Raw genomic sequence first — 52,183 nt, forward strand, 5'->3', positions numbered from 1 at the left:
GAACAATCAGACAGAAACGCCGCCTAATGCTGTACACCACTTTTGACAATAACTCGTTGCTCTTCGTTTGCATGTTTGCTGGCAAGTACTAATTCAGCCTGAAATTTAAATTTTTCAAGAGAGGCAAAATCGTAGTATTCCGTTAGTGCCCTCCATCCATGGCCTTGTAATGCATAATGTTCAAAATTAGTCATTTCATACAAAGCATCTATTTCATCACCTTGACTTAAAACTGATTTAATAGCATTGTAAAAATTTTCATTTCCTGTCTCTATTGCTTCTTTAATTTTAACATTAGAAAAATCAATAAAAATTCCTATAGAATGGGTTTGATAGCCCATTCGTCCAAATTGAAAAGGGAATTCATTAACTTCGATATTCATAGAGTATGACATATAAGTATTCCTGATAATTATTATTAGTTCTTGGTGGCACTTGAGATGGTTGTATTAATCTGGTGGGTTCCAGGGATCTATTCCTTGTTGCATCAAAATATAGGGATCATGTTCATCTACTTTAGACTGAATTTTATCTACCTGGTTAGCTAATTCATATACATAAGATTCTAGCTCATGTAATCGGTCTGCAACATCATGCACATAGGATTTCGGGTTATTATCATAGGACATATCATTAATCTCTTCTTGGTGATCAAGCATTGATTGCATAGTATTCCAATCTTTGTAGCCATTTATCTTTGCTATAGCTTGTAAGCAAGATGAGTGTGAAATATTGCTATGCTTTTCATTTAGGAATGTTTTAAGTAGGTTGGCTTGTTTTTTAACGGATTCTATAGACAACATCATAAGTTCCTCATCAATTGGGAAAAAATACCAGTGTCTGCGTTATGGATTCCCTTTATGATTCAGAATAAAGATAACTACCAATAAACTTGTTGATTAAACTATTTACCATTTCCTTTATAGGATGCAGACGGATGGGTCAGTTTCAAACCTAGCAAGATTGTTTCATTTTTTGAAAATAGTGTCAAATATATTCTCTATTCGAGTTGAAAAATAGCTTTTAAAGATACTTATGCACATGCACATGATTTTTGGAGTTCCTGGCTAGAAAGTATTAGAGGTTAACGGTTCTGTGACATAAAACTGATGGCTGGTTAATATATTCTATCAAGTAAAGAGATGGTATTTTACGTGCAGCTATTAAACGTTGTAAAATCAGATTTAGTTATCAAATATTATGATGAAGGGTTCATGGTTGTTGGTTGAAAACAACATACAGTACTCATCAAATCACCTTTAGGCTGAACATGGATTTTTTGGATAAAATTAGTGCTCTGGAGGAAGAAGCCTCCCAATTTGGTTTCAAGTGGCAAAGTGCCGACCAAATCATGACTCAAATCCACAGTGAGTGTGATGAAATCAAAGAGCATCTTGAACATGATCCTTCTAAAGCGAATCAAACTGCTTTGCAAGAAGAAATTGGCGATTTACTCCATGCAGTGTTTTCCCTGTGTATTTTTTGCAAGTTAAGTCCCCGAGTAACCCTTGGGCAATCATTAACGAAATTTGAAAGGCGATTACGTGCGGTTAAACTGATTGCTGAAGAGCGTGAGTTGATTAACCTAGAAGGCTTGCCCTTTGATGAATTGATGCATATTTGGGATAAGGCTAAAGAGTTAGTTGGTTAACGGTGGTTTTTGTTTTGTGCCTGTGCGCAGCTGTAAATGCCATTGATTTGAGTTCATCCTTGAACTCGCTAGTGTCTCAACATCCTGTCAACATCTCAGCTGCGCCAAACAAATTCAGTATAGCTTTTCTACACTATTAAGGCATTAACCAAGATGCTGTTTATTATGTAAGACATTTCTTGGGGGTAATTTGCTATTAAGTAGTGATTAATGCTCTATTTTTAGTCAAGTTTAATTTGGTCATATAATCATCATTGCCTGAATCGCTGTAAGCATCATTTGATCATCCTCTTTAATTTCTTGAAACAAAGCATAACCGATTAAACTTTGAATTAGCATCAATGCAGAAAAAAACAAAGTCACTTTTACTTTAAAATTGAGCATGACAGTCAAATTCCTTAAAAGCGGCATGAACAAATTTTCAAATTACTCGATTGAATTGTGTGATTCTATCAATAAGTGACTTATTTTTCTCTAGCTTTTGAGCTTTACTAAGAAGTACTTCTTTTGAAAACTCTTCTTTCAGTAAAGGCTTTGCCCAAAGCATAAATAGATCGTCACTAGACAGCATAGAATTAAGAGGATCGCTTCGTTCATCGATTAGAATATCTATAGCGCAGCACACCAACCACTTTGATGGGACGGTTTCCCCTTCGGCCATTCCTTTAATTGCCAAGGGCGAGTAACTTTTATCTTTGTTATATAAATCCTTGGCTTTAAGGTGTAGTTTTTCAGAGCGGTTGTGAATGGCTTGCAGTTCTGCAAATACGGCTTTAATTTGAGGGCTAAAATCAATTTTTTTATACTCAGCAAGATTGGCGCGATCTAACAAGGCAAGGGCTTGTTCTTTGGCATGACCTGATAGTTTACTGGTGGCTATTTTAATTTGCTGAATCATGCTTGTAATCATCGAATCAAACACATTGAGTTCCACTTTTTCTTTATGGCACAGGATTTCAATTTGTTCTAAAGTATTTAGGAATTCATAAGGAAGGCGAAAACGAAAGTCTGTCAGTGTGTTTGCAGGGGAAGGGTTTAAATGCTCATAAACGGCAGTAACGTTTTGCATGAATTGTTTAAGCTCAATGGTTTGTTCAGAAGATAGTAAGTCCCATCCATCAAAAGCATCTGGGGCATCAATATGAAAAGAGCCATAAATGGTTTTTAAGTCGATTGATTTGACGTAAACCCGTGGAGGTCTACGTAAATTTTGTTTAATTTCAAGTCGTAATAGTTTTTTCATTTTATTGTCTCAAGCAAGGTAAGTTGCGGATTTATGTAATCATTCGAGGCGGTATTCATTGAATCGTTGAGGCTGCTATAAACGGCATTAACTGTTAAATGTTTAAAGTATTCTCTACCAGGCATATCGTTTTTTTTAGATATAGGTGGTCGAACATTGTAGGCTGCGTTTCTCATTGTAAAACAGGGTTTAAAATCTCTTGGGATAGGTGTTGATGTATTTCGGCCATGCAAGTAAATAAGGCTATTGAGTCGAGTATTAAACTCAGGTGGCACTTTCGTTTGGTTTGTGGCAATCATGGTATGACTCTTTCCCTCATTGTCCTTATTGACCCATTCTATTGTAGCAGTAGGCGCAACAATGTCAATATATTATATGTAATAAAAACATCTATAAATAAGATGTTATATATTTACTTTTAGCGGCTAATTTGCCATAATGTAGTTGTTCACTTAGGAACATAAATGATAACAATAAGGAAATTTATGAATCACAACTCCCTTCAAATTGGTTCTATCCTGTATGCAAGCTGGGGATACGATCAAACAAATATAGATTTTTACGAAGTGACCAAGCTTATTGGTCGCACCACTTTGGAATTACGAGAGCTAGAACAAGAATTAATTTCTGATGGCTTCGGTCTTAGTGGAAAAACGAAACCAATCCCCGGTAATTATATAAGCCCGCCTTTTAGAAAAAGAATTAACATGCATGGTTCAGTGAAGATTGATGAAGTCAGTAGGGCTAGTCTTTGGTCTGGCGAGGCACTTTACTACTCATCATATGCATAACGCACGTAATCGCATATCAACGGAAAGAGGTTATGTCCTCTTTCTGTTAATAAATGAATTGATAAGGATATTGTTATGATTAAAAAAATTAGGGTTAAATTTTATTTTCTTTTTCTGGATGTTGGCCATGCTTTTAAGAGGAAGAAGCATAAAAAGAAAATGATGCATTATTATTTGGGTATCAAGTGCTCTAGCTAAAATAAATATAAAAACATCATAAAAATAGATGTTTTTTATTGAAATTTTCAGGTTGTTTTGAGATACTGTATTTGTTCACTCAGGAACATAATAGAAAAATAAGGAGCTTCACATGAATACTGAAAGACAACAATTCCTCATTCAATCCCAATTAATTTCAGACAATCAACGATTAGCCTTTCTTCCTAAGCATTTAAATAAAGAATACTTAAGCTTTGAATCCATGGTATACCGAACCATGGGTACTATTTGCAACTCATACAATGGTGGGTATTGGGATTTCTATGAGCTGAGTAATCATGGTTTTTATATGGCACCCCAATCAGATGAGTCATTCCATGTTTTTATTCACGGTAATGGCTATGAGGGAAGCGTATCTTGTGATGCAGCGGGTATTATCGCTACAACCTACGCTCTAAATAATCTTGCATGGCGTACCGAATCAGATGAAATAATTGATAAATATTACGCCTTGTTAGACTTTGCCCGACAACATCACGAATTTAAAGAAATCTTTGCAGCAATTGATTAAATCCGTCCCCACGACAAAGCGATTATTTGTTGTGGGGTTTTAACCGAGATGAATAAAGAGGGATGTAACATGCAATTATATTTATTCCATGGAAGAAAAACACCTGATGAGCATTTGCAAGATTGGGGTTTTGATGGTCCAACCATTAACGAAATTACTAGTTTAACTGGCACATACGGTGAAATGTATGTTCACTTTGAAAATGAGCAACACCTTTATAAAGCACAAAAGCAAACGGGGTGGGATTTATTTGGAGATTTTGCATTGGCTGTGAGGTTTCAAGAGGATCTAGTCCAAACGATAGATGGGTATTACGGGGATTGGGATTTAACTCAAGGTAATTAAAAATTAGCTAGGTGGCAGAACCTTCCGAATAGAAGTTCTGCCAATTAAGATTAATTATAGGGATATGTCATGAATTTAATTGAATATGTTGCTCAAGTGATGGGTGAGGATGAAGAACATAGTGACAAACAATCAGAATATCTGATGGAACTTTATAGAAAGAGTCAGGATCAACATGAAATAGATTCTGTCTTTATTTGCTTGTGTGGCTACTCACTTAAATCATTAATTGAGATGGTGAGCGATTGCTCAGCTTGCAAAAATATATAAAATTTTATATAATTAACTATGAAAAGAATAATATGGTTAGGCTCTAGTTACGATGAACTGCTGGAGTTCTCTAAACAGGCAAAACAAGTAGCCGGATATAATCTGGATAGAGTGCAACGTGGTTTAGAACCGGCAGATTGGAAGCCAATGGCTTCCATCGGAAAAGGTGTTAAAGAAATACGAATTCATGTTGAAAATGAGTATCGTGTGATTTATGCCGCCCAATTTGCAGACGGCATTTATATTTTGCATGCGTTTATTAAAAAGACTCAAAAAACGAGCCAAAAAGATATTGAACTGGCAAAAAAGCGATTTAAAGAGATAGCTCAATATAAGAGCGAGGTATAAAATGACTACTCATGAAACAAAAGGAAGTATCTTTGATGATTTAGGTTTTGATAGCACTGAAGCTGAGAATTTAAAAATTCGAGCTTCTCTGATGCGTGCTATAGAACAATATATTAAAGATCATCACTTAACCCAAGCCATGGCTGCAAAAGTTCTGGGTGTATCTCAGCCGAGAATTAGTGATTTAAAACGAGGTATGATTCAAAAATTCACAATTGATATGTTAGTGAATATGTTGGCAAAAGCCCACGTTTCCGTTTCTTTGGTTATTAATGATCGAGTTGCTGCTTAGTCACAATACTAAGTTAACGATTTTGTTATACATTTACAACCAATGATATTAAAAGCATCTAAATAAAAGACGTATTTAATTGACTTTTATTCCTAGTTTTGTCATAATGTACTTGTTCGTTTAGGAACATTAAAGAAAACATAGGAGAAGAAATCGTGTTACCCATCTTGTCTAAAGAAAAATTATTTAAATTAGCTCCTTCCATATTCACCCAAGCCAGCTCTCATAAAACAAGCAATAAGTACGCACCCATCTCAACAGAGCAAATCATTGATAAATTAATGTCAGAAGGATTCTTCCCAACATGGGCAACTCAGACCATGAGCCAACGTCAAGAATCTAAAGCATTTGCAAAACATATGCTTCGTTTTCAACGTCATGACGCCTTACAAAATAATCAAGGGCTTTACCCAGAGCTTGTTCTTATCAACTCACATGATGGACTGTCTTCCTATCGTTTAATGGCGGGTCTTTTTCGTCTTGTGTGTGGCAATGGAATGATTGCGGGGCAAGCGTATAACGAGATCAGAATTAAACATCAGGGTGATGTTATTGGAAATGTTATTGAAGGCACTTACAAAGTGATTGAAACAGCGAATCAGATGCTGGATGTTTCTGATGATATGGCCTCAATTCATTTGAATGCTGATGAAAAAGGGGTTCTACACGGGAAGGTACGAAATTTCCCGGCACAACCTTACAACCCTTTACCAGTCTAGGCTACAGCCAATAAATTGATTTTCCATTGACTACCAAAATCTTCATAACTTTATGTAAATTAATATATTTATTGGTTTTATAAATTTCATATATTGTTATCAATTTTTGAAAACTGGAAAAACATCAATAAGTGATGTTTCTGGCCATGCTTTTTTTAAATAATTAAATAATCGTGTAGAAGCTTCTCTTAATTCTGGCAGGTGACCTGTCATCCAGGAACAGGAAATAAATGCTTCAAGTCTGGATAATCTTCTTGGCCGAAAAGTATTTTTATCTGGATCCCATTGAGATTCCATATCTACAGGGCCATTTGGACAAATCCATTCGTTTTCCAATAAATTCATCGCATCAAGCTGTTTAAGTGTTCTAATCAACCAATATGCGCAGGCATAAGTTAACTGTTTAAAATAAACAGGATCATCAACAGCTAATACAATGCCTAAAATTATTCGACTATCTCCTGTGGCATGGCAACATATTAACTTGATTGGAATATATGAATTTTACAACAACAAAGAATGCCTTAATTTACAAGAGGTTATACAAAATTTGATATCAAACGAAAAAATCAATTTATTGGCTGTAGCCTAGACTGGTAAAGGGTTGTTGGCATGCTCTGGGAAATTTCGTACCTTCCTGAGAATAACCCCTATTAAATTAGGATGTTATTTCAAACATAGCACTTAATAATTCTTGCTAGCACTGAGCACATCCTCTTTTGTAAATTAAAGGTTGTGTTTTGGTGTCTTGATGTGTGTAGCGATGTGTAGCAATATTGTTGCTTTTTAATTGCTACGCTAAATCGTCTTGATTTGAACCATAAGGAATACTCAATCTTCTTGTATTTACTGGATTTTTATCGCATGAAAAGACAACAGCAGTGCCTTTTCAACGTCAATTGCGTCTATGTAGCAATTGTAGCAATAATGGGAATTCGATTTTGATTAATGGCAATGGGGATTGAGTTCAATTTGGGTTTTATTTCCTGATTTAATGAGGCGAATGTACTGGTATTCAATTAATGTTTCCAATACATTATCCCTTAGCTCTTTAGTACGTAAAGGGCTAAATTGCAGTATTTCTCTTGGGGTTGGCATTGCTGGTTTTTGTGTCAGGAGCCAATCAAGCAGTTTACGTGCCTCTTCAAGATAGGGTTGGGAGGATTGAGGCTCTAATAGTCGTCTGGCTTCACACAAATACCACTGGATTAGCGTAATGGCCTGCTCCATCTCTTCGGCGCTGATATCTCCTGTTTGTCCTGAAAAAAGATGAAACAGTGCTGCCATTCGCGCTGCATTTTCAGCGGCTTTACTGGCAAAGTCTTTGATTTCCATCCACTGCCCCTGGGCTGTCAGGCCGGATTCAATAGTGTTAAAAAACCGAATCCATAACTGCTTGGCTTGTGGCGACATTTTCAGGGTGGGTAGGTTAATACACCCCACCTGAGTCAAGCGTTGCGAGTGATCAAGGCATTCTGTAATACGCTGTTCGTATTCATATAAACCAATCATTTGTTCTGGTGGCTCTTGATAAAAACGACTTCCCATCGAACTATCGGGATAGGCGAGAAGACAACGTGCTAAAAATCCACTTTGACGATTAATACCTGTGGCCTGATGAATCATTTGGTTGAGTAGCAAGGGCTGCATCATTAAATTTAGCGTTAAGCGCCGATGTTCAATGATAAAACTTTGCGAGGTTTTACGATGTGCGGCAAAGGACTTACCTTCCCATAAGCGATTGAGCAAAGCAACAAAACGCAAGGGGTTTGATTGCATGCCGTGGCTACCGAGTATAATTCCTGCCTCATCAGACCAAAGTGAGGCACTTGGCCAGCCATGCGCTAAATGAATAGCCAGGGCTTCCTGGGTTGCATCCTCAAAATATAAAGTAGGCTGTATGGGAATGTCAGGTTCCTGATGCACCAACTCTTCAAGGAGTTCTTTGTAGTGCTCACTGTCCTCGCCTGTATAGGTCGCGCGTTTGATTTGGGTGAGTAGCCCATCTCGCTCCATTTGCCAGGCTTTGTGCTGGGTTAGTGCGCTTAATCGTTCAGGTTCTCTCTTTTTTCTTATGTTGGCTTCCCACTGACGAATGGCTTTAGAAAAAATGGAGTCAGCAGCACTTTTGCGCTCTCCTGAGCTGGCAATGACTAGAAAATATAAGGAAACAGGGCTGGTTAAATAGGTGTCACGAGCCACATTAGCATGAGACTGGCAGGCCAGAGAGAGGTTTGCTAAAGCACCATTAGCGACTAAGGATAGTGGTTGTTGCCCGTAGCGTTGGTAGGAATGAACCACACGTTGAAGTATATTGGGTAATGCATCTAACGGGTATGGGGCTTCATTGCTTAGCCTAGTAACAAGGGGGATGGGCTGTTTCCAATAGCTCTCTTGAGCCTCTTGGTTGATTAATGGGGTTGGCTTCTCTAAATATAGATTGGACATTAAATCGCGCTATAAAATTTGGAAATGAAGGCGTTATTTTACGCTTAGAGCTTCCCTGTTGTAAAATAAGTGCTGTATGTAGGAACGAGGGTGGATAATGAGCAGAGAAGATGAAGAAAAAGTATGGGTAATTCAATGGCGTATTGATGCAAAAACGAATAGTTATGAAGATTGGCCAGGTTATAGCGCAACGCCTATGACCCGTAATGAAATGCTATCCGCTTTGGAAGACTGTTTTTCTAGGTGGCCTCATTATGAGTTTCGTGGGCATAATGTTCATTCGGCTGTAGAGCGTCTTAATAAATTGGATCATTCAATAAGCATTTCTAAATAGGGGGCTGATGATTCCCTTGAGTTTAAGCTATTGCTTCTCTCTATACGTCTTAGATCGGCTGTTTATTTCATCATTTCTCAAACCCTATTTGCAATTCTACTTCACTTTCATTCTCTTGCTTTTTCAGCGACTTTAATAAGAAAAGACTGAAATCAAATAGCTGAATTTGTTTCAAGAGTTTGGAAATACGCATTGAGCGTTTATTATTGCGAGGAAGGAACATAATTGTTTGGTCGTAGAATGGTCGTGGAGCGGGGTAAAATCCAAATGGTGCGTCAAAATCGATACATTCATCACTAATGAAAGACCAGTCTTCACTATTTATAGAAAAAAGATCAAATTGATTTAATAAAGAGAATACGGACTGTGCATTTAAATTGAATGTATACAGGTTACCACATATAGGAACTTTTTTATTTAATTGAGAGGCCAGATATCGGGCTGCTGAGAAATGATGAGAACCCCCGCTATTGCATAAATGAATGCGTTTGTTATCCCATCCATAACAATAAAATGAAGGCTTATTGAGTATCCGTCCACGTTCCCACTGCAAATTTTTGTCTAAATTTTGTTCTGATACATCGGCAATTAAATTAGAGTTAACGGTTGTTGCGAACTCATCAAGGGTAGTAAACAAGTTCAGATTTGATTTTGATGAGCTAAGGCAATCAATGTCGCGAATATCGCACCACCAATTTTTTGTTTCGTTCACTGTGACCAGATGTTCCAGCTCTGGAATATATTGTTGTTGTATGGATTCGTATCTTTTCATGAGATTCAAGACGTATTTTTTATCAAAATGACAACCATCCCATTTATCCCAATGAATTATTTGATTCGCATTGGCCGTTTGTGGTGGTATTTTCAATATCCCGTCCAGCGGTGGGTGATTTTTTATTCTTCTTATAAACCTTGCTGGGTGAAAAAAACTTTCTTGTATCGAATCAATAATAAAATTAAGTACGGCTCCCATTCTCACCCTTTTTTTAGACGTGTTCCACCAACTCAAGGTTGGTAAAATAATGCCAACGAGGTATTCGTTATTAACATATATCGAAACGCTGTTGTTTAGTTGTTTGCCCAGCCTATAAAGTGTTCAACTTTTCTTTTCTTTAAAAGCATTTGTATAACTGGCGATAATATCATTAGCCTCTAACTTGTATTGTGCCAGATGTTGCTTGACCGTTGTACTGTCTTCAAACTTGTTCTCAGTGGCTATAGATTTTATAAATTGACGGGCGTTATTAACTAATTTTTCTAATAAGCTCTTATTTATTATTTTTATATTTTGACTTGGAGAGCACGCATACTCAAAGCAAGTAGATAAATGAATCATAATAGGTACGCATTGGGCACCATTGCCGTAATTATTATTAAACCAAATTTCAGAACCATTCAGCTGATTACAATCGCGTTTGCAAATAAGCTCCGTGGTTGCACCATTTTTACATTCAATAACTAAAAATTTTAAATCATCCAGCAGCCAGAGATTATCTGGCCCTTTTCCATAATCATTTTCTGGACGTTGACCTATAAATCCAAGAAGGTACGCTAACTCGTTCAAAGCATCCTCAAATATATTCGCAGTGTCTTCACTAAATATAAGTTTTGAAAATATTCCCTCCGCATAGATAATAAGTTTGTTTCCATCCTTAAATTTGTCTTTTAAATAGGTAGAACATCGTATTGCTTGGGATCCCGTATAGGGTTTTAATGGTTTATAACCGATGCCTTCGATTGGTTTAAGAACCCTTAAATTATCAGAAATAGCGGATAGTTGGGTTTTTTGCGATTCCACCTTATCGTACTTGTTTATATACTCGGACATGTATTGTTTTAATACGCCTTTTAATAAAAGATCATCGGTTGAGTTATTGATCTCATGCAAAATTCTGTTTGCTGCTTCTTGTGGTTTTCCTGAGCGATCTAAATCGTAAGCTTCTCTTAAAGCGATTTTTATTGAGTCAGATGTATTTTTATTGGAATAATTTAGGTCAGCCATAATACCTCTGCTTAACTCAACCCATTGAGGGTCTCTTTTTAGACAGTAGTTTATTACGGTTTTAATTTCCTCAACTCCTTTATCTTTTATTTGATCTGCTACCCTTTCTGATAATTCTAGTTGAGCCTTTGTCGCCGGTGAAAATAGTTCTAAAGTTTCGCCTGTATAAAGCTGAGAAGTTAGATCTTTTCCCATAAGAAAAATGACGCAATAATCATCATTAGATCGAACACCTCGCCCCATCCCCTGTTCCACTTTATGAGCGATTTGATTTACTCTATTCGAACTACCTGAAAGCTCGCTCTGGCGAATTTTATCAATATTATTTCGGGCGGTTGGTAATCCATCTATAACTAACAATCGGCAAGCATCTTCGGGCAAATCAATCCCATCATATTTGTTCACTAAAATCGTTAAGCCAATATGAGTCGTTTTAAGTTGTTCAATTCCTTGAAGGATAGTGTCTTTATTTAAAATGAGATCAGCTTCATCCTCCCAAAACTCCACTCGTTTGTTAGATGGGACAATAACTACCACGTTATATTCTTTGGATAATTCTAAACATAATGCTTTAACATCACTATCGAACATATTCGTGTTGAGAGCTTGTGGTAATAAGATTAATCGATCACCTACATCTCCCGCTGAATCTGGAGTGATAGGGTTATTAAGATATTGGGAGCAAACACCAAAATGGGTGGTTAAGACGCTATCGTCTGATAATGTCGCGGTCATAAATATTTTTCTTGATGCATTACTAATGGAAGGAATCGCATCAATTGGAATACAATTACTCGTAATTTCAATGGAATGTTTACTAATAACGCAACTGCATCGTTCTAAATTTTCTTTTATTAATGGCCATTTAAATTTTATGTCGTCATGATTTTTGTTTTCAATTAAAGCATGCATTACGTTACTTAGATTTTCTTGCCAGTTCCAATATGGGATCAGAATGTAAGCAAAGGGGTCTCCTGCTTTAATCTCCAAGTATTTTGCTTCCGACTGCCTTTTCATTGCTTCTTCAAAAAGGCTAAATAATTTTTTATATGCTGGGTTAGATGATGATACGTTCAAAGTGAATTGTTCTTCAACTGTATTGACGCACGCATGAGCATCATCAATAAGGAGCGTCTTAATGGGTATTTTTGCTCCTTCATCGCCCACACCAAAGACTGATTTCCCGTTAATTAATTTATATATATTAGTTACTAGAATTGCTTTTCCTTTTAAAAAACTCTCACTCTCAGGGTTATCAACGGCATTTAATCCAAGATCTTTGGCTTCGGATAATACTTGTTCTACTAAAAACTTATCTGGAACTATATAAACTACAGGCCCTTTTTTCTCATTCAAGCAACTTTTTAAAATTAAAAGGCCAACCACTGTTTTACCGCCACCAGTATTCATTTTTATAACCAGGTTGCGTTCTTCTTTGCGGTCAAACCATTTGCTCCATACTTGAGATTGCACATCGCGGGGGTAATGGAATTTGTTTGGTTTTTTATTGGGTAAGGCGCTAAAAATTTCTCTTGGCTTTAAGACTGTATCAACAGTTTGTCCTGTACTCAGTTTAGAAAAATCTAATGCCATTTTATGTCCTTTAAAATGTACTGTTATTCGATGTTGGCTGTTGGCCAAATGTTTATTAGGCTTGTAATTGCAATTTTAAGTGCATGTTGAGGGCATCAGCAACCTTTACCAACGTTTCTAATGATGGAATAAACGAGCTATTGCCGCTTTCAAGGCGAGAAATAACGGATTGCTTGGTTCCAATTTTATTGGCCAACTCGGATTGGGTCATATGCCGCTTTTTACGAGCATTTACAATCATGACGGCAATGTTATTAATGATTTGCTCACGCTCATAGTGCCTGGCAAATTCTTCGTCTTTATTGATTTTGTCGTCAATAAACTCATTTAAGGTAAGTGCTTTCATGGTCGTATACCTCCATCATTCGTTTTTCAGCCAGTTCAATATCTTGCTTTGGTGCTTTTTGTGATTGTTTTTTGTAGGCGTGTAAAAGAACAATCACTTCTTTTTGGATGCACACATAAAAAAACCGATAACCACTGCGCGATGTTTTAATTTTAATTTCCCAAAGCGAGCCTTTAATTTGCCTGAATTGCACCCTTGGGCTATCAAAACCCAACTCTTCAACGCTCTTTAAACAACCGGCAAGTCGCGCTATCTCATCGGACGGCAAATCATTTAGAAATTCCGCCACAGGGTTTTTGCCCGATTGTTTTTGGTAAAATTTTATTCTCATAGTATTTTATAGCATAAATGTGATATTTTGGAAAGCTTTTAACTAAAATTAGTCATGGAGTTTAGTTTGTTGCGTAACGTTTCCGAGTTATTCAATGCGATCAAGTTATCGAGCAGCTCCTTGATTGGTCTATGATTTTTAAGTAAAGGATTAGCCCACAAAAACAAGATGTCGTTATCAGACAATATTTTTTGCACCATATCTGGTTTTTCTTCCAGTAAAATATCTATAGCACAAGCAACCAACCATTTAGACGTTGATAATTCACCTTTTGCGATTTCTTCAATGGTTTTCGGAGCAATACTTTTATCTTTATTAAAAAGCATCTTGGCCTTCTGGTGCAATTTTTCTGATTTATTGTGGATGGATAATAATTCAGAGAATACGGCCTGTATCTTTAAGGACACGTCTGTTTTTACATTTTCAGATAATCCCAGTTGATTAAGCAGGGTTAGCGCGTGTTGTTTTTTGTCATCAGGAAGGCCTGCCGTTGCTATTTTAAGTTGACCAATAGCGGCACTAATCATGGCATCATAAACATTCAAATCGAGGAGTTCTTCAAAGCATAGCGTGCTTAATTCATCAAGAGTATCCATGAAACTACTGGGCAATCGGATTCTAAAATCCTTTTGTTCGGACAGCGCTTTTGTTGAGAAGTAATGCTCAATTGCTTTGAGATTGTTCATGTAGTGGTTTAATTCAATCGTTTCTTCCTGGCTTAATTTATCCCAGCCATTAAATTCATCGCAGTGATTTGCTTGAAATGAGCCATAAGTTGTTTTTTTATCGGCTGATTGCACATGAACTCTTGGGGGTTTATTCATGTTTGCCTTAACGGCAAACGATAATTTTTTCATGGGTCTACTCCTGTTGATAGCCTACTCCCTATAATGGGAGTAGGGTGCTAATCAATATTTATAATCGGGTATTTTTTCTATTCTATTATCAATGAATTCGACCAGTTGATCACAATACACGCCTTTCATTGGTTTATAGGGTATTACTGGCCACACCAGCATGTCTGAAAAGTCTTTATTCAGGTAAAAAGAAATGTCATATAAATCGTGTGCCTCATCCAGCTCGATGCAGACAAATCCATCTAGGTATCGCGCATGATACTCTTAGTGCAAGCGCATTAGCAGATAGTTCATACCATTTAGACACGCCCCACGACCAAACGATGGCTTTATTGGTGTGCAGCAATTGTTGCTGGATAATTTCTGGAATGGTCATTGTGTTCTCCTATGTTTTTACTATGTGTCATTAAGACAAGAACAGTATAACAAGGGTGACAGGGAATATCAATATTTATGATAAACTAAATTTATAAGATAAGTTTATCAATTTAGTTGACAGAGACGCGCTTTTTTGCGATACTGTATATGTTCCTTGAGAACAATAGTAAAAACATAGGAGAAACACATCATGTTACCGATTTTATCAAAAGAAAAACTATTTAAATTAGCCCCCTCTATATTTACACAAGACAGTTCCCATAAAACAAGTACTAAGTACTCACCCATCGCTACAGAGCAAATCATTGAAAAATTAATGTCGGAAGGCTTTTTTCCAACCTGGGCAACTCAGACCAAAAGTTTGAAGCAAGAATCAAAAGCATTTGCAAAACACATGCTCCGTTTTCAACGCTATGATGCCAGGCAGAATAATCAGGGGCTTTATCCTGAGCTTGTCCTTATCAATTCTCATGATGGCTTGTCTTCTTATCGATTAATGGCGGGTCTTTTTCGGGTCGTATGCAGTAATGGAATGATTGCGGGGCAATCGTATGACGAAATTAGAATTAAACATCAAGGCGATGTGATTGGCAATGTTATTGAAGGCACTTATAAAGTGATTGAAACCGCGAACACAATGCTTGATGTCTCAGACGAGATGGCTTCAATTCATTTAAATGAGGATGAAAAAATGCTTTTTGCCGAAGCTGCCCATTCACTAAAATTCTCTGATGAAGAAGGGGGGATGATTGTTGCACCTAAAAATTTATTGCAGCCAAGACGCTATGTGGATCAAAAAGATAATGATCTGTTTACGGTGTTTAATGTTCTGCAAGAAAATTTAATTAAGGGCGGGATTCGCGGTCAGCGTTTAAATAAATACGGTTATACCACGCGAACAAAAACGAGAGAAGTAAAGGCCATTGATCAAAATGTGAAACTAAATCGTGCCTTGTGGACGTTGACTGAAAAAATGATGGAAATGAAGAGGTAATTGGGGAATTGATAAGCAAAGGGACATCCCTTTGCTTCACTCCTAGAGCAAGTAATGGGCTAACAACAGAACATAGAGGGCACATGATGAAATTAAGATTATATCACGGACGCAATACCCCAGAACAAGAAATGAATGACGATTGGGGTTTCGAGGGGGCAACACTGAATGGTGTTGATGGGATGATATGGACTTATGGCGTGCCACGAGTGTATTTTGTTAATGATAGTGCTTTAAAGGAAGCTAAGGATTTAACGGGATGGGATGAGCTAGGAGATGGCTTGGAAATGTGCGTTTATGAGGATTTAATTAAAACCAAAGACGGGTACTTTGGGGATTGGGAATTAATTTGAATGTAAGAGGTATTTATTTGCTATTTTTATCGTTTACTTTGCCGGTTGCCTGCTTGATGCAGGCATTAGCAATTACCAGTACATTGATCGTTAGGATTAAAGAATAATAAAAAATGGTGTGATCTAAAATTAGAGCATCCAATCCATTGAAGAGTAACGATAAAAAATTTTTCATGTAAGAAAAAATAGAGTGACTAAATATCAAAAAAATAAACAGTAAAAGAAATGCCATTTTTCGTTTTATTAAGGAAAAAATTAATACTATTGCATGTGCTTTTATTTGTAAGGTTCTAATATTCATTTTAGGATAGCACCCTACCTGACACCAATCCCACTGCTTCTAAGGGTATCGATTTTGAGTTTTCGTTGGTGCAGTTTATGCCGCTAATTTTTGCAACTATCGTCCCTGATTTATAATCTGTTTTTAAAATGGAATCTGCAATTGCTGTGCACGACATGGAGTTGATGTTTATTTTAAATCGTAATTGATTTGGTTTATCAGAATCATGAAAAGGAGCCATGACGAATGCGCTAAACACGGTACCCATGGGTATGGATTTTGATTCCTTAATATCAGATGAGTTGAAATTAAAATTCTTTGTAACCACAATTTCCCCAGCCTTGCTTGCTGACACATAAATTCTTTTTGATTCTGATGTGAGTTCTTTTGTATGTTCGGCCAGTAGTTTTAAAGACTCATTTTTATTGATAAACGGGGCAGGGATAAACCAATCCACAATGTTTATCATGACCTTATCCAGAAAAGGAGGTTCAACACCATGAGTTTTCGCAGCAATTTCAGATAACTCTTTTAGAGTTATATAGGTTTGTTTTTCTTTTTTTTACAGTTTTGATTGAACGGAATAAGAGTGAAAACCAAATAGACCAATAATAGTTAGTGGTACGATGTATTTACATGCGGCCTTAATGCAGCTTTTCACTCGGATATCCTTTTTTTATAAAATTATATGTTAACTAAATTAAGTCTTAATGCGGAACAATATTAAACGGATTTAATAGGTGATTTTTTCTCTTTTTGATGTTGTTTCCATTCTTTATCTTTAGAGAAAATCATCATAGATGATTCTTCAAAAAAATGGCTAATATCATCGATACCAACCCATGAGCAATATTCTTTTATTTCTGCGTAAATGTCTTTGCTGATTTCGATTTTAATTTTTTCTTTTTCAGGTGTTTTTCTTGCGTTGATTAAAGCCATAATAAATCCTTATTTATACATAAAAAATAGTATTCGCTAATAGCGATTACTAAATGAATCATAACTGCTGCTATTATACGTTGAATAATGATAATCACTATTCCACGAGTTATGATCAAAAGCACTTGAACCTATGGAATTTCCCATACTGTCTAATGCCCCAATCATGGGTAATCCTGTAGCAGGATTATACTCCGTTTTATTTTGTGATAAATCAAAATTAGTTTCATTATTTTGCTCATCAGCATATTCAGTAAAAAAGGTGACGTATGCAAGAACTACAAAAACTAGAATAAGTACAATCATTTAAAATTCCTTTTTCAAATTGAAAAAATCAGATGTTAGAGAACATCAGCAACCGAATCAATCACATACGCGCAATTGGTATGCGCTCCACAAAAATGCACAAAACGAATATAAAAAATTAACTCATCAAATAAAACAACAAAATAAAGACTTCTAGAAACAAGCACACCTTTCGCATTAGAATGCTTCGTGTTAACTAATTGATTATTATTATTTTTTTTATTAGAAAGGCGATGATTTTCAAAATTATTATATATAAGACAATATTTGAACAAACAGAGTCCGATATAAGTCTATTTTTGAATAAAAAACACTCATATTAATGCATCATAAATACATCACTTATGACAAATTGTACGTCAGGAACATAAATGGTATAGTGTTTTCAAGGTCTATAAATGCATCTTTGATGCATCAGGCAGTTCATAACAAATGCATCACTTCAAATGAAGAAAAAACATAAAAAAGGAGATTTTAATGCCACGTGTCACCGTATCACTTCCTAAAGATCTTTATGAACGACTTATCAGTTATGCAGGAGATAATGAAGATTCTTTATCCTATACAGTAGCTAAAATGGCTGAAATTGGTTTAATGGTTACTGAAAATAAAGACGAAATTAAAAGCCCAGAAGATCGGTTTAGCAAGATAGAACAACATTGTTTTAAATTGGCAATTCAAATGAACGCCCTACTTAAAAATATAGCCACATCACAGCTTCAATATGGCCAAGATGAGTTTAAAAAATTACAGGACTTAACCAATGAAAAATATCAAGAATTAATGGGTATAAAACCCGAAGAGCTTTAAATAATTAAAGCTCTAAGTCCTTTGCTTTTTGATTCCTTTTTACCTGGGGTGATGGAGGGGATATTTCAGAAGATTTTATTTTAATATTATTTTCTATAGTGGAATAAGTAGAATAAGACTTTTGTTGTTCCATTCGATTTAAAATCGTATTTACTTTATTTGATTGAGTCATGGAACGATCATAAATAGCCGCATAATTTTCTTTAATAGTTGATTTTTCTTGGTGGAAATTTTTGGATAATTCATGGATTTTTAAATCTTTATTAACAATTCCAAGCTGTTCTTTAATAGCTGATAATCCATAAGATTTATGCACATCATTCCAGTCTGTTTTATCCATTCCAGGCAATGATTTTGGTATGATAATACGTGTATTGATACCATTCTCTTTATAATTATTTTGAGCTTCATGGGTTATATTTAATGCTTTATTTTTGGATAATGTATCATTATCCCCTGCAATAATTACTTCTTTAGGATGAAATCTTTTTATAAGAGAACTTAGGTTTTTTAAGTTAGAAAGTCCTAACGAGACAAGCACTGTTGAATTTGGATTTGCCATAGCAATCGATGCACCAGTTTCCGGCCCTTCAGCTATATAAAGTGTTCCAAGTTTTTCTGACTTTTGAAGTATTCCAGCACTATTTTCTATTTTTCCTTGAGACAGTTTTGCAGTTTCCATAAATGTATTTTTCTTTCCTGTTTTAGGATCTAAATATATTCTTTGAACACCAGTTATTTCATTTTTTTCATTGTATGCAGGAATTAATAATGCAGGTATTTTATTGATTCTCTCATAGAGATTTCCATTATCATCTATGCCTTTCCATACAGCGCCTTTAGGCCAAAATAAAACGTTTAGACGCTCAGGATTTTCAATGCCCCTATGTTCGTTTAAGTAGCGTTCGGCTAATGTATTTTTTATAGGTACACCGCCTTTTACGATGCTTTGTGCAGAGCGTATTTTGTTTTTTTCCTCATTCTTATTGAGTTGAGTTTTCTCTGATTTTAATTGACGTATTACATTTGAGTTATTAAAACTGTAATCTCCAGAAATGCTAGCACCCTCCTTTAATGCTTCTTGAAAATCCATTCCACGTTCGCGCATAATTGCTTGCAATGGATTGCCACCAGTCCCTTCTGAAAAATCATACCAAAATCCTGATTTGCTCCCTTTTAAAGAAATAACCAGACCTCCAGAGTAGCGCATTTCTCTTGAGGTTATCTTCTTAGGCTCTCCAAATATGGCGCGATAGGTTTCTTCTGGTTTAGCGAGTAATGAATCATTGATTGTTTTAGCATCCAGGAATTCATTTAAGGTATTGACACGGTTATTTGTTTTATTAGGAATTGGATTTACACGATTATTTTGTGTTACAACATGGCTTAACTCATATTTGTTTAACAGCGCTTTTTGCTCTTCAGTAACAGTTAGTGGGTTATTTTTTTTCGAGGTAATAACCTGCTCATATAGAGAAAATTGGTTTGTTATTCTCTTTACTTGACGCGAGAACTCATTCCAAGATTTGTGCCAGGATCGCGCCTCAAATTGATTCATTTGAGGTACACGATGTTTTAATTGATTCAAGAGGTTTTCTTTAGACACATTCATTTGCCTTACATGTTCTAAACGAGATTTGTGTTGTTTAGAATGTGCTTTTATTTTTGTTACATCAATTTTTTCTCTTTCAAAAAAAGCGTGTAATTCGTTTTTATCGTGAAGCATATAGGCAAGGCTATTACGTTTTGCTGTTAATTTTTGCACATGCTCTAAGCGTTGTTGTGAAATGGATTTACCTTGTTCTTTATCTTGAAATAGACTATTCCAAGCAGAACCAGCCTTTCGGCTAGCACTTTTATACTCAAGAAGTTTTAGGTAGTTTACTTTTTGAGCGTCAGATAATTCATTAATGAATGATTTTCTTTCTTCTACTCTAATAAATGCATTTAATCTTTTGGTATTAACGCCAAACTCTTTAATTAAGGGATAGAACCCCTTAATGTCGCCTGCAATTTTTAATGCTGCTTCTTTACGCTCATTAAAGTTAGAAAGGCTGTCTTTAAACGATAACACTGTTTCACGTTTATTATGTGTATTTGCTTGCTTTAAAAGCTTTTCTTCATCAAGTTTAAAAAAGTCCAATACTTTAGTAGTATGCGAGCCAGTTTGAATTTTTTCTGCAATTTGATTTCTCAATTGAACTGTTTTTATTTGCTGTTCTTCTAAATTTTTGGGGATTTCTATCCCCTTTTCAAGGCAATAGAGTTTGCTAGAAAAGTGAGTGGCTAATTCATGATTTAGCGATTTATACTCCTTAATCAAGTTAAAAAATACTTTTTCCTGAATACTGAGATGAGTACAAAATTGTTTTTCCTCATAATTTTTTGCATAACGATTGATTTCACTCCATAACGTAGCTAAAGGTTTATTTAGTTCATTACTCAATCGAATTAAGTGCGGATGAATCTTTTTGGATTGTTCTTTTAGCATAACCGCTAAGGATTCTTTATTTTCAAGGTGTTGTTCTTTAAAAAAATGCCTTAATGCAGCAACAACATGATGTTTTTCCGCATGCTTACCCAATTTTTCGAGTTGCTTTATTGCGTACTCATCCTCTTTTTCTATGCGATACTGGGATAAGCCAAGCCTATTTGTTTTACCAATAGAGAAATGCTCCAGGTAAGGCTTATACTCTTCAATCCGTTCTACGATTTGGAAAGCAAGCTCGTTTCTTTTTGTGGCGGTATCAAAATATATTTTTTTCTGGAGTGCATTATTCGTGTTGTGAGAAATAGACTTCCATTCCTTCGACGCTCTAGTAGATAGGCTAAGGTACGATTTAACTGTTCGTAATTTAGCTTGTTCTTCCTGATTAAGTTCTTTTAATAGTCTAATCGTTTGTACTTTCAGTGCTTCATTTTTAAGCGTAGATTCAGAAACTCCCAGATGTACTCGCGCCAGTTTTTTTAAACCAGGATTGGTACAAATTTCCCAGGACAATTTAGAACACAAGTGTTTTTTATCTTCCTTTTTAAAGATTGGATATTGGTTCAAAATGGTTTGTTCATTATTGCGCAATCGTTCAAAATGAAGCTTCTGGTTCTTTATTTCTTCAATAGATATTGAGTTGGGATGATGTTCAAAGCGTTGTTCATGTTGTTCTACTTGTTTCCCAGAAACATAATCAAGAGCGGTTTTTTTAGTATCATCATTCAATTCCAATGCTTTGGTTAGACGAGTTTTGTCATCAGTAATCAAGGTCATATTGACTACTGCGCGAGAGATTTGTACGTAATAGTTTCTTAAAGTGGCTGAAAATTTATTATATGACTCAATAAGTCCTATTGCATAAGTTTTATCTTTTCCTTGCACTTTCATATTCGTTAGAACATAACCATGATCTAAATGTTTTAGTTCAGGTGCATCTAATGGAATTATTTTTTCGCGCCCATCGTTCTCAAAACCTAACGTGATGTGCTGTTCATCGATTGTTTTTACAAAGGCCAGTTCTGAATTCACTAATCCTGATTGACGATTGTTTCGAGTAATAAGTAACTTGTCATTAATACATAGGGCTAGCTCCTGTTGTTCATAACATTCAATAGTACGATTTAATCCTGCACGGCTTGAGTTGTATTTTGGCAAATCATTTAATCGGAATAAGGTTTGTTTTCCATCTGCATTGACTAACGGGATCTGATTATTATTCCGATGCTTTTCAGTAATTGCACCTACAGTTAAATAATCACCTGATTTAATTTTGCTTTTAGGTACGTTTAAATTAAAACGAAGTACATCCCCCTCTTGATAATATTGAGTATGATGGAATTCCACCTCTTCCAGAGCTTTAGATTTTAATGTGTTTAAATGGATCTCATTTCCAATTAAAATGCCTTCTTTTTTCAAGCCTTTGCGTATGATATCAGTGATTTTTTGCCGATTGGCATGGGTTGGCGCAAAAACCAGAGTTCTATCTCGAACGGATTGAGATAACGAAAGCCAACGATGCGCTACTGCTGAAATTCGTTCTTCGTGAGTTTTAAACTCTTTAACCTCGTGAATTTTTTGTATGGAGTCGTGCAGTTCCCGCTCAATAGAATGTTGGACTGAAGCCTTTGCATTGTCATTGGTTTGCCGAATGATATCGGTTAGCTTACTTGTTTGAATTCCATATTCTTGAGCTTGTCCAAAGATTCGGCCACATTTCACACTGGATAATTGCGCATCATCTCCAACAAGTATATTTCTTCCTCCTTTTTGTTCAATGAGTTTTATTAATTCATGGCCTTGAACAGTAGAAAGCATGGAGGCTTCATCCAGGATAAAAATGGTGTTTTGCAATGAATTTTTTTTTGCATGAAGCAACTCTTGATGCACAATAGGAAAGACATCTGCGTTAATGCCTGCCTTGTTCCTTAGCTCATTTACTGCGGAGCTTGTAACTGCGATTCCTCTAAGTTCAAATCCTTTTTCTTCTGCTAATTGCTTCGTTAATTGCAACATGGTTGTTTTTCCTGTTCCTGCATACCCTTGAATTGCCTGAAAACGATCAGAAGAGGTAAACGTGTGTAACAAAGCATTTTTTTGAGAGGGAGTTAATCCATACTTTGAATGCGCTTCAAAATCATTGATTAGCCGTGTCACTGCGGCGTTGCTTGCTATAGGCTTGACTACCCCTTGATTGGTGTTAATTCGTGACAAAGTTTCAGTTTCCAGAGTTAATGCCCAAGGTGTGGTCAGCATATCTCTTTGTGTTAGAGGATCAGTTGCTGCATATAACGTTTGGTTGTCAATATGATGCTCAATACATTGTTCAATGGCATGAATAGGAACGACTGTCTTTCCTGTAAGGGTATGACGCAATGCTGCTTCTTTTAAATCACGCACTGAAAACACACTTTCCTTCTGTGCTATGGATTCAATTGCTACAAACACAGCTTCTTTTGCTTCCAGAGCAATCAAATCTTTTTTTTCATAAAATAGGGAAAAAATTTTGGACTTTAACGATTCTAAAAAACCTGGAGCCTCCGGCTTTACAGTTTCTTCTTTGTGATTTTTGACAAATTGATGGGCATCAAACCCCAATTTACCGGCACGAGCGTTCCAGTCTGCTCTTAAAATGTTAATATCATGCTCTTCCTTAGAAGGGCGTGTTAGAAGTGTTGCTTTGCTTGCCAGGCGAGAACCTTCCCATCCATTCTCCTGCATAACCTCTTCAATATCTACACGTCTTGTAGAGAACTCACGTAGCACTTCTTTAGAAAAGCCCGCGATTTCAAACATTCCTTTTCCAACATCTTCTAATCGGTAGTTATTTTCTTTCAAGAGATTGGCAAGTTCAGTGCGATAGACTAGCCCTCCATAAGTGACATATTGTTGTAATTGCTCTACAACTCCTTGATTTCCATGAATATCAGAAGCCAATGAACGGGCTTTACCGTCTTCATCAGTAATCGTGATATTCATCGTAACCCCATGAGTATGTGTTGCAGGATCATTCGCACGTGATGAAGGTTGTCTAAAGGCCGCAGTAACAAGTTTTCCTGTATCCACATAATGTACTTTTCCATCAATCACAACACGAGCTTGTGCAAATTCCTTTTCAATGCGGCTTATGGAACGTTCTACGGCCAAATCATGAAATTGTTCCAATTTAGGATCTGCTTGTAACCCAATTAAAATAGATACACTTTTGGGAGCCGAATACGTCATGTCAAACCCAGGGCGGTGTTCTCCCTTTTTATTTTGTAATACTTGGCCATTCGGTAATTTGCCTTCAAGCAATTGAAGCATTTGCTCTTTTTCCACCACACCGGATAAGCCAAGATACTCAGCTCCTTTCCCAAGCCATCTCAAGGCTTGGGCATCACCTGCATAATAATTAAATGCGGCTGCATAATAATCAGCAGCTCCTTGAGCCGATTTTAATGGTTGAACACTAAGCATAATTAATTTCCTATCCTCTAGGGGGTTAGCAGCAAATTGTTAAAGAATCTTTTTGCACTACTGTTAACCATTTTCATTAGACCAAAGAACTTTGTAGTGTTTATCAATTCGGACTTCTTCGCACAGTATTGGCTCGTTATCAAACAGCCTCGGCAATTCACCATCCTTTGATTGTTCTTCTTCATCATCAGAAAAAACCTCTTTCCACCCTTTTTCCTTCGGACAAAAACAAGTTGCATCAAAAGGCTCATCGTAAATCATGCAGAATGCATGTTTTTCAAGGTATTCGTACTCATTAAAAAACTGTGTGATATAGCTTCTTCTGATAAGATCATATATTCTGCGCTCTTGTATAGTCATTTTGGTCAACTGAACATTGGGATTGTTTGTAGGTATAATCCCATGATGCGCTGAAACAATTTTATCGTTCCAAACCCTTGATTTTTGAGTACGATTTCCTTTGTTGACCAAAGAAATCAGTGATGCGTCAATTAACGTTAATGCATCTAATACTGCGTTAATTTCCAAAAATTGAACTTCAGGAACATATTCACAATCGGTAATGGGGTTAGTAATGGCTTTATGTTGTTCATAAAGTGATAGAGCAGCCCCTATAATCTCATCATCATCGTATTCAAATAAACTAGAGGCCAAATATCGTAAAGAGTCGGTTGAAAAACATAAAGGTACAGGTTGTTTTTTAAGTTGCTCCTTATAAGAGACAACATAACCTTCTTGGTTATGAAGATAATCTGCATAATATTTAGCAATATTCTCAAAGTCAGTAACATCTCCATCAGGATCTGTTATCATTTCAGCACCTTCAGAAAGATCCCAATCTAGCCAAAACGATTCATTGCGTTGATTGATGCATCGTGCTTTTAATAAATAAAACTCTTTCAATGCACTTGGATAGGGTTTTTCCATCATCATCTTCTTCTCCTAGAATTATTTGACAATACCTACATGTACTTGCTTATAGATTCCTTATTCAAAAACCTTGGTTTTTATTACATCTGAATGTAAATGGTCTTTAATTTGAGCAATAAATTGAGTAAGCCCCTGATTAAAACGATTTTCTTTTTCCATGCCATAAGCATCAAAGGAAAACACGCATCCTAATTGACTCATTTGTTGATGCACTCGCTGCTTTCGTTGAAGATATTCAGGTTCATGAGAGCCATTGACCTCAATAATGAGTTGTTGTTTGGAAGTTTTTAAAATAAAGTCAGGTAAAACGCTTGCAATTTCAGAGTCATTGGTTTCAATTTGAATATCAAACAACGGCTTTATTATTTCCAACGAATACCCCTTCTGAGTCCACTCGAACTGAAAGGCAAACAAACGCCTCAATACTTCACGCTCATAGTAACTATCTACAGGAATAAACGTTTTCTCCGAGTAACAAGGAACAACAAATGCATTGAATGGTTGATAAAAATTAGGGGTATCTATTGAGTCAGTAATTAAGATCAATGCCATAAAAGGCGCTGTACGTGTGCTGAAGCGACCAGATGAACGATAAATGCGATTACTTATTTGTATTTTTTGTGTAGAGCCATCAGGCAACAATACGTCCAGACTCTTCTCATTAATTTCTTTTACTTTAACTAATAATAAAGCATGTTTTCTAATTTCTTTTGGCCAATAAGTTTGATCGCCCCTGAGCATATATGCTGCTTTATAAAAAGATGAGGCATTAATAAAAAGATAATCAAATAATTTTTTTTGAGGCTGAAGCTCAATACCTAATGCGGCTTGTTCAATCGCTTTATAGGGACTTATTTTGTTCGTGGAGCTAATTACGTTAACACGCGCATCATCCAACAATCTGTACAGGGCTTGGCATAAATTGGATCTGCGTGATAGAGAAGAAGATGAATTATCCTGCGATTTATCTTCTTTTTTGACTGACACGATGCCTGTTGTATTTTTAGATACTAAGTTTAATGGTGTAGACTTTTTAATATTTATTATTGGTCTGACATCTTTCTTTTCTTGAGACTCCCAAATCCTCTCTTTAAATACACATTCTTGAGCATGCTCCGCTCGCGAAGTAATATGATGCATATACAGTGTGCCACTCGATGCTCTATTAAAGCGAAAAACGGGCTGAACTACTCCCTGGAGACAATCACATTGAAGCCATAAATCGCGCTCATGTATCGAGCGACATAAAAGCAGAACTTCTTTTTTTTCTTCTTGAGTTAAAAAATTATCAAGAATAAAAAAATCAACAAGTAGTCTTCGCTCCCGTCCTGTTAATTGAGAATATACTTGAGGTACAGGAGGCTTACCTGACTTATCTAATTTATATTTGTGAATCAAATAAAGTGCCATCTATGTTCCTTAATTTAAATCAAATTCAACACGAGCATTTTGCTTCAAAGGCTCAGTTTTCTTTTCTTTATTATTATTTTGAGAAGCCTCTTCCAACACAGTGTCATGAGAAGAGGCAAGAATTGGGTCGGCATAAGTCTCAACCAATTGCTCTACTTCTTGACGAAGCGGATCGCTATCTATTTTGCGTGCAATGAATTCGGGATGTTTCAGTGGATAATGTACGTACTTTAAATTGATTTTTGCCGCTGGAAAGGTTCCCTTTACCCGCAAGTAGCCATCCAAATCATCAAGAATCTGGATTTCTGTTGGCATTACTAATCGCTTTTCCTTCGTTTGTCGTGATACGGACACGCCATCACGCATGGTATTCGCTCCATAACTTACTGACTCATTTGCTTCTTCAATTTCATAAGATCCCAAATTACGCGAAGCAGGTTCTGCATCACCATCTTCAGGTAGACGTAAATACATCCGTGTAGAACATAAGCCCGAAATAGACGTTGCACCATCATTGCCATAAATCGTTCTTAATTGTGATGCTCCATGATGCCCAAGAACAAAGCACCCGCCAAATTTACGGCTTTCTGATTTCACTGAGCCTAAAAAGGGTAACGCATGCATGGTGGTAAGCTCATCCAAGATAAACCAAACACGCCGATGATCATTTGGTGGCAAACTCAGTAATTCTTTAGTTGCCGTGTTAATCCATGCAGAAATCAAGGGTCTTATGGTTGGGTGTTTTCTCCCATCAGAACTCACAAATAAACAGGAATTCCCCTGATCATTTAAAATCCAATTACGAATAGAAAAAATATCGCCATCATCTTTTAAATAAAGTAAGGACTTTAAATAGGTAGCCATCACCGTTTTAACGTTTAGTGCAGTTTTTTGTACTTTTTCTGACACCAAAGAACCAGCCTCGGTATGACGCAATAAATGATGAATTTTTTCCAGATCTGTGGTGAGTAAATACTGCAAGAGCATTAAATTGGAACGATTGGGATGATTTTTTAATTCGTTCGCCGTAGAAACAAAAATCATTCGTGCTGCATGAATCCAAAAAGGGTCCATCGTGTTATTAATAGGCATCGGCATAATGGCTTCAGCCAAGGCTTCCAAATCCGCTTTATCCTCACATTCTGCCCAGACATTCCAAGAGTGTCCTCGCTCATCTAAAGGATTTAATAAAATATCCTGATCTTCTCGGAAAAATCGTGATAAGTAAGTGCCACCTTTATCATAGATAATGGCTCGTTCACCCCGTTCACGAATCGTCATCAACAAATCACGAATTGCTACCGTTTTACCACTACCGGTAGTTCCTACAATTTGTATGTGCTGTGTTTCTGAACCAAAAGGAAGATAGACTGAGCCAATCCGATAAGGGGATGTTTTACCTGTTTTCTTAATACGCTTTTTTAATTCATGTTCTGCCACCAACTCGCTACCACGGATTATTTTAGATTGTCCCTGGCGTTCTCCTTTCTTTTGAAGCCAACGAACTATAAGCACCAAAGAAATAAGCGAAAAAATGAATGCTTCCAATATACTGATGAATAGTTCTTTTTTTAGTTGGTTCACATAACTAAGTACCATTGGTGCTTTTATAATCTGTTCCGAGTACACAGGATACGATTCGCCAGTTGGCATCTGGACAATTTGTTTTGAACGATTTTGAATGAGAAGAAGTGCATGTGCTTTTACCCATTCCTTACCTATATAACGCTGATAAACAGTCGTGTTCATATAAAACGCCACCACCACCTGAACTACAGCGATAAGCAACATAACTAATGAAACCTTTTTACCAACCTGAGTGAACATACGCACATTGTGTAAAAAGGTTTGTCCACCACGAATAAATAATTTAGTGGGATTAACTGCCATTTTTTCCTCCTAACTCATACCCAATAACCCAAAATCGCGCTAAAATGAATAAAAAAGGAGGACTTGCCAATGGAGAACACAAACAACAAAAGAACGTTAATTTATTCTGTAAACGAATTACGTCCTTCATTACGAATAAAAGTACAACGAACCGCTCATTTGGTTGGTTTTCTTGCGCTTTTAGTTGTAAGTTTTGCCTTTTTAGCTTTTGGTATCTATCCCAAAGGTAACGACTTGTTCTTTCTATGCGGTGATTGGTTGCTAATGATCGGTATCCCTCTTGCCTCATATGGAATGGGCTATCTCCTGGGCTGGAATAGTGCTCTATGGGATTTAGGCTTTGTATTATTTCAAGGCTACTCTGTAGGGGATGGTTCCAATCATCACATGCACTCTGGCAATGACACGACACATGCTTATCACGGACACAGCTATAGCTCATCCGTGAGTATAAATCCAAGTTCAGGGCGACCCATGTCTGGAAGTAGTGGTGTAGACACGTATGGAAATCCTTATGGTACACGCTCTTGGTAACCATTATTTAACATCCTTATTTGATTGAGCAACAATAACATCCTGCATGATCTGAGATCCTTGCTGCACAATAGAATCAACTTGTTGCAGCACCTCTTTATGAACACGATCACTGTCTTTTTTGACTTGTCTTGCTACAGAGTTAGATACGTGTCCTGCATTAATGTTTTGCGCTTTCTGTTCAAACGTATTGGAATACTCAGACAAAGCCTGATCCACTCGATTATGCCCAGGAACACGTTGTTTAAATTGCTCATTTTTTTGCTCTACATGGTGAGTTCCTATTGCATGGCTCTTCTGAAATTGATTCACTGTTTGACTTGTTTTTTCTGTAATGAATTCACGTGCATAAGACTGTGCTAATTCAGGTTCGTGACGAATCATCCATTCTGCTTGTTGCAATCCAATCCTTCCTTGACTGTTAGGCGCTTTGTGGTGCGATAACCAATCAATAAACCCTGTTTGTGCATCCAAGTTTATTGAAGAGATTTGTTCGTTCGACATCGAGGCTTGTCGGTGATAGGTTTCTGACTCAGAAAAATTGGCTACTGCTTCATCACGATAGTGCATTGATTTATCAAAACCTGCTGAAAAATTATTAGCAAGTCGCCCACTATGCTCATCGGAAGTTCGAAAATGATCGTCTTTGGTCGCTTGGCGTGCTTCATTGACCACATCTGTAAAATGATTTTCTTCACTAAATCGCCGTGCTTCATTCATTAAACGAGCATCTTGATGAGAAGTAGATTTATCCCATTCCCAGCGCTGATTTCCTCCTGCTTCAACATTCGCTTTAGGACCTGGCATACCTAGCCCCTTTCCTAATCCAAAACCTAAACTACCTCCTATATTCAAGCTCGTAGCAGATAGTGCCTTAATCGCCTCGTCACGAGAAATATTATGATCTCGTGCAAAATTATCAATCAGATTTGAAATTTTAGATGCCGCTGAATTAAATCCTGAAGAATTAGAAATTTGATACCCTTGGCCACTTTGGGCGCTATGCGCCTGGGTTTCGCCCAGTTCAGCCAAACTTCGAAGAGAAGATGCGTACTGTTCAGAAGAGGCAACAGACTTTTGGAACCCTGCGGTTTGTGCACTATCTGCTAATTGAGAAAAGGCTAAACGATTACTTTCACCTAACTGAATATTTAATGGGGTATGAGACGTTGCTGTTGCCATAGTGAGAGATTCACTTCCATCACGTGCAATGCGGGCTATTGATCCGCCATCAAGACTGGTTTCAACCCCACCTAAAGAGATCCGCGCATTTCGATCCGCATGAAACGCATTACTGTTAAAACTATTCTGATTTGAAAAACTGGTATTTCCATAACTGTAATTTCCCATTTGCCCCTCTTCAGCAGCAGAGGAAGCAGCATTTTGAACAATTCCACCAGATTGCTGTGCCAAAGAAACAAATCCACCAACTCTTCGATTAATTAAGGCATAACTTAAGGCTACTGTTCCCATCATCAAATAACCGCCTAAAGCTGCCATGTTTTCATAAACCTGGTTAATTCCTGATTGATAGGACATCGTAGTGGCATTACTTGAAACAAACGATAAATAAAACTGGGATAAGCAGGTCATAACGTAATTAATCGCCGTAAACATCGGCGCCCATAATGCCAACCAGATATAAAGAGTCATATAAAACTGCAAAAATGAGATTCCAGCAGGAAAGGGAAGAAAAAATATGAGGAAGATGAAACAACCAATAACGACAGAAAAGATAATACTATGCATAATTGGCAGCCAATAGGCAGCCATTAAACCAATATTACTTAATGCGGCAGGAATTTTCTCAAATGCCCTACTGGCTGAAAAACTCTCTATAGCCGCTTTAGAATTCACCCGAGCACCCATAGAAAAAACACCGTCTCGAATTGCATTGGCCATCATATTTTGGCGAATAAGCGCACTTGCATCCGCAGACATAGCGGTTAAGTGATTGAAGGACTGAGGTAAATATTTTTCAAAATTAGCTAAAGCCTCTGTGTGATTACCAAAAGCAAATCCTGCATATTTTGATTTAGCATCCGCAATGACATGTTCCCATGCATTATCTAAAAGTGCAGCCGCCTCATGGCAAGACTTATACGAACCATCATAGATAAAACCACGTGCCACTGAAGAGTTTGCTTTAACCAACTCCCAAATGTCCCTGGTTTGATTCAAATCTTTTAAAGTATATCGGCCATACATCACATCATAAAAGACACATTGCTGCATAAACTTTTGCATGTTGGCATTAAACAGCGGATCTGTAATTTTTATATGAGAAGCAGATAAAAAGAGTTTAGCTCCCATGATCATGCCTGTTTGACTGTAATCCATGTCGTTAGGAGAATGGAAAAAAAACTCAAACATTTGGGTGATTTTATCGCTTAATTTACTGCTTAACCCTCCAACAAATCCGAGAACAAGCGGTACATTATCTACAGTTAAATCCGCTCGAAGTGGATCAGTTCTGTCATGAATGAGTACCGTACACGTAGGCGTCAAGATAAACGCGATTGCAAACGCATATTTCAAAACGAAAAAAAACATCGTCCTTAAGTCGCGTTTTAGAATAAATTGAACCACGGTACAAACACCACCAATAAGTAGTGCTGTTCTAAAAATTCCAAGAATTCCGTCATAATGAAACATCGCAGCGGTTGCTGTGTAAAACTGCTTTAACAATTCACCGCCGGTAATGGTGTAAATATCCATAACTGCCATTTCAATCACCTTATTTGATTAGCCCAACTCAAAGACTGAGTCAGATCTGAGGAAAACTCACCAACTAACATTTGCTCAATCGTTTGAGTTTCTTGAATCATTTGCATTGCCATGCTCATGCGTTGATGTGCAGTACTTTCCATCTGGGTTAATTCAAGACGAGCTTGTGATAAGTCTGCTTGAAATTCCTTCATCATGGCTTCTGGATAATGCACCACGCCAGATGCTTGTTTCACAAGATGTAAACTGTCGCTCAAATAACGAAACAAAATATCTATGGCGATTGGTTCTGAATATCGTGTGGTATCCATAACCGCACTGTCTTTGATAAGCGCCATCTGTACGCTCACCATTTTCATGATGGGGTATTGTGTGGATTCAATGAGTCCTATTACTTCAGGCTCCTGTTCTTCATTGTGTTTAATCTTCAATGCCATGTCTAAAATCAACTCACGAACCTTAGAAGCCAAACCATGATCCACATCAATACTGGTTGTAACTAAGGTTGGATTTAAGCACTTAACTTTTTCATCACACTGATAAACCGAAACATTTCCTCCACGCAATAAACCGCTAATGAGGTTATTGTTGCTGGCTAGGGAAGCAAGTCGTTGAACATGAACGCCATCTTTATCACGGGTAACAATGACCGTTCCAGATAAAGTCATCATCAATTGGGCAAGTTCGTGATCGTTTGCGAATAACCCGTTTTTATTTAATGCATTCCACACTAAATTCGTGTTATCAATTATCTGATCATTTTCTTTATTCTCATCAATCACGCGATCATAGTCATAATTACCGGAACCTTTCCCACACCCCTGGCGTGCTTCAGCCCAATCTGAAAAAATATTTTTAGCATGGCCAATTGCCTGGCAAGCATGCTGTTGTGCAATACGAGTACGTGGAGCCAATCCTAAAACAGCACTTTCTGCCACAGCACAGGAATTTTGGTTTGTTTGGTTAATCCAGGTAGCAACATTTTGTAACTTTGTCGCTACATTTCCTAATAGGGGTGTTGCCTGCTCTAAAGCTATTTGAAATGCAAGACCTTGGGAGTTATTTAATACATTTTTCGTGAAATCCACGAACTCCTTGCCTTTAATATGTGAAAACCCACCCATAGTAATGTCAATCCCACCGCATCCAGAAGAAACTTTAGGCCAATTAAACCGCATGATTTGTAAATTCTTGACGCCACTACGAACATATAAATTCCCACCGGTATAATAACCAGCCTTTTGTGATTGATAAGCACGAGGATTCGTCACATTAACCCCCATATTGAGTGACTTAAAATACTTCATTAAATCATTACCAATCGCGTTTTCTGCATGAGCGTTCCCCAAAAATGCAGCACCGACCAATACCCAAACAATGATAAATCCCTTCATAACACCACCTGTGCGCCATTGGATTGACTTATTTTGATAAGCCTATTGGTTAATTCCATCTCATCAATAGCTCCTTCGGTCACAAGATGAGCTTGTTCACTTTGGGGATCGACTAAAAATAAGGAGGGAAAAACCGTCACTTGAAATAATTTAGATTGGCCTTCATCCAATACTGCATTAGGAAAATCAGGTAAATACCCTCCATCCGTTGACACAGCGACTACATGAAACCCATAACGTTGACTCAATTGTTTTAGAACAGGTGAAAATCGCTGACAATGAGGACAGCTTGAACTAAAGAAAAAGAAAAACCCCTTTTGCCGAGACAATTCATGAAGCGAATTCTCATATGCCAACGCATGGGATGAGAAACAAAAAAAGCTCATCACTACCAATAATGTCCATTTAGCGCGCATGATAATCTCCAAATTGAAAAGTATTGATTGCCAGTAAAATGTGTTCCTTTAGTTCCGAATGGCTTACTAAGCCGTAGGCAATAGGCATTGGTTGATGTGACATAGGATTTAGAGCAAACACAGCAGGAATGTGTTTCACGCCCATTTGGGAAGCCTCGCCAGAATCCATACGTGAATTAGGAAACACTGGTGACACATTTTGTGTTATAGCAACCGGAGTTAACGGCAAACGATAACTCATCGAAAAATCACGAATCACCTGAGCCATACGCTCACTGTATGGTTCTCCTGCTTGATAAAAATAAATTAATCCAGAGCTTTGACGAATTAATGCAATGGCTTTTTCCTTTTCGAGATTGCTTTGATTGTTATACAAATCACGCGCAGCACTATTGCTCGGATTAGCTAAACTTTCATCTTGATCCGGATTTAACAGCAAATCGAGCATCCATTTCTCAGAAAACAGATTTGCTTGTGCTACCACTAAACGCTGCATTCGTCTAGCATGAGCAATATTTTCAGGTGTTGGATTTAAAATGGCCTTGGCACGAGCTTGCTGAACCCGTTTTCCAATCAATTTCCATGTTTTATCAGGATCAGCAGCACGATTAATAGAAGGAGAAACAGGTACTTGTTTCTTGATTCTTTTTTTAATCGGCTCTTTGGGATCTTTATGCCAGTACCAGCCTGCTTCATGCTCATTCAAAAACGCATGGCTTGCAAAAACAACCGGACTTAGTAACACCATCAACAAAATCAAAAAACCTTTAACCATTGATGTCTCCTTGACTATAAAAGTCCTTAAGACGTTCCCCGATGCCATTTGCAGTCTGTTGGTAATTAGGCTCCTTCATTTTTCCTTTAATATCCTGATAAAATTCAGAAAAATCGATCCGTTCAAACCGGATTAATTGCATTTGCTCCGGCGTTATCCCAGAACAATTAGAATATTGAGCGTAGCCAAAGCCGATTCCTAATTGATCACGACGCCCTTGTTCCTGAACAATACGTGCTAATTTGGATTGGAAGACACAATAGGTTTGATGATGCTCCACACAAATTGAACCTCCTGGAAATTTTTTCCGTTTGTAGCAATATCTACCGGTGGGAACTGCCAATTTATTTTCTCGATCCTTTCCTAATTTCTTTTCCTCATCACTGCAATGTGCCAGATTCAGATCAATCCCCCATCCTTCGTCACGGCAACAGTTTGCCACCCCAAGCATTAAGTCGGAACATTCCATTTTTTGACCTTTAAAGAGGTAATTGGCGTTTCCATCGAAGGTTTTTGAAGCATCGGCTACGGCAGATAATCCAGACATGGCTTTTTTAAATTCATTTTCATCAGATGGATTATAATGATGGGTGCTGCAATCACCCTCTAAACAAAACGCATCCTGCCCACAAATGAGTTCGTTATTAGTGCATTGATTTATAGGGCATTGATACGTTTGCTTAAACGTCATGCAGCGCCCTTCTTTCTCTTTGACACAGACTGAGGATGATTGCTCACACTTATCTAACTGAGTGAAGTCGCAAGTATTTTCTCCTTGCCCACCACAAATATAAGACGCCCTTTCTTTCCAGCATGCGCGAGTAAACGGAACGTCATTAATTACACGGGTTTTATTGGGTTCAACACACGTTAATGGTTGGGTAGCATGGCAAAAACCCTCTTTCGTTTTTTGTTCTAAATGTTGGCATTGATTATCCCAGTATTCCTTGCTTTGGTAGGATTCCACCGTCATAGAAACCGTATGCGTATAAGGCGCTCTGCAATGCCCCAATACACATTTTCCAACCTTCAAAGAAAGTGTTTTATCCTTACAACTTACAGTTTTTTCAAGTAAAACCAGTCCTTTTTTATCAGTAATGTTGATTTTTACTGAAACGCATTGTTCAGGAAATACTATAGGAGAAGCAACTTGAGAGCCTTGATATAGGGTATAACAGGTTGATTTTCCCTGTTGACACGTATCCATTTGGTTCAAATTCACCGATATTGTGTACGGTCGATGACTCATTCTTTTATGCCGTAGGTATAAACGGTAGGTCTCTGTTTTATAGGGAATCACCTCCAAACGAAGGTGTTTTGCACACCGTAATGTGCCTGTTTCTTTAGTACTTAAACATGTTTTTTCTTGCCAGGTATAATGGCACTGTTGCGGTTTTAAAGTGCATGTTGTTGTTCCAGTATTTTGACCACGCATAATCGCATCACCCTGTTCCGCAATATGATGAAGCTTTTGCATGGATTCTGAATTTGAGTTAATGCGATAAGATGGCCGCTGATTAAATCCTTCAACAACCTCTTTTCCCATTTTATTAGTACGCATCTCCGATTGTGCATCGGATTCAAGACGAGTATTCTTTTGAGTCACTCCACCATAATAATTTTCTTGGGGTACAGTTGCTTGATACCCTGGGATATCGTGTACATTTAATGATTTTAAAATATCAACTGAATGCTGTTGATGAGCCGATGCAAATTGCTCCCCATCTTTATAGGATTGATGTACGCTTTGTGTATGAGCGCAAACACACAAGGCCATCATAATGAGTCCTAATAGACACCTCATTTCCAGACTCCTTCCAACCGATTTATCATCCGCGTTAAACGCCTGTCATCGGAACGCTGGGCTTCATTGATTTTACCTAATGCATAATTCAATGAGACATCCCCATAAAGCACATCAAAGGCTATCGGTTTACAATCCATATTGGCAGGACATTCTGGAATATCTTTGGCATAAACCACAGATGGAACTTGTTTGATGCCAAAAGTTTGAAACAAAAGCGGATCTAACTGCACCCCAATGCCTACTTTTTCACTCAATGTCTTAATGACACTCATTGTCTCCTTAAACGAATTATTGATGAGGCCACGAATTACAGGGGTTGCTCCACTGATTTTGCACTGCCGCAGCCACGATTCAAGACTTTTATCGGGCATGGAAAAAGACAGAAAAACGATTACATGACTTACTTTTTTTAAATGCGTACTTATCGACTCCGAGCGCTCAAAACGCTGCCTTAACTCAGTGGTATACTGAGTCACTTCGTGTGATGGGCTGGAGGCAGCCAAACCTTGATTCATTTGCTGAATATCATTCACATACTTATTAGCACGATCACGCACCTGTTGTTCAAGCTGAGAGAAATTTTCCTTTTCCTGACAAAACGCAGAATGAATTCCCGTCATAAGAAAGGTGCTCAATGCGATAACAAACCAAACTTTATTCATTACTCATCCCTCATTTAAAAGGCGCAACAGTTACGTTTTCGCCAAATCAGATAACCAAAATCCTCACCTTTATAAGGGTACTCATGTCCTGCCTCCCACAAGGAAGTAGCACGCCCCAAAGGGTAACAAGAACCCGTAGTGGGTAACGGATTAACCATTTGATAGCGGTATCGTGATTTAGGAAGAATGGGGCTGTAATGTGACGAGCAAATTTTAGTATCCAAAAAATTATCAGCAGCGATTGAGTCTGATAAAAGCCCCTGACGATGCATTTTGAAGTTCATACGCTCAGATAACAAAACAGAAGCCTGTACCCCACCGACATGCTCTTGTACATGTCCTGTTAATGGGTACATGCTTCCTTGTGCACCCGCACACCAAAACACTTTATCAATCGGACTGCCAACAAGAGAAGTTGTCGCATCCACAGCACATGCCGCTTGAGCAGGTAAAGTACCAAATAAAACGGCTTCAGGATTGATAATGAAACCCAACTCATCATCATTCCACATGGCATCCAATTCACTAGGATAAGCAATATCAAAATCACCTTTTTCCACACAAATGCCATCGGTTAAGACATTTAACCAATACATCAATGGAAACTTGTACCAATGAACATGGTAAAACGACTGATTGGATAAATTACTGTCTGTTTCGACAGTGCCCTTACGGTAATATTTACCAAAATTTAAGGAAATCCCACCTAAGTTCACTAAACAAAAAGGCGTTCGGGTTACATCAACTAAGTTAACAGGCTCCCAATAGCCCAAAGTAATTCCAATACGAGGAATAGGATTCCCAGGACATTTACAAACAGGAGATTTAGAGTTTTTAGTATCAGGAAGGCGATTTGAAGACACTAAGTTACTTTGACCAAGACTTAAAGGAAAAAGGCATGACCAACATACATCCGTAATGGGATTAACAAAACGACCGTGGCACGTACCCGCAGATACAATACTCGAAATGAATAAGGCAACACCGAAAACACATGCTTTCATAAAGCCACCTCTTGAATTTGTAATCGATTTCCAACCTGATAGACGAGTGCAGGAACATGGGTTATTTTAAATTTCGTACATAAAAAGCCATTAAGATCGAAGTAAACTGCTTGTTTCATGTGATCAACTGTGTGCTTTATAGAGCCTGATATCAGAATAAGTTTTACCTTGGAGTGCTTTTTTTGCTCCTGCATAACCCATGCAACTTGCTCTTTATCATCACCATTAAACAATAACAGCGTACTACTTAGACCCACACGCTCTAAGGGATTAACGGTTGTTCCTTTGGGTATAATGAGATTACCCTGCGCATCCGTCACATCATAAGGAACCGTTACTGACGGATTAAATAGCCAAGTCTTATCAGAAGTAGCCCTAGGCAGATTGAACGGTTGAGGACGGTTAATATGTTTTTTTACCGTTTTTTTAAATTGATTTTGTACTCGGTTCCACTCTCCATTTTCCTGCATTAATTTCATCTTATGTTGGATGTACTCCATAAAATCCATTTCAGAAATCACAAAAGTTTTACCAAAAACCCCTAAATCTTCAGCGTAGGCAAAAGGAAAGTACATGCAGCAGAGCATGATTAAGATGATTTTCATGACTCAGGCTCCTTTTGAATCATGGAAATTACTGTTTGCGTGTAATCCGTGCCGCCTTTAATCACTGCCTCTTTTGGCAAAAGAATCAGTGAGTCAGACTGAGATAGTTTATTTAAAGATGCCTCTAAACGATGAGAAAAAGATTTAATTGCCGCTGCTTTTTCCTGTTTGGAATGGTTGTTCTTGGCTTCATTTCTTACAAATTCAGTGGTAATTGCTACAATGTCTACCGTTCCAATGTGTTTCGGTTTCATCAACCAGAAGTGAATTTCCTGAAGAATCAGGAGAGGAATCACCACCGACAAAACCGTGCTCAATACTTTATTCATAACCATAAACCTCCTGAGCAACCTGAGAAATAGCCTCATGCGTAGGAATACCTTGGGATCTCAGTCTCTTTATTGCTTCAACTTCTGTTCCCCGTGTGGAATTTACTATGCGAGAAAACGGCTCCACAATAAGACGGTGCACCGTAATATTTTCTTCACAAATCAATACAAATTCAGAGTATTCACTGGTGATTTTTAGACTGCGGACTAATCGCTCACCATAGGAATCTAATTGGCCACTTTTTTTAAGCACATTAATGGTGTTTTTTGATGCGCCCAGAAATAGTTTGAAATGAGCATTGTCATAGCACATTTTTGCAGTGGGATTGTTTTCATAATCATCCATTCCATGAGCAATCGTAATGAAATTACCGCCATACTTTGGCGCACGACGATATCCTTCATTCGCAAAATTGGCATTCCCATTTTTTCCATCATCAGCAAGATGATCATAAGCCTCATCCATTAAGCAGCTTTTAGGAATGTCTTTAGGTTTGTAATACATGGCATTACTGACTTGATACATCAGCAGTTTAGAGACAATTTTTTGTAACTCTTTGTCTTTATCTAATCCTGCCAACTCCAAAAGAACGAGATGCTTACTAAAATCGAGCGAACACGGAGGCTCAAAATAACGCCCATACCGACCATCCTTAGTATAGCTATGCAATAATCGTCCAATATTCTTAGAAACAGGATCTTCATTCTGCTTTAAGAACTCTGCAATTAACGTAATCGTGGTCGCGTTCTTGTATTCGCTCCACATCACTTCGATGGCTTTTTCAATATAACTACGCTCTTCATCAGAGATATTTCCTGAAGGTCTGGCCATCATTCCCACAAGCTGAATGAGTTGATTGTGCGCATCTTTAAATGCCGTATCATTTTTTGCATTGGCATCAATGGTTGAAAACATATTGAGGCTAATGGGGTTGTCGTGAGTAAAATCAATCATTTGCCCGTCAAGAAGCTCACATACTTTGGCATAAGATCCACCTACATCAATGATATAGACATAGCCACCCTGGGATAAAAGACCTTGAATGTAATCATTCATCAAAAATGATTTCCCTCTTCCAGGAGGGGCAATAATGACCACGTTGTAATTTCGGATCACATTGTCAAAGAAATAAATAGGTGTGAATTGTCCTCTTCGTTGCGGATATATTTGCGCGAATCGACCAGAACCTTTCCATTCGCCTTGTATGGGTAATATATTGACAGTATTGAAGCTTGTTAGGGAACGAATACGACCAAATGATTTGTAATCATCAAACATGCCTTCGGCTGGAGCAAATGGCATAGAGGCAAGGAGTGTTTGGAGTTGTAATCCCGAAGGTGCACGTAAATCGAATTGATTGCTTTTAAAAACGTCTTTTGCTCGTCGTGCATCACGACGCGCATTTTTCGGGGTAGTATATAAAAGAACATTATAGAAAGAATCGACAAGTGAATCTTCACTGCTCAGTCGTTCTCTTAATTCTTCGATTTCAGCATATTTTTTATTAAAATTTTTAACCCATTTCGCAATAAACGGCTGCTTCGCATTTTGCCCTTCATCAGCATATTTTGCATCAAGAGCAGCGATTACTTTATCTTTATCTTTGATACGCACCGCAAAACTAAAAAGAAAAGGACAACCAATCTGCAAAGACGTATTAAACATTTTTCCAAAAAGATCGCCCATCTGCCATTGCATTGGCGCTTTTGGAAATTGTCTTACAGATAAACATTTAATTACTTGCGTGCTGTCTTCACGCTCGATATCAATTTGATGCGCTTTGACTCGCATAGCCGCTTCAATATCAGAAATTTGATGACGTAGCTCTGTATTGGGATCGTATTGGGTAGGCTCTTCATAAAGACTGTCTGTTGGAAAAAGCCATTCTCTTTTTAAACTAATCACCTGCTCTACGGTAAGTTCCTGACAAGCAATATTAATTGATTTCAAATTGTTTTGAATGTCTTCACGTAATGTCGCTAAAACCAAACGGTCGTCTTCAATCGATTTTCTTGGAATAGATATGCATAGAAACAATCGAAAATCCCGTAATATAAAATGACTTTCTTTAGTCAGCGAGTGATAAACCCCTTTGCGATAAAACTCTGCACGCCGATGTGCTAAAGCATTTAATACTTCACTTCCTTGATTGCGTTGCCGCTCCATCTCATCAATCATCGGACCAATTTTCGGAGATGCCCAAAATAAAGCATGAAAACAACTTTCAGGAGGAAGAATATCCGTTAAGAGACTAGAAAGAATGGTTACTGTCTCTTCACTTGCACCAATCAGGGAGGAACACTCAAACATGATGTGGGATGCTTCTTTATAAGGATAAATATCTTCTTGTGCATCATAAAACTCATCAGGAAGATAAGAAGCCAAACTGTATACATCAAACAAACCCTCAATTTGTTTTCGAGTATGTGTTTCGTTCATGCCTAATTCATCACGTAACGTTTCCATCAACGCACTAGAGCCATGACTTAAAAACGTAGCCGAATTTTTTAGGGAATTTTTTACTTTATTAAGCGACATGCTCATTACCCTCTCCTTATTTGGATGCCACAGGTGGGTTTTGAATCCAATGTCCTTTCTGAACGACACTATAGACTTGACTTGCCTGATGGTAATTACCTTCGGTATCTTCGTAGGGAGCAATCCATACGCGCATAACCCCTTCACCATATCGCAAAGGATCTCCAGGTCTTCCTTCCACAATCAAAGGATTACGACTAGGCGCCACCGCTAACGATTCCTGTGCCACACCTCCCTCTCCATTGATTAAGTTGTATACCTGATCCATGCGTTTACACGATCCTCCGCTTGGCGCAGGACAATCAAATTCAGAATTTAATTTGGTACATCCAGTGACACAGACGCATCCCAAAATCAGCCATCCCAGTAGTATTTTCATTGTTTATCCTCAAAACGAATGTTCTTTGTAAAATTGATTAGCAGCCTTTTCTTCAGGAGTTATTGAACTACCTGCACTTTCGAAATTATTTTGTATGCTTTTTATTTCACTTGGATTATCGGGTGATTGGGTGTCTGTTCCTCCATCAAGCCAAAAACCTTTTAGAAAAACCACATCTACTTCCACTTTTGGAGGCAGTTGAATAATAGGGTGGTACATTTCTGCTCGTTTGATGTTGTACTGGGCATACATTTTTGACGCTCCCGCCGCCCCTCCAGAAGCAGCCGCTAAAGGGATTCTGCTTGGATTAATGGTAGAAACGCTTCCTAAAGGAGAAGTACTGTATTCGGTTGAATATTGCTGGCCAATATTGCCCATGCTTTGCCAAAAACTACCCCAAAATGCTTTATTCACCATAGGCTCTTCACGCCATACCGCACGACCACGAATACCATTTTTTGAGTCAGAAACAATGCCGATTACTTGAATATCAAGGCTTGTTCCATCCTTATGAATGCAACTTAAACGCTCTGTTCGTAATTTTCCCCGTTCACTGGATATGTCACCAATAACAGAGGCACTAAAAAAACAATCCTTTAAATGCGATTTATGACCATTCGGCATGATGCCATCATCAACAATTTGAAACATCATGATGTCTGGATTAGCCTGGCTTAGAACCCCTGCCGAGACATCAGCCCCTTGAAGAACAACGGCTTTGGCAAAGGTATTTGAAAACACATAGTTATCAGGAGTTTTAATACGTGGTTTCGCTCTTTTTTGTAGTTTTGCTGTGTATTGAATAAATCCTGAATCAACCTCCATCATGTGGTGTTTTCCACCCTCTTCAGCGCGTGGTAACATCTCATTAGTGACTTCCCCTTGCTGCAACTCTGCTTTCGATGGCAATGGTTTTTGCATTTGCAATTTGACCACTTGTTGCTTGAGTTCAGTCAATGCTGCTCTCATTTCAGACATCTCTTTTTTTTGATACTGAATCACTTTCATTTGCTGTTGTTTTTCCGCACCTAATGCTTTGATGCTTTTATCAAACAACTGCGATTTTTCTTGCTCTGCTTTCCAAGCATTTTGTGCCTTTTCAATCCAATGAGCTTCATTACTTGTTGCCGATATTGGGCTGGCTAAGCTGTGTTTTTTGAAACTCTCTTTGTCGGTTTGTTTCTTTTCGGTTGTTTTATTGCCCCAAAAGGCAAATCCTGCAATAACCAAAACAATGAAACCAACCACAATTCCCAAAAAGAGGTGCTGTTTCTTTTTTAATTGACGTGACATGTTAGCTAATCCTATAAAGTCGAGTGGTTTCAAAAGGAATTAAATGGGTCTTAGCTAATGCAATAGCTTTAGTTCCAGGCCAATTAAACGAAGATTCGCGAATGTCTAAAGGGCGATTCGTTACATTCTTTAACTCAAAAATTTCACCCGTTAATTGATTCCCTTCAACCGATAAAAGCCGCTTCAGTTGGGTTGTAGGAGATTTATAAATAGAGGTTGTTTTGGGGATGGTTTGCGTAAACCCTTCAGGTAAGTAGCCATTCACTAATGCCTTGATAAAGTTAACTAATGATTTTTCATAACCTGATGTCTTAGGCTCTAAGGCACGAATCACCGGCTTTTTATAAATCTTAAATACGATGGTTTGGGATGGAATCGGTTTGGGCTCTACATGTACATTATAAAACATCCCTTTTTCAGTCAGTACGTTAATCGTAAACGAACGGGTGTGATATAATGGAGAAGGCAAGAAGGTAAGAATCCCTGTTGATTCATCAATCAACTTACAATTTGTTCGACCGTTGCACGCATCAACTAAGGTATTCCCAGGCGCTTTAATTTGTAATATGCGATCATCCTCCAGCATGATGCTGTTCGGCTCTTTAATGGATGCCTTAATGGAAATATCTTCATAATTTCTTACTGTTTTTATTTGTGCTCCCACGGCCTCAAAAACAAATAAGCTTAAAAATAATGTAATTAATGTTTGTTTCATTTGGACACCTTGGAAAGATTCGTAATTTTTAATTGACCAGAATCATAGGAATACTGGATTAAAAAGGTTTCCCTTTGTTCAGACATCATCTCAGCACCAACAAAGCGCTTCATAAGACCTGCGACTTTGACACTTAAATGCTTGTTGTCGATATCATAATTCGTGGGATAAAACACACTGGATAAATGTTCGTGCGTAATTTGCTCTACTTCTTTAACCAATTGCGCGCGTATATCCCCATACAGTGATGCAGACACATACCCTAGAAAAACATTAAATTGGAGTGCTGCGGAACTTGCGGTCACGTTAAAACGAAGCTGAGTCAAAAAATGAGACATGTCTCTTAAGTACCCATCAGAAACCCCAGTTTGTGATAAGGTAAATTCCTGTGAAATTTTTGGTGGAATAAAACGAATGTCATGTTTACTGTGTGCATAATGCAACAAAGCACCCACAGTAATGGATTGCATTAAAACAACAGCCAGCAAAACACCACTTAATGACAGCAACAAGACTTTATTTTTTTTCTCTTTGGATAATTCTGATTCTTTATACTCAATTTTCATTTTTACCCCAAAAATTCTCGAATCCAGGACGGTGGCGTGGCACGCAATTTGGGGGATAATGAAAAGAACCAATAAAACAAATGTACATAATAATATGGTCCTTCATTTCCTTTAATGCGCCGCATTAGAAATAAAAATACACAGGCCAAAATCAATGAGGTGACTACAAAGCCACACACAAAACCCAACACATAAATGGTGAATACAGCCACAATCACCTCATCAATTGTAAAAATAATTAATCGATAAGGTTCATTGAGAAATTGTGGGGTCTTATATTTTTTGTAGTCTTCCATATTAAATACCAGCCAATGCAGCCACAACGTTAAAAAAAATAGCCACCCCACCAACAGCGCCTAAGTGTTTAATATTACGACTGAAAATTAAGGTCATAATTGCAGCCACCGCCTCACCAACATAAAGATAAGTTTTTATCGATCCGTTATACGTATCTTTAACTGTTGGTTCAGCAGCAGATAATGCATCCTCTGCAAAACATCCCTGTGCTAAAAGAAGAAGCACTATAAGAAATAGGATTTTTCCTTGATGGGATTGAATAAACTGAACTACATCATTTTTGTATTGGCTTAATAATTCCATGTTATTTCTCCTTTTTTATGATCACTTTTTGTTGGTAACTGCACGGAAAATATACATCCCCACAGGCATAATAACGTGGGGGGTTTAACGTGGTTTTCTCTCCTTGTCTAAAATCAAATACAGGTAATGGCTTGGGCATAACCTGTGTTTGGCACGAACTCAAAAGCATGACTGGTACTATCCAAAATCCACGAATGTTTATTTTCTTATTGATGGATGTAAAAACTCTTAAGTATGAAGGCACAAAAACTAACGCTGAAATCAATCGGTTCATTAGCATGCCCCCTGAAACATCGGGAGCCGTCTACGTCTAAATACCGCTAAACTCAGCACAAAGGTCACACAAAAAACAGCAAGGTTTTGGTCTTGATTTCGGATAAAAGAAGCGTGCTCCAAAATCCCTATTGGCAGTACCATCCAAATCATTTGAAGGAGAAATTCGATAAAAAAAGAAAATCCATGCTTTAACGAGTTATTTCTTATGTGAACCAGGATTACTGCACCAAGATATAAACAGGAAGTAGAAGATAAATACGCTCCTAACACTACGCCATACACTACAAGACATTTAAACCAATAAGTGGTCATGAGGTATTGTGTATATTCCACTGGGTGTGCAGAAAAAATAATAGACAGTATTAACCCAATAAATAAACAATAAATTCCATATACCCCAATAAAAGACCCTACTTTTTTTAATCCAATACCCATTATTTTTTCATCCTTTCTTTTTTTTAGACAAAACGATCCCTAGACTAAAATTTCAGCCTGTTTTTTTGCCTTTATTTATTTTTTTGCTTGATGGAATTAAGTAATCAAATAATTACTTACAAAAATTTCGACTTCATGTCCTGTCGTTTTAATTTCCTTTATTACTGGATTAATCAATGAATGAAATTGGGAACAATAGGTTCGATTATTTTTTATTGCTTGCAGTTCTAATTCTGCATATTTAATCGCAGTCAAAATCCTTTCTGGTTTTTCCAATTCAAATTGTTTGCCTGTCAATTCTAATGATTGAGCCACACCCTCAATATCACCTACACAATAACTATCAGGATTTGATCGTGCTAAACTGAGCAAATGATGTGATATGTTCAGGCATTGCCTTGCAATCCGTTGGCCATTAAGCTCAGACGCATAACAAAAACTCTGTAGTGCACTCCACAAAAACAGTGCTGATAGAGCAATTTTGGATATTTTTTTCATCATGACTCATCCCTTCTTCTTAATTTCCCTTAAAAAATTCCAGAAATGCTTTTAACCAAATCCTGCTCTAGTGCACCACGCGCATCAGAAAACTTTAAGTTCACTTTATCTGCATTGGAAACAATACGAGTACGATATTTCTGATATTTACTTGATTTTGAATAACTTTGTAATGTGGTACTGGAAGAACCGTTAGCTACATTAGATTTAAATTGCTCTTTTACCTGTACACCACTTCCTACACGCTCACTAATGAGAACATCAGTTATCATCGTATAATTAACTGCTTTAACCAGGGAGTCAGCAGCTAAACCAACCAGACCTCCAGTAACCCCTCCTGCTATCATTCCAGTACTGCTGTTGGAAAACGATCCTAAAGCAGTTCCTGCGACAGCTCCCGCTACTGCGGAACCATATCCTCCGCCAAGCGCTGATTTGCTCGCTGCGACACTCATCTTACCAACCTTACGTACATTTGCCTGTAACCAATAATGAGCATTATTAGGATTGGATACTACTTTATAACCTTTTTCTATTAGGGAACTTTTCAATGAAGAAGTAATATTAACTTCTTCATCAGAAGTATTTTTAATAGAAAGAAAAATTGTCTTTTGCTTTGGTGAAACTGGCTCTAAAAAGACCGTTTCACTTTGTTTGGTATTTACTTGCAATGAGCCATGTTCTAGTACGGTTTGGGTTGCAGCACAGCCCGTTAAAATTACAACTGCGCCAACTAATAAAGTTTTTGATATCATTTTATTATTTGCTTTCATGCTTAATCCTTGTTTGCCTTAGTTTTATTTTTTTCAAAAATCTCTAATCGATGTACTGGCATTTCTTTAGGTGCTGATATCCCTACATCAACCTTGCCATCTACGTTTTTAAGAATAGTGATGCATATATCCTCGCTGATCATAATGCTCTCACCTTCTTTTCTGGACAAAATCAACATCTCTATTTTAATTCCTCACTTAATGGAATCGCATGATCCAACTCAGAGATTGATCGATATTTATTTAAATGATCTTCCAATCGTAACGTAGCCTCCTGAATCTTTTTTCTATTTGATCGACCACATGATTCTGACAAAAGACGATTCGCACTTTGTGATAGCTGAATCGTGATATGAACTTTCCTGTAATTGTTATTTGATTCCAATTTAATTTCCCTCTAAAATGAGTCAATGCTATCAATTAAATGATATTTGCATATCACATATAAATAATATTATGATATGTTGATATCGTAATGTAAAGAGGTTATTTGAAATGAGAAAATTTTCTATTGAAATGGAAGTTAGAGACAATGAGCTTGATGCTCAGGGTATAGTAAACAATTCTAATTATATGATTTACCTGTCTCATGCTCGTCATAAACATGGGGAAGAACTAGGTATTAATCATACATCTTTTGCAGAAACAGGATTAAATTTGGTTATTACTTCATGTACTATGAAATTTAAAAATGCTCTTGTAGCTAATGATAAATTTATAGTGACCAGTGAAATATCGAACGGAGAACTTCCATTCCACTGGTCTCATAAACAAGATATCAAAAGGTTAAGTGATGGGAAAATTATTTTAAAAGCAATATTCAATGCTACTTGCGTTAATAAAAAAACAGACGATGGTAATAAATTATGTATTCCTGAAATAATTGATCAGCTAATTAGTTAGAGCAATGAGTGCTTTTCAAAAAATTATTCTAATATTTTTAGTTACTGCCGCATCTATAGTGGCAACATTCATAACTCCAGGAATGAATGAACTAAAAAATTTATTTTTAATCTCAAGTCATTCTCTCAGCTATGTCATGACTATTTATTTAATGGGATATCTTCTAGGGCAGATATCCTTTGCTATTTTCTCTAATAGATATGGCGGTATTTCCAGCTTAAGGTATGGATTTATATTATGTTCAGCAGGTTTTATTTTACAATATTTATCGGTTAAATTTCCTACCTATTATATTTTTCTTTTAGGGAGATTTATTACTGCTTTTGGTTTATCTTCGGGGCTAGTTTGTGGCTTTGCAATTATCAAAGATAATATTCTTCCAAATGAAGAAAAGGGTTATTTTTCAATAATTGCGATTGCATTTACAGGTTCTATTTACTTTTCCATATTTATTTCAGGAACACTACTAAAGGTAGTGGGGTTGCTGTTTATTTTAAAAATACAGATATTTTATACTTTCTTATTATTAATATTTACATTTTTTGTACCTAATACAAAAGTGTTTTCTTATAAAAAAAAACAACCTATTGCGCGATATCAATTTTTAAATTATAAGCTAATTTCTTATGCTATGGCATTATCTATTACAACCATCATTGCATACTGTTACTCATTCTACGCCCCGCTTATTATGATAGATAATTTTAGATTAGAGCTTCAAGATTATGGTAATTATAATTTAATTAACATGTGTGGATTGTTTTTAGGAAGCACTATTTATAGCAAAATAAACCACGTAATTGAAGAAAATACGATAATAATATTTAGTTTAATCTCTATTGCATTAATAGGATTACTATTAGTAATGAGAGGGATTGGTAACGACCTAGGTTTTCAACAGTTCATTTATTCATTTTTCGCGATTAATTTGTTTTCTGGAATAATTTATCCGGCAGCCACTTTTAAATCTCTGGAGTGCGGTAGTTGCAAGACATATTCTTCAGCAACAATGAATATAATAAAGATCGGTATGCCCAGTATGGCTTTATATCTTTCTCTATTTATATCCTCAAATAATTTTTTAAATTTATCATTAATAATCGTGCTATATTCTAGTATCTATCTGATTTCTGTAATAGCAATTCGGAAATTAAATGAGGTTGTTTTCTTAAAATAAAGGTATAAAGTTCATGATATACCTCTTTTCTTTTTTTAAGAACATTAAATCCAAAGTTAATGTCGGTATACTTGCCTGCAACATTCAACATTAGCCTAGAGCCATTACCATTTTTTATACAAAAGCCTACCCCATGTGTTATATTTTTAGATTTCCTAATATCATCTAATGCTTTTGCTGATTCTGTTTGTGGCGAATATAAATCCCAAACTATTGTAAATGAATTATCATGTAAACTCATTTGGCTATTTGCTTCATTTAATAAATGACAGCTTTTATATAAACCTGTAGACGTGAATTCATCTGCCCAATCTAAATTACTGGATTTAGAATAAATAACTTCGTTATTACCATCAAAAATCAATAATGATACATAAGTTGCACCAATATTTATAAGGTCATTATTTATCTGCCAAAATTGATTTTCATTATTTAAGGCCTTCTTACTATCCACTGTATCTTTCCTATAGCTTCAACATGTTCAGTATCTATTAATTCTGTAGCTTTATCAAAATTTTTTATATTTATTTGATTAGTAGCATCTTTCAAAACACCTACAACTAGCCCTGTAACTCTTTTTTTTAAAAAAATAAGTTCACCTTGAAGTGATCTTATTTCAGTATTATCTAATAAGTTTACACCACCAATATAATCGCCATACTTAATGAAAGGGCTCATAAAATTATTTTTTACCTGACCAAAAATAAAATTTCTAATTTGTCTATTAATATCTAATAACTGTTCTTGGGCAATACTATCAAAATCTATCTCATCAAATCGATCTCTTTGTAGTAATAATGGAGGTGCCCCAACACCATCTTTCAGCCAAATTTCCGTAACAAATAATCCATGTTCTTGAAAGAAATTAATCATAGAAATCAATTTCTTACATGGTATCCTAACCGTATCTAATTCCCATCTTGCCAAAGTTGGTATAGATGCAGAGCCCCACTTTTCAGCAAGTTCTTTTCTTGTTAAGCACAAGGATGATCTACAATATGTTATTCGATCACCGATTGTATTTGTTATTACGTCAGCCATTGTATAGTTAATATATGATTATTATTCAAGATGATATGATGATATCATATCTGATTCAATATTACGAAAACTGAATACCCTGTGAAATAACAGGGTTGTTATTTTATGCCCGAACTCAAAAGTGTCCATACGTATGGACACTCGTTATAAAAAAATCAAATCACTTCTAGGTAATTTTTTAAATGCTCTACCAGTTTTTTTAAGCTCTCACGATCTAAGTTAGTAGTTGGCAGAACAATTTTATTATGATCTACCTTAAATAATATTTTATTCTTAGAAGAATATACATTCTTAGAAATTTCTTTATTTTCTTTTTCTAAAATTTTTTTTATTTTTGATGAACCGGCTCCTTTTTGAATCTCACTAGCAATTGATAACAACTCTGCAAGTACATTAGGATCGCTATCCAATAATTGTTTTATAAAGCATGCGGTTTTTATAGTGACCTTCCTCATATCACCAACAGCTTCCCATAACTCACTAGGTATTGATGAAAAAGAAAGTAAATTGCTTAATGATGATTTAGATATACCTAATCTTTTTGCAAGTGTTCTCTGTGAGATTTTTTCTTCGCTAAGAATTTTATAATAACTTACACTCTGAGAATAGTGTGATAATTCTTGTTTTATATTTTCTGCTGCCTGTAAAATAAACGCATCTTCATCTGTAAGATTTTTAATTACGGCTTTTACTTTCTTATTTATAAGAGAACACGCTCTCCATCGCCTTTCTCCCGCAATGACTTCATATTTATCATTTACCTCTCTCACCACAATAGGTTGAACTTGTCCATTTTCTGAAATATTCAATGCTAACTCATGAAGATCTCCCATTTCAAAATTTTGCCTATCCGCATATTTCCAATTAATACAATCTAACGGATCAATTTCTTTAATAACTTCATCATTACTGTTATAGAAGTATTCTTTTTTTTCAGCAGTATTAGTAATAAATAAAGAACCGAAATCTTTTGCATTTGATTTATTTTTCATAATTTTCTCATTATAAATTTTGAATTAACTCATCCAGTACTTTATTAAACTCAACCAGAGGCTTCTCGCCCTTTCTTTTTTCTTTTTGGGCATATTCTTCTATTGAGTTTGAATAAGCGGGGGTTTGGCTTTCAATAACAGCTGTACACTGAGATATTTCATTTGTTAAAACTAAGTCTCCGAAAGCTTCATGGAGCTGATCTCTAATATTTTTATAAACAATAGTGTTTCTGTTAACTCTGTTAAGAATAATTCCTGCCAGCTTAAGTGAAGGACTTAATCCTGGTTGTTGCGCCACTTTTATTTTTTGCATCAACGATAAAAGCCCTTGCATATGATATGCTTCTGGGTATACAGGAATAACGATATTATTAGAGGCTATTAAACCAGAAATAAAAACAGTTCCAAGAGAAGGTGGTGAATCAATAATGACATAAGTGAACCCATACTTCAGTGCCATTTTTTTTATGGAATCTCTAAGATTGAAAAATACTTCAATAGCTGTTTTTTTATCGATATCTACTAAATTTTCATCCGACCCTATTAAGTAGAGGTTATTGTCTATTTTTACAGGTTCTATTTCTTTACCTAAATGTACAAGTGTAGAGGATTGCTGTGGTGGATAATTTTCCTTGCCAAGCAAAGTAAAAGATAGATTTCCTTGTGAGTCATTATCAATAACTAAAACCTTCTCACCTCTTTTTGCCAACATTTTTGAAAAATTCAAGGATAACGTTGTTTTTCCACAACCGCCTTTTTGATTCGCAAATACTATAACCTTTAAATCTTCATTTTCAATTGTAGGTTTCTCCATCCAATATTTAAATAACCTTATAGCTCTATCAGGAACTTCTTTATACCCCTCAGTATCTTCTGACAAAAGCCATTTTTTTACTGAGCTAATAGAGTAGCCAGTAATCTCAGCAATATCATTCTGAGTCAGTTTAAATTCTTGTTTCCAGCCATGAATCAAAGAATTATTATAGTTCATTTTTTATTCCTGTGATTGAAATCAATCTCAATTATAGTTCACTTAGGAATACTTTCAATAGCAATTTGGTTTTTTTAAACTATTATTGTTGACATGAACAAAAATGATCATTAAATTAGTACTATCGGCAATATCTATAGAAATATAGAAACTTTAGAGATTAGAGATTAGAGATTAGAGATTAGAGATTAGAGATTAGAGATTAGAGATTAGAG

At 36.7% G+C, this 52,183-nt stretch carries 61 protein-coding genes; 15 read left to right on the plus strand and 46 right to left on the minus strand.

Translation table 11 applies throughout. The features are described 5' to 3' along the window. Positions 1 to 23 precede the first annotated feature (23 nt). On the minus strand, positions 24 to 395 hold the full coding sequence (locus Q0495_RS07885; protein ID WP_298624776.1) for a hypothetical protein: 372 nt from the start codon (positions 393 to 395) through the stop codon (positions 24 to 26). A gap of 54 nt (positions 396 to 449) precedes the next feature. Further along, the gene (locus tag Q0495_RS07890; RefSeq protein ID WP_131775193.1) at positions 450 to 806 is read right to left on the minus strand and encodes a glyoxalase superfamily protein; all 357 of its coding nucleotides are present in this window, start codon (positions 804 to 806) and stop codon (positions 450 to 452) included. A gap of 464 nt (positions 807 to 1,270) precedes the next feature. Here Q0495_RS07890 and Q0495_RS07895 point away from each other — a divergent pair, with 464 nt between their 5' ends. Further along, on the plus strand, positions 1,271 to 1,651 hold the full coding sequence (locus tag Q0495_RS07895) for a MazG nucleotide pyrophosphohydrolase domain-containing protein (protein WP_298624782.1): 381 nt from the start codon (positions 1,271 to 1,273) through the stop codon (positions 1,649 to 1,651). Between the two features lie 240 nt (positions 1,652 to 1,891). On the opposite strand, the gene Q0495_RS07900 is transcribed toward Q0495_RS07895, so the two are convergent. Genes Q0495_RS07900 through Q0495_RS07910 form a run of 3 tightly spaced genes read right to left on the minus strand, consistent with a single transcriptional unit; the run spans position 1,892 to position 3,193 of the window. Then, positions 1,892 to 2,035: a hypothetical protein gene (locus Q0495_RS07900; RefSeq protein ID WP_298624784.1), complete on the minus strand. Its 144-nt coding sequence runs from the start codon at positions 2,033 to 2,035 to the stop codon at positions 1,892 to 1,894. 37 nt (positions 2,036 to 2,072) lie between these two features. Then, entirely contained in the window at positions 2,073 to 2,894 is an 822-nt protein-coding gene (locus Q0495_RS07905) for a hypothetical protein (RefSeq protein WP_298624786.1), read from the minus strand. After that, the gene (locus Q0495_RS07910) at positions 2,891 to 3,193 is read right to left on the minus strand and encodes a hypothetical protein (RefSeq protein WP_298624788.1); all 303 of its coding nucleotides are present in this window, start codon (positions 3,191 to 3,193) and stop codon (positions 2,891 to 2,893) included. The genes Q0495_RS07905 and Q0495_RS07910 overlap by 4 nt, the downstream gene beginning before the upstream one ends. A gap of 186 nt (positions 3,194 to 3,379) precedes the next feature. On the opposite strand from Q0495_RS07910, the gene Q0495_RS07915 reads away from it, so the two are divergent. The 7 genes from Q0495_RS07915 (at position 3,380) to Q0495_RS07945 (ending at position 6,389) form a co-directional block, all read left to right on the plus strand. Then, on the plus strand, positions 3,380 to 3,685 hold the full coding sequence (locus tag Q0495_RS07915) for a hypothetical protein (RefSeq protein WP_298624790.1): 306 nt from the start codon (positions 3,380 to 3,382) through the stop codon (positions 3,683 to 3,685). Between the two features lie 310 nt (positions 3,686 to 3,995). Continuing rightward, complete coding sequence (locus Q0495_RS07920) at positions 3,996 to 4,415, plus strand: antirestriction protein (protein ID WP_298624792.1); 420 nt, start codon at positions 3,996 to 3,998, stop codon at positions 4,413 to 4,415. Positions 4,416 to 4,484: 69 nt separating this feature from the next. Continuing rightward, positions 4,485 to 4,760, plus strand: coding sequence for a hypothetical protein (locus tag Q0495_RS07925; RefSeq protein WP_298624794.1), 276 nt, complete (start codon positions 4,485 to 4,487; stop codon positions 4,758 to 4,760). Between the two features lie 69 nt (positions 4,761 to 4,829). Next, on the plus strand, positions 4,830 to 5,030 hold the full coding sequence (locus Q0495_RS07930; protein WP_061401058.1) for a hypothetical protein: 201 nt from the start codon (positions 4,830 to 4,832) through the stop codon (positions 5,028 to 5,030). A gap of 18 nt (positions 5,031 to 5,048) precedes the next feature. Then, the gene (locus Q0495_RS07935) at positions 5,049 to 5,378 is read left to right on the plus strand and encodes a type II toxin-antitoxin system RelE/ParE family toxin (RefSeq protein ID WP_021460184.1); all 330 of its coding nucleotides are present in this window, start codon (positions 5,049 to 5,051) and stop codon (positions 5,376 to 5,378) included. Position 5,379: 1 nt separating this feature from the next. Then, positions 5,380 to 5,670 carry an XRE family transcriptional regulator gene (locus Q0495_RS07940; RefSeq protein ID WP_031299778.1) on the plus strand — a complete coding sequence of 97 codons (291 nt, stop codon included), beginning with the start codon at positions 5,380 to 5,382 and terminating at the stop codon, positions 5,668 to 5,670. Between the two features lie 155 nt (positions 5,671 to 5,825). After that, a complete protein-coding gene (locus Q0495_RS07945; RefSeq protein WP_298624802.1) occupies positions 5,826 to 6,389 on the plus strand; it encodes a DUF932 domain-containing protein in 564 nt (187 codons plus the stop codon). A 99-nt stretch (positions 6,390 to 6,488) separates the two neighbouring features. On the opposite strand, the gene Q0495_RS07950 is transcribed toward Q0495_RS07945, so the two are convergent. Beyond that, complete coding sequence (locus Q0495_RS07950) at positions 6,489 to 6,764, minus strand: hypothetical protein (RefSeq protein ID WP_298624804.1); 276 nt, start codon at positions 6,762 to 6,764, stop codon at positions 6,489 to 6,491. Positions 6,765 to 7,334: 570 nt separating this feature from the next. Continuing rightward, positions 7,335 to 8,837, minus strand: a complete 1,503-nt coding sequence (locus tag Q0495_RS07955) for a YfjI family protein (protein WP_298624805.1) — start codon at positions 8,835 to 8,837, stop codon at positions 7,335 to 7,337. Positions 8,838 to 8,934: 97 nt separating this feature from the next. Between Q0495_RS07955 and Q0495_RS07960 the strand changes: the two genes are divergently transcribed. Next, the gene (locus tag Q0495_RS07960; RefSeq protein ID WP_298624807.1) at positions 8,935 to 9,171 is read left to right on the plus strand and encodes a hypothetical protein; all 237 of its coding nucleotides are present in this window, start codon (positions 8,935 to 8,937) and stop codon (positions 9,169 to 9,171) included. A 70-nt stretch (positions 9,172 to 9,241) separates the two neighbouring features. Here the strand turns inward: Q0495_RS07960 and Q0495_RS07965 are convergent, their stop codons facing one another. The 5 genes from Q0495_RS07965 to Q0495_RS07985 form a co-directional block, all read right to left on the minus strand. Further along, complete coding sequence (locus tag Q0495_RS07965; RefSeq protein ID WP_298624809.1) at positions 9,242 to 10,144, minus strand: DUF6685 family protein; 903 nt, start codon at positions 10,142 to 10,144, stop codon at positions 9,242 to 9,244. Positions 10,145 to 10,267: 123 nt separating this feature from the next. Next, complete coding sequence (locus tag Q0495_RS07970; RefSeq protein WP_298624810.1) at positions 10,268 to 12,766, minus strand: DEAD/DEAH box helicase family protein; 2,499 nt, start codon at positions 12,764 to 12,766, stop codon at positions 10,268 to 10,270. A 55-nt stretch (positions 12,767 to 12,821) separates the two neighbouring features. Beyond that, the gene (locus Q0495_RS07975; protein WP_031562427.1) at positions 12,822 to 13,112 is read right to left on the minus strand and encodes a helix-turn-helix domain-containing protein; all 291 of its coding nucleotides are present in this window, start codon (positions 13,110 to 13,112) and stop codon (positions 12,822 to 12,824) included. Continuing rightward, complete coding sequence (locus tag Q0495_RS07980) at positions 13,090 to 13,443, minus strand: type II toxin-antitoxin system RelE/ParE family toxin (protein ID WP_127101193.1); 354 nt, start codon at positions 13,441 to 13,443, stop codon at positions 13,090 to 13,092. The genes Q0495_RS07975 and Q0495_RS07980 overlap by 23 nt, the downstream gene beginning before the upstream one ends. Before the next feature lie 38 nt (positions 13,444 to 13,481). Then, positions 13,482 to 14,300: a hypothetical protein gene (locus tag Q0495_RS07985; RefSeq protein ID WP_298624812.1), complete on the minus strand. Its 819-nt coding sequence runs from the start codon at positions 14,298 to 14,300 to the stop codon at positions 13,482 to 13,484. Between the two features lie 568 nt (positions 14,301 to 14,868). Between Q0495_RS07985 and Q0495_RS07990 the strand changes: the two genes are divergently transcribed. Together Q0495_RS07990 and Q0495_RS07995 are read left to right on the plus strand one after the other, a co-directional pair. After that, positions 14,869 to 15,672, plus strand: a complete 804-nt coding sequence (locus tag Q0495_RS07990) for a DUF932 domain-containing protein (protein WP_298624814.1) — start codon at positions 14,869 to 14,871, stop codon at positions 15,670 to 15,672. Positions 15,673 to 15,755: 83 nt separating this feature from the next. Continuing rightward, on the plus strand, positions 15,756 to 16,025 hold the full coding sequence (locus Q0495_RS07995; RefSeq protein WP_298624816.1) for a hypothetical protein: 270 nt from the start codon (positions 15,756 to 15,758) through the stop codon (positions 16,023 to 16,025). Between the two features lie 13 nt (positions 16,026 to 16,038). Here Q0495_RS07995 and Q0495_RS08000 read toward each other — a convergent pair whose 3' ends face one another. From Q0495_RS08000 to Q0495_RS08015, 4 genes are all read right to left on the minus strand, one after another. After that, complete coding sequence (locus Q0495_RS08000; protein WP_298624818.1) at positions 16,039 to 16,326, minus strand: hypothetical protein; 288 nt, start codon at positions 16,324 to 16,326, stop codon at positions 16,039 to 16,041. A gap of 1 nt (position 16,327) precedes the next feature. After that, complete coding sequence (locus tag Q0495_RS08005; RefSeq protein ID WP_298624820.1) at positions 16,328 to 16,774, minus strand: hypothetical protein; 447 nt, start codon at positions 16,772 to 16,774, stop codon at positions 16,328 to 16,330. Positions 16,775 to 17,028: 254 nt separating this feature from the next. Next, positions 17,029 to 17,244, minus strand: coding sequence for a hypothetical protein (locus tag Q0495_RS08010; protein WP_298624821.1), 216 nt, complete (start codon positions 17,242 to 17,244; stop codon positions 17,029 to 17,031). Positions 17,245 to 17,280: 36 nt separating this feature from the next. Beyond that, positions 17,281 to 17,550, minus strand: coding sequence for a hypothetical protein (locus Q0495_RS08015; RefSeq protein ID WP_298624823.1), 270 nt, complete (start codon positions 17,548 to 17,550; stop codon positions 17,281 to 17,283). 477 nt (positions 17,551 to 18,027) lie between these two features. Between Q0495_RS08015 and Q0495_RS08020 the strand changes: the two genes are divergently transcribed. After that, positions 18,028 to 18,360, plus strand: a complete 333-nt coding sequence (locus Q0495_RS08020; protein ID WP_298624824.1) for a hypothetical protein — start codon at positions 18,028 to 18,030, stop codon at positions 18,358 to 18,360. Positions 18,361 to 18,364: 4 nt separating this feature from the next. Here Q0495_RS08020 and mobF read toward each other — a convergent pair whose 3' ends face one another. The 4 genes from mobF to traD all read right to left on the minus strand — a co-directional run bounded on the left by mobF (position 18,365) and on the right by traD (position 28,537). Further along, positions 18,365 to 24,307, minus strand: a complete 5,943-nt coding sequence (gene mobF / locus Q0495_RS08025; RefSeq protein ID WP_298624825.1) for a MobF family relaxase — start codon at positions 24,305 to 24,307, stop codon at positions 18,365 to 18,367. A 63-nt stretch (positions 24,308 to 24,370) separates the two neighbouring features. Continuing rightward, positions 24,371 to 25,240: a DNA topoisomerase gene (locus tag Q0495_RS08030; protein ID WP_298624826.1), complete on the minus strand. Its 870-nt coding sequence runs from the start codon at positions 25,238 to 25,240 to the stop codon at positions 24,371 to 24,373. Between the two features lie 54 nt (positions 25,241 to 25,294). Beyond that, positions 25,295 to 26,647 (minus strand): hypothetical protein, encoded by a 1,353-nt coding sequence (locus tag Q0495_RS08035; RefSeq protein ID WP_298624827.1) that lies wholly within the window; start codon positions 26,645 to 26,647, stop codon positions 25,295 to 25,297. Between the two features lie 9 nt (positions 26,648 to 26,656). Further along, a complete protein-coding gene (traD, locus tag Q0495_RS08040) occupies positions 26,657 to 28,537 on the minus strand; it encodes a type IV conjugative transfer system coupling protein TraD (protein ID WP_298624828.1) in 1,881 nt (626 codons plus the stop codon). A gap of 69 nt (positions 28,538 to 28,606) precedes the next feature. Here traD and Q0495_RS08045 point away from each other — a divergent pair, with 69 nt between their 5' ends. After that, positions 28,607 to 29,071, plus strand: a complete 465-nt coding sequence (locus tag Q0495_RS08045) for a hypothetical protein (RefSeq protein ID WP_298624829.1) — start codon at positions 28,607 to 28,609, stop codon at positions 29,069 to 29,071. 3 nt (positions 29,072 to 29,074) lie between these two features. Here Q0495_RS08045 and Q0495_RS08050 read toward each other — a convergent pair whose 3' ends face one another. From Q0495_RS08050 to Q0495_RS08155, 22 genes are all read right to left on the minus strand, one after another. Continuing rightward, the gene (locus Q0495_RS08050; RefSeq protein WP_298624830.1) at positions 29,075 to 31,798 is read right to left on the minus strand and encodes a conjugal transfer protein TraG N-terminal domain-containing protein; all 2,724 of its coding nucleotides are present in this window, start codon (positions 31,796 to 31,798) and stop codon (positions 29,075 to 29,077) included. Positions 31,799 to 31,803: 5 nt separating this feature from the next. Beyond that, positions 31,804 to 33,192, minus strand: a complete 1,389-nt coding sequence (locus tag Q0495_RS08055) for a conjugal transfer protein TraH (protein ID WP_298624831.1) — start codon at positions 33,190 to 33,192, stop codon at positions 31,804 to 31,806. Next, complete coding sequence (gene traF / locus Q0495_RS08060) at positions 33,189 to 33,608, minus strand: conjugal transfer protein TraF (RefSeq protein WP_298624832.1); 420 nt, start codon at positions 33,606 to 33,608, stop codon at positions 33,189 to 33,191. Before traF (Q0495_RS08060) ends, Q0495_RS08055 begins: the two co-directional genes overlap by 4 nt. Further along, positions 33,598 to 34,383: a type-F conjugative transfer system pilin assembly protein TraF gene (gene traF / locus Q0495_RS08065; protein WP_298624833.1), complete on the minus strand. Its 786-nt coding sequence runs from the start codon at positions 34,381 to 34,383 to the stop codon at positions 33,598 to 33,600. The genes traF (Q0495_RS08060) and traF (Q0495_RS08065) overlap by 11 nt, the downstream gene beginning before the upstream one ends. Continuing rightward, positions 34,376 to 36,187 (minus strand): type-F conjugative transfer system mating-pair stabilization protein TraN, encoded by a 1,812-nt coding sequence (gene traN, locus Q0495_RS08070; protein ID WP_298624834.1) that lies wholly within the window; start codon positions 36,185 to 36,187, stop codon positions 34,376 to 34,378. Before traN ends, traF (Q0495_RS08065) begins: the two co-directional genes overlap by 8 nt. Further along, on the minus strand, positions 36,184 to 36,852 hold the full coding sequence (trbC, locus tag Q0495_RS08075) for a type-F conjugative transfer system pilin assembly protein TrbC (RefSeq protein ID WP_298624835.1): 669 nt from the start codon (positions 36,850 to 36,852) through the stop codon (positions 36,184 to 36,186). The genes traN and trbC overlap by 4 nt, the downstream gene beginning before the upstream one ends. Before the next feature lie 14 nt (positions 36,853 to 36,866). Continuing rightward, entirely contained in the window at positions 36,867 to 37,856 is a 990-nt protein-coding gene (gene traU, locus Q0495_RS08080; RefSeq protein WP_298624836.1) for a conjugal transfer pilus assembly protein TraU, read from the minus strand. After that, a complete protein-coding gene (gene traW, locus Q0495_RS08085) occupies positions 37,853 to 38,461 on the minus strand; it encodes a type-F conjugative transfer system protein TraW (protein ID WP_298624837.1) in 609 nt (202 codons plus the stop codon). Before traW ends, traU begins: the two co-directional genes overlap by 4 nt. Beyond that, a complete protein-coding gene (locus Q0495_RS08090; protein ID WP_298624838.1) occupies positions 38,458 to 38,790 on the minus strand; it encodes a TrbI F-type domain-containing protein in 333 nt (110 codons plus the stop codon). Before Q0495_RS08090 ends, traW begins: the two co-directional genes overlap by 4 nt. Further along, entirely contained in the window at positions 38,783 to 41,335 is a 2,553-nt protein-coding gene (gene traC / locus Q0495_RS08095; RefSeq protein ID WP_298624839.1) for a type IV secretion system protein TraC, read from the minus strand. Before traC ends, Q0495_RS08090 begins: the two co-directional genes overlap by 8 nt. A 10-nt stretch (positions 41,336 to 41,345) precedes the next feature. Beyond that, positions 41,346 to 41,708, minus strand: coding sequence for a type IV conjugative transfer system lipoprotein TraV (gene traV, locus Q0495_RS08100; RefSeq protein WP_298624840.1), 363 nt, complete (start codon positions 41,706 to 41,708; stop codon positions 41,346 to 41,348). Positions 41,709 to 41,717: 9 nt separating this feature from the next. After that, positions 41,718 to 43,001 (minus strand): TraB/VirB10 family protein, encoded by a 1,284-nt coding sequence (locus tag Q0495_RS08105; RefSeq protein WP_298624841.1) that lies wholly within the window; start codon positions 42,999 to 43,001, stop codon positions 41,718 to 41,720. A gap of 1 nt (position 43,002) precedes the next feature. Next, the gene (gene traK, locus Q0495_RS08110; RefSeq protein WP_298624842.1) at positions 43,003 to 43,716 is read right to left on the minus strand and encodes a type-F conjugative transfer system secretin TraK; all 714 of its coding nucleotides are present in this window, start codon (positions 43,714 to 43,716) and stop codon (positions 43,003 to 43,005) included. Further along, a complete protein-coding gene (gene traE, locus Q0495_RS08115; RefSeq protein ID WP_298624843.1) occupies positions 43,713 to 44,282 on the minus strand; it encodes a type IV conjugative transfer system protein TraE in 570 nt (189 codons plus the stop codon). Before traE ends, traK begins: the two co-directional genes overlap by 4 nt. A 2-nt stretch (positions 44,283 to 44,284) precedes the next feature. Next, positions 44,285 to 44,578: a type IV conjugative transfer system protein TraL gene (gene traL / locus Q0495_RS08120; protein WP_298624844.1), complete on the minus strand. Its 294-nt coding sequence runs from the start codon at positions 44,576 to 44,578 to the stop codon at positions 44,285 to 44,287. Between the two features lies 1 nt (position 44,579). Then, positions 44,580 to 44,882, minus strand: a complete 303-nt coding sequence (locus Q0495_RS08125; protein ID WP_298624845.1) for a fimbrial protein — start codon at positions 44,880 to 44,882, stop codon at positions 44,580 to 44,582. A gap of 1 nt (position 44,883) precedes the next feature. After that, positions 44,884 to 45,156, minus strand: a complete 273-nt coding sequence (locus tag Q0495_RS08130) for a hypothetical protein (RefSeq protein WP_298624847.1) — start codon at positions 45,154 to 45,156, stop codon at positions 44,884 to 44,886. Next, on the minus strand, positions 45,156 to 45,593 hold the full coding sequence (locus Q0495_RS08135) for a hypothetical protein (RefSeq protein ID WP_298624848.1): 438 nt from the start codon (positions 45,591 to 45,593) through the stop codon (positions 45,156 to 45,158). Before Q0495_RS08135 ends, Q0495_RS08130 begins: the two co-directional genes overlap by 1 nt. 96 nt (positions 45,594 to 45,689) lie before the next feature. Beyond that, on the minus strand, positions 45,690 to 46,094 hold the full coding sequence (locus tag Q0495_RS08140) for a hypothetical protein (RefSeq protein ID WP_298624850.1): 405 nt from the start codon (positions 46,092 to 46,094) through the stop codon (positions 45,690 to 45,692). 26 nt (positions 46,095 to 46,120) lie between these two features. Next, entirely contained in the window at positions 46,121 to 46,864 is a 744-nt protein-coding gene (locus tag Q0495_RS08145; RefSeq protein WP_298624851.1) for a complement resistance protein TraT, read from the minus strand. A 2-nt stretch (positions 46,865 to 46,866) separates the two neighbouring features. After that, complete coding sequence (locus Q0495_RS08150; protein WP_298624853.1) at positions 46,867 to 47,043, minus strand: carbon storage regulator; 177 nt, start codon at positions 47,041 to 47,043, stop codon at positions 46,867 to 46,869. Positions 47,044 to 47,045: 2 nt separating this feature from the next. After that, entirely contained in the window at positions 47,046 to 47,249 is a 204-nt protein-coding gene (locus Q0495_RS08155) for a TraY domain-containing protein (protein ID WP_298624855.1), read from the minus strand. A gap of 110 nt (positions 47,250 to 47,359) precedes the next feature. Here Q0495_RS08155 and Q0495_RS08160 point away from each other — a divergent pair, with 110 nt between their 5' ends. Together Q0495_RS08160 and Q0495_RS08165 are read left to right on the plus strand one after the other, a co-directional pair. After that, positions 47,360 to 47,767: a thioesterase family protein gene (locus Q0495_RS08160; protein ID WP_298624857.1), complete on the plus strand. Its 408-nt coding sequence runs from the start codon at positions 47,360 to 47,362 to the stop codon at positions 47,765 to 47,767. A gap of 4 nt (positions 47,768 to 47,771) precedes the next feature. After that, complete coding sequence (locus Q0495_RS08165) at positions 47,772 to 48,944, plus strand: MFS transporter (RefSeq protein WP_298624859.1); 1,173 nt, start codon at positions 47,772 to 47,774, stop codon at positions 48,942 to 48,944. Here the strand turns inward: Q0495_RS08165 and Q0495_RS08170 are convergent. From Q0495_RS08170 to Q0495_RS08185, 4 genes are all read right to left on the minus strand, one after another. Continuing rightward, positions 48,880 to 49,398: a hypothetical protein gene (locus Q0495_RS08170; protein WP_298624861.1), complete on the minus strand. Its 519-nt coding sequence runs from the start codon at positions 49,396 to 49,398 to the stop codon at positions 48,880 to 48,882. The two genes, Q0495_RS08165 and Q0495_RS08170, sit on opposite strands and share 65 nt — an antisense overlap. After that, complete coding sequence (locus tag Q0495_RS08175) at positions 49,377 to 49,985, minus strand: hypothetical protein (RefSeq protein WP_298624863.1); 609 nt, start codon at positions 49,983 to 49,985, stop codon at positions 49,377 to 49,379. Before Q0495_RS08175 ends, Q0495_RS08170 begins: the two co-directional genes overlap by 22 nt. 155 nt (positions 49,986 to 50,140) lie before the next feature. Then, complete coding sequence (locus Q0495_RS08180; RefSeq protein WP_298624865.1) at positions 50,141 to 50,977, minus strand: ParB/RepB/Spo0J family partition protein; 837 nt, start codon at positions 50,975 to 50,977, stop codon at positions 50,141 to 50,143. 10 nt (positions 50,978 to 50,987) lie between these two features. Further along, a complete protein-coding gene (locus Q0495_RS08185) occupies positions 50,988 to 51,968 on the minus strand; it encodes a ParA family protein (RefSeq protein ID WP_298624867.1) in 981 nt (326 codons plus the stop codon). Positions 51,969 to 52,183: the final 215 nt, after the last annotated feature.

Origin of the sequence: uncultured Legionella sp., from assembly GCF_937871865.1 — a bacterium.
Classification (GTDB): domain Bacteria; phylum Pseudomonadota; class Gammaproteobacteria; order Legionellales; family Legionellaceae; genus Legionella.

Coding starts and splice junctions, on each gene's coding strand:
- Q0495_RS07885 (WP_298624776.1), bottom strand. CDS start 395: ATGTCATACTCTATGAATATCGAAGTTAATGAATTCCCTTTTCAATTT.
- Q0495_RS07890 (WP_131775193.1), bottom strand. CDS start 806: ATGATGTTGTCTATAGAATCCGTTAAAAAACAAGCCAACCTACTTAAA.
- Q0495_RS07895 (WP_298624782.1), top strand. CDS start 1,271: ATGGATTTTTTGGATAAAATTAGTGCTCTGGAGGAAGAAGCCTCCCAA.
- Q0495_RS07900 (WP_298624784.1), bottom strand. CDS start 2,035: ATGCTCAATTTTAAAGTAAAAGTGACTTTGTTTTTTTCTGCATTGATG.
- Q0495_RS07905 (WP_298624786.1), bottom strand. CDS start 2,894: ATGAAAAAACTATTACGACTTGAAATTAAACAAAATTTACGTAGACCT.
- Q0495_RS07910 (WP_298624788.1), bottom strand. CDS start 3,193: ATGATTGCCACAAACCAAACGAAAGTGCCACCTGAGTTTAATACTCGA.
- Q0495_RS07915 (WP_298624790.1), top strand. CDS start 3,380: ATGAATCACAACTCCCTTCAAATTGGTTCTATCCTGTATGCAAGCTGG.
- Q0495_RS07920 (WP_298624792.1), top strand. CDS start 3,996: ATGAATACTGAAAGACAACAATTCCTCATTCAATCCCAATTAATTTCA.
- Q0495_RS07925 (WP_298624794.1), top strand. CDS start 4,485: ATGCAATTATATTTATTCCATGGAAGAAAAACACCTGATGAGCATTTG.
- Q0495_RS07930 (WP_061401058.1), top strand. CDS start 4,830: ATGAATTTAATTGAATATGTTGCTCAAGTGATGGGTGAGGATGAAGAA.
- Q0495_RS07935 (WP_021460184.1), top strand. CDS start 5,049: ATGAAAAGAATAATATGGTTAGGCTCTAGTTACGATGAACTGCTGGAG.
- Q0495_RS07940 (WP_031299778.1), top strand. CDS start 5,380: ATGACTACTCATGAAACAAAAGGAAGTATCTTTGATGATTTAGGTTTT.
- Q0495_RS07955 (WP_298624805.1), bottom strand. CDS start 8,837: ATGTCCAATCTATATTTAGAGAAGCCAACCCCATTAATCAACCAAGAG.
- Q0495_RS07960 (WP_298624807.1), top strand. CDS start 8,935: ATGAGCAGAGAAGATGAAGAAAAAGTATGGGTAATTCAATGGCGTATT.
- Q0495_RS07965 (WP_298624809.1), bottom strand. CDS start 10,144: ATGGGAGCCGTACTTAATTTTATTATTGATTCGATACAAGAAAGTTTT.
- Q0495_RS07970 (WP_298624810.1), bottom strand. CDS start 12,766: ATGGCATTAGATTTTTCTAAACTGAGTACAGGACAAACTGTTGATACA.
- Q0495_RS07975 (WP_031562427.1), bottom strand. CDS start 13,112: ATGAAAGCACTTACCTTAAATGAGTTTATTGACGACAAAATCAATAAA.
- Q0495_RS07980 (WP_127101193.1), bottom strand. CDS start 13,443: ATGAGAATAAAATTTTACCAAAAACAATCGGGCAAAAACCCTGTGGCG.
- Q0495_RS07985 (WP_298624812.1), bottom strand. CDS start 14,300: ATGAAAAAATTATCGTTTGCCGTTAAGGCAAACATGAATAAACCCCCA.
- Q0495_RS07990 (WP_298624814.1), top strand. CDS start 14,869: ATGTTACCGATTTTATCAAAAGAAAAACTATTTAAATTAGCCCCCTCT.
- Q0495_RS07995 (WP_298624816.1), top strand. CDS start 15,756: ATGATGAAATTAAGATTATATCACGGACGCAATACCCCAGAACAAGAA.
- Q0495_RS08000 (WP_298624818.1), bottom strand. CDS start 16,326: ATGAATATTAGAACCTTACAAATAAAAGCACATGCAATAGTATTAATT.
- Q0495_RS08005 (WP_298624820.1), bottom strand. CDS start 16,774: ATGATAAACATTGTGGATTGGTTTATCCCTGCCCCGTTTATCAATAAA.
- Q0495_RS08010 (WP_298624821.1), bottom strand. CDS start 17,244: ATGGCTTTAATCAACGCAAGAAAAACACCTGAAAAAGAAAAAATTAAA.
- Q0495_RS08015 (WP_298624823.1), bottom strand. CDS start 17,550: ATGATTGTACTTATTCTAGTTTTTGTAGTTCTTGCATACGTCACCTTT.
- Q0495_RS08020 (WP_298624824.1), top strand. CDS start 18,028: ATGCCACGTGTCACCGTATCACTTCCTAAAGATCTTTATGAACGACTT.
- mobF (WP_298624825.1), bottom strand. CDS start 24,307: ATGCTTAGTGTTCAACCATTAAAATCGGCTCAAGGAGCTGCTGATTAT.
- Q0495_RS08030 (WP_298624826.1), bottom strand. CDS start 25,240: ATGATGATGGAAAAACCCTATCCAAGTGCATTGAAAGAGTTTTATTTA.
- Q0495_RS08035 (WP_298624827.1), bottom strand. CDS start 26,647: ATGGCACTTTATTTGATTCACAAATATAAATTAGATAAGTCAGGTAAG.
- traD (WP_298624828.1), bottom strand. CDS start 28,537: ATGGCAGTTAATCCCACTAAATTATTTATTCGTGGTGGACAAACCTTT.
- Q0495_RS08045 (WP_298624829.1), top strand. CDS start 28,607: ATGGAGAACACAAACAACAAAAGAACGTTAATTTATTCTGTAAACGAA.
- Q0495_RS08050 (WP_298624830.1), bottom strand. CDS start 31,798: ATGGCAGTTATGGATATTTACACCATTACCGGCGGTGAATTGTTAAAG.
- Q0495_RS08055 (WP_298624831.1), bottom strand. CDS start 33,192: ATGAAGGGATTTATCATTGTTTGGGTATTGGTCGGTGCTGCATTTTTG.
- traF (WP_298624832.1), bottom strand. CDS start 33,608: ATGCGCGCTAAATGGACATTATTGGTAGTGATGAGCTTTTTTTGTTTC.
- traF (WP_298624833.1), bottom strand. CDS start 34,383: ATGGTTAAAGGTTTTTTGATTTTGTTGATGGTGTTACTAAGTCCGGTT.
- traN (WP_298624834.1), bottom strand. CDS start 36,187: ATGAGGTGTCTATTAGGACTCATTATGATGGCCTTGTGTGTTTGCGCT.
- trbC (WP_298624835.1), bottom strand. CDS start 36,852: ATGAATAAAGTTTGGTTTGTTATCGCATTGAGCACCTTTCTTATGACG.
- traU (WP_298624836.1), bottom strand. CDS start 37,856: ATGAAAGCATGTGTTTTCGGTGTTGCCTTATTCATTTCGAGTATTGTA.
- traW (WP_298624837.1), bottom strand. CDS start 38,461: ATGAAAATCATCTTAATCATGCTCTGCTGCATGTACTTTCCTTTTGCC.
- Q0495_RS08090 (WP_298624838.1), bottom strand. CDS start 38,790: ATGAATAAAGTATTGAGCACGGTTTTGTCGGTGGTGATTCCTCTCCTG.
- traC (WP_298624839.1), bottom strand. CDS start 41,335: ATGAGCATGTCGCTTAATAAAGTAAAAAATTCCCTAAAAAATTCGGCT.
- traV (WP_298624840.1), bottom strand. CDS start 41,708: ATGAAAATACTACTGGGATGGCTGATTTTGGGATGCGTCTGTGTCACT.
- Q0495_RS08105 (WP_298624841.1), bottom strand. CDS start 43,001: ATGTCACGTCAATTAAAAAAGAAACAGCACCTCTTTTTGGGAATTGTG.
- traK (WP_298624842.1), bottom strand. CDS start 43,716: ATGAAACAAACATTAATTACATTATTTTTAAGCTTATTTGTTTTTGAG.
- traE (WP_298624843.1), bottom strand. CDS start 44,282: ATGAAAATTGAGTATAAAGAATCAGAATTATCCAAAGAGAAAAAAAAT.
- traL (WP_298624844.1), bottom strand. CDS start 44,578: ATGGAAGACTACAAAAAATATAAGACCCCACAATTTCTCAATGAACCT.
- Q0495_RS08125 (WP_298624845.1), bottom strand. CDS start 44,882: ATGGAATTATTAAGCCAATACAAAAATGATGTAGTTCAGTTTATTCAA.
- Q0495_RS08130 (WP_298624847.1), bottom strand. CDS start 45,156: ATGAACCGATTGATTTCAGCGTTAGTTTTTGTGCCTTCATACTTAAGA.
- Q0495_RS08135 (WP_298624848.1), bottom strand. CDS start 45,593: ATGGGTATTGGATTAAAAAAAGTAGGGTCTTTTATTGGGGTATATGGA.
- Q0495_RS08140 (WP_298624850.1), bottom strand. CDS start 46,094: ATGATGAAAAAAATATCCAAAATTGCTCTATCAGCACTGTTTTTGTGG.
- Q0495_RS08145 (WP_298624851.1), bottom strand. CDS start 46,864: ATGAAAGCAAATAATAAAATGATATCAAAAACTTTATTAGTTGGCGCA.
- Q0495_RS08150 (WP_298624853.1), bottom strand. CDS start 47,043: ATGTTGATTTTGTCCAGAAAAGAAGGTGAGAGCATTATGATCAGCGAG.
- Q0495_RS08160 (WP_298624857.1), top strand. CDS start 47,360: ATGAGAAAATTTTCTATTGAAATGGAAGTTAGAGACAATGAGCTTGAT.
- Q0495_RS08165 (WP_298624859.1), top strand. CDS start 47,772: ATGAGTGCTTTTCAAAAAATTATTCTAATATTTTTAGTTACTGCCGCA.
- Q0495_RS08175 (WP_298624863.1), bottom strand. CDS start 49,985: ATGGCTGACGTAATAACAAATACAATCGGTGATCGAATAACATATTGT.
- Q0495_RS08180 (WP_298624865.1), bottom strand. CDS start 50,977: ATGAAAAATAAATCAAATGCAAAAGATTTCGGTTCTTTATTTATTACT.
- Q0495_RS08185 (WP_298624867.1), bottom strand. CDS start 51,968: ATGAACTATAATAATTCTTTGATTCATGGCTGGAAACAAGAATTTAAA.